The 57,671-nt window shown below is 71.0% G+C and carries 49 protein-coding genes and 1 tRNA gene (2 of these 50 cut by a window edge); 23 read left to right on the top strand and 27 right to left on the bottom strand.

Features of this window, described 5'->3' with window-relative positions:
• On the top strand, window positions 1–310 hold the 3' portion of the coding sequence (locus ADL03_RS18190) for an AAA family ATPase (RefSeq protein WP_197288433.1). Its footprint begins 866 nt before the window's first position; only the last 310 of its 1,176 coding nucleotides appear in the window; its start codon lies off the left edge, out of view; it ends in the stop codon at window positions 308–310.
• A gap of 172 nt (window positions 311–482) precedes the next feature.
• Here ADL03_RS18190 and ADL03_RS18185 read toward each other — a convergent pair.
• Window positions 483–556, bottom strand: a tRNA-Leu gene (locus tag ADL03_RS18185).
• A 120-nt stretch (window positions 557–676) separates the two neighbouring features.
• On the opposite strand from ADL03_RS18185, the gene ADL03_RS18180 reads away from it, so the two are divergent.
• Entirely contained in the window at window positions 677–898 is a 222-nt protein-coding gene (locus tag ADL03_RS18180; RefSeq protein ID WP_053734664.1) for a DUF3618 domain-containing protein, read from the top strand.
• A 6-nt stretch (window positions 899–904) separates the two neighbouring features.
• Here ADL03_RS18180 and ADL03_RS18175 read toward each other — a convergent pair whose 3' ends face one another.
• Window positions 905–1,516 (bottom strand): TetR/AcrR family transcriptional regulator, encoded by a 612-nt coding sequence (locus ADL03_RS18175; protein ID WP_053734663.1) that lies wholly within the window; start codon window positions 1,514–1,516, stop codon window positions 905–907.
• Between the two features lie 551 nt (window positions 1,517–2,067).
• On the opposite strand from ADL03_RS18175, the gene ADL03_RS47150 reads away from it, so the two are divergent.
• Together ADL03_RS47150 and ADL03_RS47145 are read left to right on the top strand one after the other, a co-directional pair.
• Complete coding sequence (locus ADL03_RS47150; RefSeq protein WP_053734662.1) at window positions 2,068–2,352, top strand: NPCBM/NEW2 domain-containing protein; 285 nt, start codon at window positions 2,068–2,070, stop codon at window positions 2,350–2,352.
• A 49-nt stretch (window positions 2,353–2,401) separates the two neighbouring features.
• Entirely contained in the window at window positions 2,402–2,503 is a 102-nt protein-coding gene (locus ADL03_RS47145) for an NPCBM/NEW2 domain-containing protein (protein ID WP_157528876.1), read from the top strand.
• Here the strand turns inward: ADL03_RS47145 and ADL03_RS18165 are convergent.
• Both ADL03_RS18165 and ADL03_RS18160 read right to left on the bottom strand, forming a co-directional pair.
• Complete coding sequence (locus ADL03_RS18165) at window positions 2,490–3,236, bottom strand: trans-aconitate 2-methyltransferase (protein WP_053734661.1); 747 nt, start codon at window positions 3,234–3,236, stop codon at window positions 2,490–2,492. The two genes, ADL03_RS47145 and ADL03_RS18165, sit on opposite strands and share 14 nt — an antisense overlap.
• Window positions 3,233–4,372, bottom strand: coding sequence for a carboxylesterase family protein (locus ADL03_RS18160; RefSeq protein WP_231641979.1), 1,140 nt, complete (start codon window positions 4,370–4,372; stop codon window positions 3,233–3,235). The genes ADL03_RS18165 and ADL03_RS18160 overlap by 4 nt, the downstream gene beginning before the upstream one ends.
• Window positions 4,373–4,485: 113 nt before the next feature.
• Here ADL03_RS18160 and ADL03_RS18155 point away from each other — a divergent pair, with 113 nt between their 5' ends.
• Entirely contained in the window at window positions 4,486–5,520 is a 1,035-nt protein-coding gene (locus ADL03_RS18155) for a zinc-dependent alcohol dehydrogenase family protein (RefSeq protein ID WP_053734660.1), read from the top strand.
• Here ADL03_RS18155 and ADL03_RS18150 read toward each other — a convergent pair.
• On the bottom strand, window positions 5,504–6,991 hold the full coding sequence (locus ADL03_RS18150) for an NAD(P)/FAD-dependent oxidoreductase (protein WP_053734659.1): 1,488 nt from the start codon (window positions 6,989–6,991) through the stop codon (window positions 5,504–5,506). The genes ADL03_RS18155 and ADL03_RS18150 overlap by 17 nt on opposite strands.
• Before the next feature lie 76 nt (window positions 6,992–7,067).
• Here ADL03_RS18150 and ADL03_RS18145 point away from each other — a divergent pair, with 76 nt between their 5' ends.
• Window positions 7,068–7,673 carry a TetR/AcrR family transcriptional regulator gene (locus ADL03_RS18145; protein WP_197288432.1) on the top strand — a complete coding sequence of 202 codons (606 nt, stop codon included), beginning with the start codon at window positions 7,068–7,070 and terminating at the stop codon, window positions 7,671–7,673.
• Between the two features lie 7 nt (window positions 7,674–7,680).
• Here ADL03_RS18145 and ADL03_RS18140 read toward each other — a convergent pair whose 3' ends face one another.
• The 4 genes from ADL03_RS18140 to ADL03_RS18125 form a co-directional block, all read right to left on the bottom strand.
• Window positions 7,681–8,388 carry a type 1 glutamine amidotransferase gene (locus ADL03_RS18140; protein ID WP_053734658.1) on the bottom strand — a complete coding sequence of 236 codons (708 nt, stop codon included), beginning with the start codon at window positions 8,386–8,388 and terminating at the stop codon, window positions 7,681–7,683.
• Complete coding sequence (locus tag ADL03_RS18135) at window positions 8,381–9,637, bottom strand: MurT ligase domain-containing protein (protein ID WP_053734657.1); 1,257 nt, start codon at window positions 9,635–9,637, stop codon at window positions 8,381–8,383. Before ADL03_RS18135 ends, ADL03_RS18140 begins: the two co-directional genes overlap by 8 nt.
• Before the next feature lie 82 nt (window positions 9,638–9,719).
• The gene (locus ADL03_RS18130) at window positions 9,720–10,205 is read right to left on the bottom strand and encodes a helix-turn-helix domain-containing protein (protein ID WP_231641977.1); all 486 of its coding nucleotides are present in this window, start codon (window positions 10,203–10,205) and stop codon (window positions 9,720–9,722) included.
• A 116-nt stretch (window positions 10,206–10,321) separates the two neighbouring features.
• Complete coding sequence (locus tag ADL03_RS18125; protein ID WP_197288431.1) at window positions 10,322–12,067, bottom strand: LCP family protein; 1,746 nt, start codon at window positions 12,065–12,067, stop codon at window positions 10,322–10,324.
• A 335-nt stretch (window positions 12,068–12,402) separates the two neighbouring features.
• On the opposite strand from ADL03_RS18125, the gene ADL03_RS18120 reads away from it, so the two are divergent.
• On the top strand, window positions 12,403–15,333 hold the full coding sequence (locus tag ADL03_RS18120; RefSeq protein WP_053734655.1) for a glycine--tRNA ligase: 2,931 nt from the start codon (window positions 12,403–12,405) through the stop codon (window positions 15,331–15,333).
• Window positions 15,334–15,365: 32 nt separating this feature from the next.
• Here ADL03_RS18120 and ADL03_RS18115 read toward each other — a convergent pair whose 3' ends face one another.
• The 4 genes from ADL03_RS18115 to ADL03_RS18100 form a co-directional block, all read right to left on the bottom strand.
• Window positions 15,366–16,973, bottom strand: a complete 1,608-nt coding sequence (locus ADL03_RS18115) for an ABC transporter substrate-binding protein (protein ID WP_197288429.1) — start codon at window positions 16,971–16,973, stop codon at window positions 15,366–15,368.
• Window positions 16,970–18,880, bottom strand: coding sequence for a hypothetical protein (locus ADL03_RS18110; RefSeq protein WP_053734654.1), 1,911 nt, complete (start codon window positions 18,878–18,880; stop codon window positions 16,970–16,972). The genes ADL03_RS18115 and ADL03_RS18110 overlap by 4 nt, the downstream gene beginning before the upstream one ends.
• 217 nt (window positions 18,881–19,097) lie before the next feature.
• Complete coding sequence (locus ADL03_RS18105) at window positions 19,098–19,886, bottom strand: chitosanase (protein ID WP_053734653.1); 789 nt, start codon at window positions 19,884–19,886, stop codon at window positions 19,098–19,100.
• Window positions 19,887–20,088: 202 nt separating this feature from the next.
• Window positions 20,089–21,819 carry a S8 family serine peptidase gene (locus ADL03_RS18100; protein WP_197288428.1) on the bottom strand — a complete coding sequence of 577 codons (1,731 nt, stop codon included), beginning with the start codon at window positions 21,817–21,819 and terminating at the stop codon, window positions 20,089–20,091.
• Window positions 21,820–22,027: 208 nt separating this feature from the next.
• On the opposite strand from ADL03_RS18100, the gene ADL03_RS18095 reads away from it, so the two are divergent.
• A complete protein-coding gene (locus ADL03_RS18095; protein ID WP_053734651.1) occupies window positions 22,028–23,131 on the top strand; it encodes a sugar ABC transporter substrate-binding protein in 1,104 nt (367 codons plus the stop codon).
• A 19-nt stretch (window positions 23,132–23,150) separates the two neighbouring features.
• Here ADL03_RS18095 and ADL03_RS18090 read toward each other — a convergent pair whose 3' ends face one another.
• Window positions 23,151–23,843, bottom strand: coding sequence for a hypothetical protein (locus ADL03_RS18090; RefSeq protein WP_197288427.1), 693 nt, complete (start codon window positions 23,841–23,843; stop codon window positions 23,151–23,153).
• 74 nt (window positions 23,844–23,917) lie between these two features.
• Window positions 23,918–24,148: a hypothetical protein gene (locus tag ADL03_RS18085; protein ID WP_157528872.1), complete on the bottom strand. Its 231-nt coding sequence runs from the start codon at window positions 24,146–24,148 to the stop codon at window positions 23,918–23,920.
• A 238-nt stretch (window positions 24,149–24,386) separates the two neighbouring features.
• On the opposite strand from ADL03_RS18085, the gene ADL03_RS18080 reads away from it, so the two are divergent.
• Window positions 24,387–24,593: a cold-shock protein gene (locus ADL03_RS18080; RefSeq protein ID WP_030468404.1), complete on the top strand. Its 207-nt coding sequence runs from the start codon at window positions 24,387–24,389 to the stop codon at window positions 24,591–24,593.
• A gap of 133 nt (window positions 24,594–24,726) precedes the next feature.
• On the opposite strand, the gene ADL03_RS18075 is transcribed toward ADL03_RS18080, so the two are convergent.
• Entirely contained in the window at window positions 24,727–25,167 is a 441-nt protein-coding gene (locus ADL03_RS18075; protein ID WP_053734649.1) for an ester cyclase, read from the bottom strand.
• Between the two features lie 68 nt (window positions 25,168–25,235).
• On the opposite strand from ADL03_RS18075, the gene ADL03_RS18070 reads away from it, so the two are divergent.
• On the top strand, window positions 25,236–25,868 hold the full coding sequence (locus ADL03_RS18070) for a TetR/AcrR family transcriptional regulator C-terminal domain-containing protein (protein WP_082373239.1): 633 nt from the start codon (window positions 25,236–25,238) through the stop codon (window positions 25,866–25,868).
• Here ADL03_RS18070 and ADL03_RS18065 read toward each other — a convergent pair.
• Window positions 25,865–27,553: an acyl-CoA dehydrogenase family protein gene (locus ADL03_RS18065; protein WP_082373238.1), complete on the bottom strand. Its 1,689-nt coding sequence runs from the start codon at window positions 27,551–27,553 to the stop codon at window positions 25,865–25,867. The two genes, ADL03_RS18070 and ADL03_RS18065, sit on opposite strands and share 4 nt — an antisense overlap.
• 137 nt (window positions 27,554–27,690) lie before the next feature.
• Between ADL03_RS18065 and ADL03_RS18060 the strand changes: the two genes are divergently transcribed.
• The gene (locus ADL03_RS18060) at window positions 27,691–28,770 is read left to right on the top strand and encodes a glycosyl hydrolase (protein ID WP_053734646.1); all 1,080 of its coding nucleotides are present in this window, start codon (window positions 27,691–27,693) and stop codon (window positions 28,768–28,770) included.
• 163 nt (window positions 28,771–28,933) lie between these two features.
• Complete coding sequence (locus ADL03_RS18055) at window positions 28,934–29,218, top strand: MoaD/ThiS family protein (RefSeq protein ID WP_053734645.1); 285 nt, start codon at window positions 28,934–28,936, stop codon at window positions 29,216–29,218.
• A gap of 163 nt (window positions 29,219–29,381) precedes the next feature.
• Here the strand turns inward: ADL03_RS18055 and ADL03_RS18050 are convergent, their stop codons facing one another.
• Both ADL03_RS18050 and ADL03_RS18045 read right to left on the bottom strand, forming a co-directional pair.
• Window positions 29,382–30,236: an SWIM zinc finger family protein gene (locus ADL03_RS18050; protein ID WP_053734644.1), complete on the bottom strand. Its 855-nt coding sequence runs from the start codon at window positions 30,234–30,236 to the stop codon at window positions 29,382–29,384.
• Complete coding sequence (locus ADL03_RS18045) at window positions 30,229–33,204, bottom strand: DEAD/DEAH box helicase (RefSeq protein ID WP_053734643.1); 2,976 nt, start codon at window positions 33,202–33,204, stop codon at window positions 30,229–30,231. Before ADL03_RS18045 ends, ADL03_RS18050 begins: the two co-directional genes overlap by 8 nt.
• Window positions 33,205–33,234: 30 nt before the next feature.
• On the opposite strand from ADL03_RS18045, the gene ADL03_RS18040 reads away from it, so the two are divergent.
• Entirely contained in the window at window positions 33,235–34,701 is a 1,467-nt protein-coding gene (locus tag ADL03_RS18040; RefSeq protein WP_053734642.1) for an aromatic amino acid ammonia-lyase, read from the top strand.
• 1,146 nt (window positions 34,702–35,847) lie between these two features.
• Here ADL03_RS18040 and ADL03_RS18035 read toward each other — a convergent pair.
• The 3 genes from ADL03_RS18035 to ADL03_RS18025 all read right to left on the bottom strand — a co-directional run bounded on the left by ADL03_RS18035 (window position 35,848) and on the right by ADL03_RS18025 (window position 37,848).
• On the bottom strand, window positions 35,848–36,123 hold the full coding sequence (locus ADL03_RS18035; protein WP_053734641.1) for a GlsB/YeaQ/YmgE family stress response membrane protein: 276 nt from the start codon (window positions 36,121–36,123) through the stop codon (window positions 35,848–35,850).
• Between the two features lie 64 nt (window positions 36,124–36,187).
• Complete coding sequence (locus ADL03_RS18030) at window positions 36,188–36,670, bottom strand: hypothetical protein (RefSeq protein ID WP_053734640.1); 483 nt, start codon at window positions 36,668–36,670, stop codon at window positions 36,188–36,190.
• 119 nt (window positions 36,671–36,789) lie between these two features.
• Window positions 36,790–37,848 (bottom strand): DUF2786 domain-containing protein, encoded by a 1,059-nt coding sequence (locus ADL03_RS18025; RefSeq protein WP_053734639.1) that lies wholly within the window; start codon window positions 37,846–37,848, stop codon window positions 36,790–36,792.
• A 116-nt stretch (window positions 37,849–37,964) separates the two neighbouring features.
• Between ADL03_RS18025 and folP the strand changes: the two genes are divergently transcribed.
• From folP to ADL03_RS45520, 3 genes are read left to right on the top strand one after another with little or no spacing between them, the layout of a single operon-like run.
• Complete coding sequence (gene folP, locus ADL03_RS18020; protein ID WP_082373245.1) at window positions 37,965–38,747, top strand: dihydropteroate synthase; 783 nt, start codon at window positions 37,965–37,967, stop codon at window positions 38,745–38,747.
• 1 nt (window position 38,748) lies between these two features.
• Complete coding sequence (locus ADL03_RS18015) at window positions 38,749–39,687, top strand: hypothetical protein (protein ID WP_053734637.1); 939 nt, start codon at window positions 38,749–38,751, stop codon at window positions 39,685–39,687.
• 4 nt (window positions 39,688–39,691) lie between these two features.
• The gene (locus ADL03_RS45520) at window positions 39,692–40,021 is read left to right on the top strand and encodes a hypothetical protein (protein ID WP_197288426.1); all 330 of its coding nucleotides are present in this window, start codon (window positions 39,692–39,694) and stop codon (window positions 40,019–40,021) included.
• Here ADL03_RS45520 and ADL03_RS18010 read toward each other — a convergent pair.
• Window positions 39,978–41,030 (bottom strand): cytochrome P450, encoded by a 1,053-nt coding sequence (locus ADL03_RS18010; RefSeq protein ID WP_053734636.1) that lies wholly within the window; start codon window positions 41,028–41,030, stop codon window positions 39,978–39,980. The genes ADL03_RS45520 and ADL03_RS18010 overlap by 44 nt on opposite strands.
• A gap of 84 nt (window positions 41,031–41,114) precedes the next feature.
• Between ADL03_RS18010 and ADL03_RS50490 the strand changes: the two genes are divergently transcribed.
• Window positions 41,115–43,379, top strand: a complete 2,265-nt coding sequence (locus tag ADL03_RS50490) for a LuxR C-terminal-related transcriptional regulator (RefSeq protein WP_053734635.1) — start codon at window positions 41,115–41,117, stop codon at window positions 43,377–43,379.
• 26 nt (window positions 43,380–43,405) lie between these two features.
• Window positions 43,406–43,912 (top strand): hypothetical protein, encoded by a 507-nt coding sequence (locus ADL03_RS18000; protein ID WP_053734670.1) that lies wholly within the window; start codon window positions 43,406–43,408, stop codon window positions 43,910–43,912.
• Here the strand turns inward: ADL03_RS18000 and ADL03_RS17995 are convergent.
• The 3 genes from ADL03_RS17995 to ADL03_RS17985 are packed head-to-tail and all read right to left on the bottom strand — an operon-like array spanning window position 43,907 to window position 50,323.
• Window positions 43,907–47,776 carry a TIGR02680 family protein gene (locus ADL03_RS17995; RefSeq protein ID WP_053734634.1) on the bottom strand — a complete coding sequence of 1,290 codons (3,870 nt, stop codon included), beginning with the start codon at window positions 47,774–47,776 and terminating at the stop codon, window positions 43,907–43,909. The two genes, ADL03_RS18000 and ADL03_RS17995, sit on opposite strands and share 6 nt — an antisense overlap.
• Window positions 47,769–48,923, bottom strand: a complete 1,155-nt coding sequence (locus ADL03_RS17990; protein ID WP_053734633.1) for a TIGR02678 family protein — start codon at window positions 48,921–48,923, stop codon at window positions 47,769–47,771. The genes ADL03_RS17995 and ADL03_RS17990 overlap by 8 nt, the downstream gene beginning before the upstream one ends.
• Complete coding sequence (locus tag ADL03_RS17985; RefSeq protein ID WP_197288425.1) at window positions 48,920–50,323, bottom strand: TIGR02677 family protein; 1,404 nt, start codon at window positions 50,321–50,323, stop codon at window positions 48,920–48,922. The genes ADL03_RS17990 and ADL03_RS17985 overlap by 4 nt, the downstream gene beginning before the upstream one ends.
• 225 nt (window positions 50,324–50,548) lie before the next feature.
• Here ADL03_RS17985 and ADL03_RS17980 point away from each other — a divergent pair, with 225 nt between their 5' ends.
• Window positions 50,549–51,049, top strand: a complete 501-nt coding sequence (locus ADL03_RS17980; RefSeq protein ID WP_197288424.1) for a YbaB/EbfC family nucleoid-associated protein — start codon at window positions 50,549–50,551, stop codon at window positions 51,047–51,049.
• Window positions 51,050–51,067: 18 nt separating this feature from the next.
• Window positions 51,068–51,901, top strand: coding sequence for a WXG100 family type VII secretion target (locus ADL03_RS17975; RefSeq protein ID WP_053734631.1), 834 nt, complete (start codon window positions 51,068–51,070; stop codon window positions 51,899–51,901).
• Between the two features lie 28 nt (window positions 51,902–51,929).
• Here ADL03_RS17975 and ADL03_RS17970 read toward each other — a convergent pair whose 3' ends face one another.
• Window positions 51,930–52,475: a hypothetical protein gene (locus tag ADL03_RS17970; RefSeq protein ID WP_053734630.1), complete on the bottom strand. Its 546-nt coding sequence runs from the start codon at window positions 52,473–52,475 to the stop codon at window positions 51,930–51,932.
• Between the two features lie 95 nt (window positions 52,476–52,570).
• On the opposite strand from ADL03_RS17970, the gene ADL03_RS47135 reads away from it, so the two are divergent.
• From ADL03_RS47135 to ADL03_RS17950, 3 genes are all read left to right on the top strand, one after another.
• Entirely contained in the window at window positions 52,571–53,251 is a 681-nt protein-coding gene (locus tag ADL03_RS47135; protein ID WP_157528867.1) for a hypothetical protein, read from the top strand.
• Window positions 53,252–54,474: 1,223 nt separating this feature from the next.
• Window positions 54,475–57,033 (top strand): toxin glutamine deamidase domain-containing protein, encoded by a 2,559-nt coding sequence (locus ADL03_RS47130; RefSeq protein WP_053734627.1) that lies wholly within the window; start codon window positions 54,475–54,477, stop codon window positions 57,031–57,033.
• On the top strand, window positions 57,030–57,671 hold the 5' portion of the coding sequence (locus tag ADL03_RS17950; RefSeq protein WP_053734626.1) for a nucleoside hydrolase. 327 nt of this gene lie beyond the right edge of the window; 642 of the gene's 969 nt are visible here — the first part of the coding sequence; its start codon is at window positions 57,030–57,032; the stop codon falls past the right edge of the window. The genes ADL03_RS47130 and ADL03_RS17950 overlap by 4 nt, the downstream gene beginning before the upstream one ends.

Genomic DNA, 57,671 nt, shown 5'->3' with positions numbered 1-57,671 from the left:
CGACGCGGACGAACGGCACGTGTTCCGCAGCCTCGCGCTGGTCCCCGGCGGGTTCGGCGTCGACGTGGCGGTCGCGGCGTGCGGCCTGCCCGCCGACCGGGTGCTGGCGCTGCTGTCGGCGCTCGTGTCGAAGTCGCTGCTGACCTCCTCCGGCGCCGGCCGGTTCACGCAGCTGGAGTCGGTCCGGTTGTACGGCAGGGAAAGACTCGCCGAACACCGGGAGACCGACGCCGTCACGGCGCGGGTCGCGGGCTGGTTCGCCGGCGCCGGGCCGTGGCGACCGGCCGCGCCGGTGAGATCGGGCCGCTGACAGTCAGGCGCTGACAGTAAGGCGCTGACGGTGGACCACTGACAGCGGGCCGCTGACAGTGAGGCGCTGACAGTGGGATGCGGCACCTCGCGAAGGGACCTCCGCCGGCTAACCGGATGGCGGTCCGCCGCGGGCCGGCCGCGGCGGCGAACACCACAAAAGCGCAGCTACGTGAGGTCGGGGGGACTCGAACCCCCACTGGCTGGGACCTAAACCCAGTGCCTCTGCCAATTGGGCTACGACCCCTCGCGTGGAAGCCTATAGCTCCTTCATGTACTCGCTCTCTCGGGGCGCACGTGGGTCGCTCGAAGCCCCCGCGCCGTCCGTCCACTACGGTGACTGCCAGAACCGCTGCTAGGAGGACATGTGGCACGCGATCCCGACACCATCCAGCGCGAGATCGAACAGGCTCGTGCCGCGCTGGCCGCCACCCTGGACGAGCTCGGCGAACGAGCGAACCCGCAGAAGCTCGTCGAGCAGGGTCGCTCGTCCGTGCTGGCCACGCTGAGCCAGCCCAAGGTCAAGTACACGCTGATCGCGGTCGGCGCCGTGGTCGGCTTCGCCCTGGTGCGCAAACTGTTCCGCTAGAGCTCGCTAGGCGTGCACCAACGGCAGGAGGACCTGCTCGACGACCTTCTCCACGAACGGCTCGTCGAGCGGGTCGCCGGTGAGCATCAGCCGGTAGATCAACGCCGCTCCCGCGATCTCGACCGCCATGCCGCGCGGGGCGTCGGCCCTGAGCTCGCCCCGGTCGGCCGCGCGGTCGAGGATCCCGCGCAGCACGTCGCGCTGCGAGATCAGGAACGTCTCCCGGAACGCCGCCGCCAGCTCCGGCTCGTGCGGCAGTTCGCCCACGAGCGCCTGGGCGGCCTTGCCGATCGGCCCGGACAGGAACGCGGCGAACGACGAAAGGAACTCGCGCAGGTCACCGGCGAGCGAGCCGGTGTCGGGCGCGCCGAGGTTCTGCGACGCGAGCTGGGTGCACGTGTCGATCACCAGATCGAGCTTGGACTCCCAGCGCCGGTAGATCGTGGCCTTGCCCGCTCTGGCGCGTGCGGCCACCGCGTCCATCGTGAGGGCCCGGTATCCGACCTCGGCCATCACTTCGAGCGCTGCCTGACGTAATGCGTCGTCCCTGCTGGCGTCGCGAGGACGGCCCCGCTGGGGGACCCTGCCCTCGTTGAGCGCCGCTGTCGACACGGCCATGCCACCTCCTTGTGCAAGGGCACGGCTCGTGCGTGTTCCCCGCCCCTCTGGCGGGACATCCTAGGCGGTTTGCCCTACCCGCAGGGGCACCAGCACCCGGTTGTCGGGTCGTGTTGTGTTTGGTCGGCTCTTGCGCGACGCGCCCCAGAACTCCTACCTTTTGGAGTTGTCTGGACCAGGCTGCTCCGCCGTGCAGCAGGACGAGTGCTGTCGTCACGCGCGAGCGAGGAGTCGGCCATGACCCTGTGCAGCTGGGTTTCCATCAGAGGTGCGCCAGCCGCCGTGATGGCTCGCGTGGCTGCGTCAACGGATAGCGCGACCGGAAAAAGACCGCGTCATCGGATGTATGCGGCTGTGGCAACAGCCTTCGGCTCCGGTCTTCAGGTTTCCGACAGGAAGCCGATGGCCACCGCTCACTCGCCTGATCACCCGTCCAGGGCGCCGTTTGCTGCTCTTGAACGTGCTCCACGAGGCCGCCGCCCACGAAGCCGTCGCCACGACCCCGGCAAGCCGCGGGGTCTTCCCGCGTGATGCTCGGAAAGGAAAGCCCCATGCGCACCCTCGCTCTGGCCGTGCTGACCACGGTCGCCGGCGCGGTCCTGACCACACCGGCCGCATCGGCCTTACCGGACGGTCTGGCCCTCACCCCGCCGATGGGCTTCAACAACTGGAACACCACCGCGTGCCGCGCCGAGTTCAACGAGGCGATGGTCAAGGGCATCGCCGACATCTTCGTCGACAAGTGCTCGTCGCTCACCGTGGACGTGGGGGTGGACGACGAGGTCGCGCCCGGCAGGGGCTCGGTGGTGTTCCAGGTCTTCGCCGACGACGCTTAGGCGGCCGACTCGGGACCGTTGACCGGCACCGGCGCGGCTCACGGCGTCGTTGACGGGCGCGCAGACCCTGCGGCTCGTGCTGACCGACGCCGGTGACGGCATCAACTCCGACCACGGCGACTGGGCCTCGCCGCGCATCACCTGCGCGTGACGGTCACCGCGGTGGCGAGCTGGGTCAGGTACCGCTTGACGACCCGGCCGCCGTAGCGGGTGTCCACGAGCCGCCGGATGTCCGCGACCAGCTCGTCGCGGTGCGGCAGCACGATGTGGTTCGAGTACGTGAGGAGCAGGTCGGCGTATGCGTCGGTGTCGTAGGCCTGCTCCCACTCGTACCTGCGGAACACCGGCGGGCCGAAGTGCTCGCTGGGGTCGAACTCGTGCGGGACGGCGTCGGCCGGCGAGAGGCGCAGGCCCGGCGGCGTGGCCGGGTCCCACCGCTCGTAGATCTCCTGAACGTCGACGAAGAACTGTTCGGTACCGCCTGCGATGTGGTGCGTTGAGATCACGGCGAGCGTGCCGCCCGTGCGCAGCGCCCGTGCGCACCTCGCCATGCGAGTGCTCGGGTCGAGCCAGTGGAACGCCGTCGCGGACACGACGAGGTCGAACCGGCCGGTCGGCTCCCACACGTCGAAGTCCGCGACCACGACGTGCGCCCGTGGCGCGTGCTCGCGGGCGACCGCGGCCAGGTCGGGGCTCAGCTCGACCGCGGTGACCTCGCCCAGCGCGGTCAGCGGCAGCGTGGCCTGGCCGGTGCCGGGGCCGATCTCCAGGATGCGCGGGCCGTGCAGCGCGTCGAAGAGTTCAGGGGGATAGGTGGGACGGGCCCGGTGGTAGCGGGCCGCGTCGGTGCCGAACGTGCCGCGCAGGCGTTCCCGGTCGCTCATCCGCCGAACTCGAGCTCACGCGACGGAAGCGCGTCGATCCCGTTTCGCGCGAAGTCGGTCCACGTGCGCCGCATGACCTGTGCCAGCGCCGGGTCGGGTGCGTGCCCGGCGAGCATGCCCGCGCCGGTCCAGGCGTCCGGGTCGAACAGGAACGGCAGCTCGATGCAGTGGCACGCGCCCAGCGGAGCGCCCTCGGGGGACCACCTGAAGTTGTAGGTGGCGGCCTTGCCGCCAGCGGTGGCCCAGTCGGCGGCAAGGCGGCGGGCGGGGTCGGCGAAGACGAGGTCGGTCACCATGGCCCAGGCCTCCGGGTGGGCGGCCACGTACGGGCTGCCGTCGTCCTGGGTGTGGCCGACGAGCAGTTCCACGCGGGTGGCGGCCGCGGACAGGTCGGCCGTGGCCAGTTCCGGGCCGAACGGCATGCTGCCCGACGGGGAGAAGCGGGGGCCCAGCTCGACGATGGCGTGCTGCTGGGCGGCCAGCACGTCGGGCACCGGCGTGGTGGCGTCGACGGAGACGAGTTCGCGCAGGGCCGCCGTCATGTCCGGGCGGTCGGGGCTGCGGGTGCCCAGCGGGGCGCTCTGCAGGATCGCGCGGTGGAACAGGTCTTCGGTGTCGGTGACCAGCAGCGCGTACACCGAGTCGGCGCCCGCGGACTGGCCGAAGGCGGTCACGTTCGCCGGGTCGCCGCCGAACGCGGTGATGTTGTCCCGCACCCACCGCAGCGCGGCGAGCTGGTCGAGCAGGCCCAGGTTGTCGCGCAGGTAGCCGAAGACGCCGAGGCGGTAGCTCACGCTCACGACCACGACGCCGTGCGCGGCCAGCAGGGTCGCGTCGTACTTCGCCGACTCGCCGCTGCCCGTCACGTACGCGCCGCCGTGGAACCACACCATCACCGGCAGGTCCTTGGCGTCGGCCGGTGCCGTCACGCTCAGCACCTGGCAGTGCTCGTCGAACGACAGGCCCTCGACCGAGTTGCCGACCACCGAGGCCAGCGACGACGGCGGCTGCGGGCAGGCCGGGCCGCGCCGGGTGGCGTCGATCGTGCCGTCCCAGGGCAGTGGTTCGGGTTCGGTGAACCGGGAAGCTGTCGCATAGCGGACACCGCGGGCCTGCACGAGGCTGTTGATCAGCACGCGCTCGATCGTATGCGGGCGTAACCAATTCCACAGCGTCCTGGTTCGGCGCGACCGGCACCGCGGGAGCACCATGTGACGGTTGGGCGAAACGAGGCAGAAGGAGGAGCCTGGTGCGGGCTACGACGATCTACGGCACCCGTGACATCCGCGTCGAGGACGTGCCGGACGCGGCGATCAAGGACGCGAGCGACGTCGTGGTCCGGGTCGAGCTGGCCTGCATCTGCGGCAGCGACCTGTGGGCGTACCGGGGCGTGGCCAAGCGCGAGGGCGGGCAGCGGATCGGGCACGAGTTCCTCGGCATCGTCGAGGAGGTCGGCGCGGACGTGAAGAGCGTCCAGGTCGGCGACCGGGTCATCGCGCCGTTCGTGTGGAGCGACGGCACGTGCGCGTACTGCCAGGCCGGGCTGCAGACGTCGTGCCTCAACGGCGGGTTCTGGGGTGCGAAGGGGTCCGACGGCGGGCAGGGCGAGGCCGTGCGGGTGCCGCAGGCCGACGGGACGCTGGTGCGCGTGCCCGCTGACGCGCCGGCGGAGCTGCTGCCCGCGTTCCTCAGCCTGAGCGACGTCATGGGCACCGGGCACCACGCGGCCATCGGCGCGGGTGTGCAGCCGGGCAGCACCGTGGCCGTGGTGGGCGACGGCGCGGTCGGGCTGTGCGGGGTGCTGGCGGCCAAGCGGCTCGGTGCCGAGCGGATCATCGCGCTGGGGCGGCACGAGGACCGCGCCAAGGTCGCGAAGCTCTTCGGTGCGACCGACCAGGTGGCCGAGCGGGGCGAGGCGGCGGTCGAGCGGGTCAGGGAGCTGACCGGCGGGCTCGGGGCGTCGGCGGTGCTCGAATGCGTCGGCACGGAGCAGTCGTGGGAGACCGCGATGGGGATCGTGCGCGACGGCGGCCGGATCGGGTACGTCGGCGTGCCGCACGAGATGCCAGGGCTGCCGCTGGGCAAGCTGTTCGGCCGCAACATCACCATCGGCGGCGGCGTCGCGCCCGCGCGCGCCTACCTGCCCGAGCTGCTGGCCGACGTGCTCGCCGGGCGGATCGACCCCGGTCCCGTGTTCGACCGGACGGTGCCGCTCGCCGACGTCGCCGAGGGGTACCGGGTGATGGACGAGCGGACCGCCCTCAAGGTCATCGTGAAGCCGTAGCCCGCTTGGCCGCGGTGAGCACGTAGTCCTCGGCGCGCACGCGCTTGGTCCGCATCCAGTACCGCCAGGTGAAGCCCGGCCAGACGGTGCGGTTCACGCCCTGCGCGTCGAGGTACCAGCTCTTGCAGCCGCCCTGGGTCCACACGCCCCTGGTGAGCTTGCCCTGCAGCTCGCGGTTGAACTCCCGCTGGGCCTCCGGCCGCACGTCCAGCTCCGCCGCGCGGTGCCGGTCGAGGAGCCGCAGGCACTGCGACACGTACCGGATCTGCGACTCGATCATGAACACCACCGAGTTGTGCCCGAGCCCGGTGTTGGGGCCCAGCAGGAAGAACAGGTTGGGGAAGCCGGACACCGTGATGCCGTAGTAGGTCTCGATGCCCTCCTCGCGCCACTTCTTGGCGAGGTCGACGCCGCCCCTGCCCTGGATGTCCAGGTAGTCGAACGAGTCCACGACGTGGAAGCCGGTGCCGTAGATGATGGCGTCGACCTCGTGCTCGACCCCGGAACTGTCCACGATGGACTTCTCGCGCACCTCGGAGATCTTGTCCGTCACCAGGTCCACGTTGGGCCGCGTCAGCGCCGGGTAGTAGTCGTTGGAGATCAGCACGCGCTTGCAGCCCATGGTGTAGTCGGGCTTCAACGCCTTGCGCAGCTTCGGGTCCGGCACCTGCTTCTTCATGTGCCGCAAGGCGATGCCCTGCGCGAGCTGCATGATCTTCGGGTTCACCGCGAAGCCCAGCGCGGACGACTCGCGGGTCCAGTACACGAGGTCGCGGTACAGCCGCTGGGTGAACGGCAGGGCGCGGAACAGCTTCTGCTCCCAGCCCCTGATCTCCCGGTCGGCCTTGGGCATGACCCACGGCGGCGTGCGCTGGAAGATCTTCAGCGAACCGACCTGCCCGGCGATCTTCGGCACGAACTGGATCGCCGACGCGCCGGTGCCCACCACGGCGACGCGCTTGCCGGTCAGGTCGTAGTCGTGGTCCCACTGGGCGCTGTGGAACGTCCTGCCGGTGAAGTTCTCGATGCCCGGCAGCTCCGGCACGTTCGGGATGTGCAACGCGCCGACGCCCGCGACCAGCGCCCGGGCGGTGTAGGTGTCGCCCTGCTCGGTCGTGACGTGCCAGCGCTTGGCGTCGTCGTCCCACCGTGCACCGGACACCTTGGTGTCGAAGCGGATGTGCGGCCGCAGCCGGTACTTGTCGGCGACCCGCCGCAGGTAGTCCCAGATCTCGCCCTGCTGGGCGAACATCCGCGACCAGCGCGGGTTCAGCTCGAACGAGAACGAGTACATGTGCGACGGCACGTCGCACGCGCAGCCGGGGTAGGAGTTGTCCCGCCAGGTGCCACCGAGGTCGCTCGCCTTCTCGAGCACCATGAAGTCGTGCTCGCCGCGCCGCTTCAGCTCGACGGCCATCCCGAGGCCGGAGAAGCCGGTGCCGATGACGAGCACTTTCGTCTCTCGGTGCATGGGGACACCCTCCACTCGCTTGGCTACTTCGCAGTAGGTTACTCGAAGTAAGTTACGAGCGGTAGACTCCGTTCCCGTGACCGCTCCACGGCGCCGCATGCCCAAGGCGCAGCGCATGGCCCAGATGCTGACCGTCGCCGAAGAGATCTTCGCGGAGCAGGGGTACCTCGCCACCTCGATGGACGAGATCGCCGAACGCTGCGGCGTCTCCAAACCGATGCTCTACGAGTACTTCGGGTCCAAGGAGGGGCTGCTGATCGGCTGCATCCACCGGGCACGCGCCGAGCTGCGGGAGAAGACCGCGCAGGCCATCGCGGGCGCGACGGGCCCGGAGGAGTTCCTGCGGCTGGGCCTGCTGGCGTTCTTCGAGTTCATCGTCGACCACCAGCGCTCGTGGGCGCTGCTGCGGCAGGAGGCGGCGATCGCGGTGCCGTCGGCGCAGGAGGAGGTCGAGGGGATCCGGCAGCAGCAGACCGACATGATCGGCTCGGTGCTGGCGTCGTTCGCGCCGGGCATCGACCCGCTGGAGGCCGAGGCGTTCGCGGAGATCGTGGTGGGCGCGTGTGAACGGCTGGCCGTGTGGTGCGAGCGCAGGCCCTCGGTGGGACCCGCGCTCGCGACCGACTACGTGATGGCCGTGATCTGGCCGGGTGTGGCGGAACGGGTCCTGTCACACCCCTGAAGCCCGGTCAGGAAGCCGCTTTGACCCGCTCGGAACGCATCTGCGTGACGGCGGGCAGGTCCAGCGGCGCGACCTTCGTGCCGGTGGCCCACTCGATCAGCATGTCGGCGAGCTGCGGGTTGCGCGGCAGCACCGGGCCGTGCAGGTAGGTGCACACGATCCGGCCCTGCACCGCGCCCTCGACGCTGCCATCGTTGCCGGTGCCGACCTTCACGTGCGCGAGCGGCCGCGCCGACGGACCGAGGACCGTGCGGCCCTGGTGGTTCTCGAAACCGGTCAGCACGCCGGAGAACAGGCCGTCCGCCGGCTCGGCCAGCACCTCGCCGATGGCACGGCTGCCACCGGCGTGCGAGGTCGAGTCGATCAGGCCCATGCCGGGGTGCGTCACGTTGTCGGCGCGGGTGAAGCTCTCGCCGAAGATCTGGATGCCCGCGCAGACGCCCAGCACGACGGCGCCCTTCGTGACGGCGCGCTGCAGGCCGGGGTGCTCGCGCAGGTGCTTGACCGCCAGCGTCTGGGCGGTGTCCTCGCCGCCGCCGACGACGTAGATGTCGCACGAGTCGGGCACCGGCTGGCCGTAGTTGATCGGCAGGATCTCGGCCTTGATGCCGCGCCACGCCATGCGCTTCTCGAGCACCACGGCGTTGCCGAAGTCCCCGTACGTGCCGAGGAGATCCGGCAGCACGAGTGCGATCTGGACGGTCGACTCACTCATCAGCGGCAGCCCTGGCATTCAAGTCGCGGAACGCGGTGTAGTTGGCGATGACCTCGACAGCGCCGGCCGGCAGCTGGTCGATGGCCTTCAACGGGTCTTTGACGATGGTGTGCTCCACCTCGGCGTAGGTCAGGCGCACGGCCAGGTCGCTGGCACGCTCACCGGACGCGATCACCCGGCGGCCCTGGAGCTTCTCGAACGGGACGTCCCACAGCCAGCTCAGGTCGCGGCCGTCGGCCTCCTGGGCGTTGATGACCAGGACGGCCGGGTGGTGGGCCTCCCTGACCACGGTGAGCGTCTCGCTCCAGCCGGCCGGGTTCTTGCTCAGCAGCAGGCGCGCGCTGCGGCCGTTGCGCTGGATCGTGCGGTACCGGCCGCTGACGTTGCTCACGCCACGCAAACGGCGCACCGCCTCGTCGACCGGCACACCCAGGGTGTGCGCGGCCGCGGTGGCCATGACGGCGTTCGCCTGGTTGAACTTGCCCGGCAACGTCAGCCGCAGCTCCACCTTGCGGTGCTCCGGCGTGATCATCGCCTCGTCCGCGGTGATCCACGTCGGGTGCGGCCGGGCCAGGTCGCAGTTCGTGCAGTGCCAGTGCTCGCCCTGCCAGCGGATCGGGTCGCCGCACCGCGGGCAGCTCGCGCTGTCCTGGTGCCAGCTGGTGCCGGTCGCCACCCAGATGACGTTCTTCGCGTCCTTCGCGGCGCTGGTCACCATCACGTCGTCGCAGTTCGCGACGATCGTGCAGTTCTGCAACCGGTTGATCGAGTCGCGGATGCTGCGCTCGATGGTCCGCACCTCGCCGACCCGGTCGAGCTGGTCGCGGCTGAGGTTCAGGATCATCGCCACGGCCGGGTGGCTGGCACCGGACACGGCGGGGAAGTAGCCCTCGTCGCACTCCAGCACGGCGTACGGCGCGTCCGGCTGCTTCGACAGCGCCGTCACGTGGCCGTCGGGCATGTTCGCGCCGCTGTGGTTCGTGGCGACCTCACCCAGTGCCCCGACCGCGCGGGCCAGCATCATCGTGCTGGTCGTCTTGCCGTTCGTGCCGGTGACGACGGCGACCTTCCGGCCGGCCGTGAGGCGGTTGAGCGCCTGCGGGTCGAGCTTGAGGGCGACTCGGCCACCGATCATGCCGCCTGCGCCGAGACCCATCTTCTGGGACAGCGTGGAGCTCAGGTTGCCCAGCTTCACGGCGGCCGCGGTGCGCAGGGGGAGGCGGGCGGGGGAATCGTTCACCCCGGCGATGCTACCGGCGTGGCCGGGTAACCCTTCCCGGGCGGTGGTTTCGGTGAGGTGAACCGGGTTCGGTACAACGAGCGGATCGCGTTCACCGCGTCATGGACCGCAACGTGCGGAGCAGGTCTGCCGCCGGCAGCTGGCAGAGCTGCGCCATGTTGTCCAGGGCGGCCAGGTCCAGGTGCACCTCCGGCGAGGCGCCGGGGGGCAGGGCGTGCAGGCGGCCCGCCGCCCAGCGGCGCAGCGGAGCCAGGCGCGGGTTGTCCGTCGCGGCCACCAGGGACAGGTTCAGCGTCACGTGGCCTGCCGGGGTGTCGCCGAAGAAGCGTTCGTGCACGCGAGCCAGGACCTCGTGTGCGGGGACGTCGAGCGCGTGGCAGATCTCGACCAGGCGGACCACCGAGCACTGGCGGGTGCCCAGCTCGTAGGTCGCCAGGGTCTGCAGGGAGATCTCCGTCTGCAAGCGCTTGTTCAGTTCTTTCCGAGTCCAGCCGCGCTGCTTGCGAAGGCTGCGGATCTCGTCACCGAGCACGCGCTGGTACGCGGCTGTGTCGATGTGGCCTGTCGCAGTGGTCACCGGTTTCCTCCACCCCATGAGCGGGTCTCACGGTGATGGAAGGCGCCAGTGCTTCGCCGCTTACGCAACTTACGGCCAACATCCCCCGAACGGGGTATAGATCTCTACTCTGAGTATCAGTTCACGCAGCGCACGCCGTCCGCGGAGATGGGTGCGGGCTGCTGGGCCGGTTGCCGGCGGGCGCCGTCCAGGGCGAGCAGCGGGGTGCCGGTGAAGCCCTGCGAGCCGGGGCCGGAGTAGTCCGAGCCGAGGAAGACGCGGACGCGGCCGGTGGGGAGGTTGACGTCCTCCTCGGTCTCCAGGCCGCCGAGGGCCTGCTCGACGGCCTTGGCTGCGGCCTCGCCGCCCTTGGCGTAGCGGACGACGGAGGTGGCCAGCGAGTCGGAGTTGCCCGCCTGGCCCGCCACGAAGCCCTTCGCGGTCAGGGACTGCAGGACCTGGCCCGCGAGGCCGGGGACGCCGGAGGCGTTGCGGACGTCGACGGTCACCGAGGCGTTGTTGATGCCGGGGTCGGGGGCCTCGGAGGTCGTGGGGGCCTTGCCGAGGGCCTTCACGAACTTGCGGACCTCGTTCTCCTTCACCTCGACCGCGCTGCCGTCCTCCGGGGTCTGCAGGTCGGGGTTGCCGGTCGGGATGGTCTGGAACGTCATGTTCCCGCCGGTCATGTCCTTCATCTGCAGCGCGAACTTCGTGATGTCCCAGCCGTTGTCGAGGACGATCGCGCCGGACACGGCCTTGATCATGTCGTTGCGCTTGGTGCTGTCGGTGAGGACGCCCGCGGAGAGCATCTTCTTCGCCAGGCCCGCCATGAACACCTGCTGGCGGACGACGCGGTCCAGGTCGCCCATCGGCAGGCCGTGGCGCTGGCGGACGAACGCCAGCGCGTTCTTGCCCTCGATGGTCTGCGGGCCCGCCTTGAAGTTCGCGCCGGAAAAGCTGTCGCGGACCGGGCCGTTCAGGCACACGTCGATGCCGCCGATGGCCTTGGTGATCTCGTAGAAGCCGACCAGGTTGACCTCGGCGTAGTGGTCGATCTTCACGTCGGTCAGGTTCTGGATGGTCTCGATGAGGTTGTTCGCGCCGGTCTTGCGCGACTCCATCTCGACCTCGGCCGCGCTCTTGCCGCTGCCCTTCAGCTTCTCCGCGGCTTGACCCTTGGCGTAACCGTAGGCAGAGTTGATCTTGTGCCGGCCGAAGCCACCCGCGATCTTCACGTAGGAGTCGCGGGGGAACGACACGGCGTAGGCCTTGCCGCTGTCGTTCGGGATGTGCAGCAGGATGAGGGTGTCGGTGTTGAAACCGCCGTCGTCGCTGCCGCCCGCCTGCAGCTCGTTCAGGATGTTCTGCGGCAGCGGGTTGCCCTTGGAGTCGGTGCGGCTGTCCATGCCGACCAGCAGGATGTCGACCGCGCCGTCGGCGGGCTTCTCGCCCGCGTCGGCCAGGTTCAGGTCCTGCTTGGTGAGGCCGTCGGTCAGCGCGTTCAGGTTCTTCCAGGCGATGCCCGTGACCAGCAGGACGATCGCCGACAGCAGGCTCACGAAGACCTTGGCGCCGGTCGACGCGCCGCGCTGGGTGGCGCTGGGCCTGCGTGCGGGCGGACGCGGGCGCTGGGCGGGTCGCTGCGGCGGCTTGGCGGCCGCGGCGGGCTTCGCCGGGGTCGTGCGGACCGTGGGGCGGTCGGCCACCGCACGCGGGCGCGGACCGGACGACGTGGCGCGGCCCGGTTCGAGCCGCTGCGGCTCGGCGCGGCGCGCGGGCTCGCCGCGTCCGGCCGGCGTGCCGCGCCGCGGTGGTTCCGCGCGCGGGGACGGCTCGGTGCGGCGGGGTGGTTCCGGCCGCTTGGGCGGTTCCTGGCGCTTCACGGCGTCGGGCCGCTTCGGGGGCTCCGCCCGGTTCGGCTGCGGGCGCGGGTCCCTGCGGGGCGGTTCGGAGCCGCGTGGCGAGTCCTGGGGGCGGCGGGGCTGCCCCGCGGGCGGGCGCGGGGTGGCGCTGGGTCGCCGAGGAGACCTGTTCGGCTCTCCTGGCCGCGGCGGCCGGTTGTCCACACCCACTCCTCTCGGCACATGCGGGTACCCCAAGTAGACGTGGTGACTCCCCACCTGGTTGTGCGTAGCGTGACACAGTGGCGAACGCCACCCGATGCAGGCCCCGTGACCAGGGGTTTTGTCCGCTTCGTAGACTTGCGGCCGTGTTGACGATGCAGGACGCGCTGCTCGCGCTGACCAAGTACTGGACCGATCGGGGCTGCCTCGTCGTGCAGCCCTTCAACACCGAGGTCGGAGCCGGGACGCTGAACCCGGCGACCGTGCTGCGGGTGCTCGGTCCCGAGCCGTGGCGCGTCGCGTACGTGGAGCCCTCCGTGCGCCCCGACGACGCCCGTTACGGCGAGAACCCCAACCGGCTGCAGACCCACACGCAGTTCCAGGTGATCCTCAAGCCCGACCCCGGCGACCCGCAGGAGCTCTACCTGGGCTCGCTGGAGGCGCTGGGCATCGACGTGCGGGCCCACGACGTGCGGTTCGTCGAGGACAACTGGGCCTCGCCCGCGCTCGGTGCCTGGGGCCTGGGCTGGGAGGTCTGGCTCGACGGCCTGGAGATCACCCAGTTCACCTACTTCCAGCAGGCCGGCGGCATGACGCTCGACCCGGTGTCGGTGGAGATCACCTACGGCATCGAGCGGATCATGATGGCGCTGCAGGGCGTCGACCACTTCAAGAAGATCGCCTACGCGCCCGGCATCTCCTACGGCGAGGCGTTCGGCCAGTCCGAGTACGAGATGTCGCGGTACTACCTCGACGACGCGGACGTGGAGGCGAACAAGCGCCTCTTCGAGGAGTTCGCCGCCGAGGCCCGCCGGATGCTCGACGCCCGGCTGCCCGTGCCCGCGCACAGCTTCGTGCTGAAGTGCTCGCACATCTTCAACGTGCTCGACGCGCGCGGCTCGATCTCCACGACCGAGCGCGCGCGTGCGTTCGGCCGGATGCGGGGCCTGGCCCGCGAGGTCGCCGGCCTGTGGGCGGAGCGCCGGGCCGAGCTCGGGCACCCGCTCGGCGTGGCCGAGGCACCCGCCGCCGTCGCCAAGCCGTCGTCCTTCGCGGACGTGACCGCGCCGGCGACGCTGCTGTTCGAGATCGGCACGGAGGAGCTGCCGCCGGCCGAGGTGCTGCGGACCGTGGACGCGGTGCGCGCGGCGGTGACGGCGAAGCTCGGTGCGACGCGGCTGACGCACGGCGAGGTGACCGTGCACGGCACGCCGCGCCGGATCGTCGTGCTGGTGCCCGAGGTGTCGCCGCGGGAGCCGGACGCCGAGCGCACGGTGCGCGGCCCGCGGGTCTCCGCCGCGTTCGACGCCGAGGGCAACCCGACGAAGGCCGTGCAGGGCTTCGCGCGCGGCCAGGGCGCCGAGGTCTCCGCGCTGGGCCGGGTCGAGGAGAACGGCGTCGAGTTCGTGGCGCTGACCAGGACCGATGCGGGCCGCGGTGCCGTCGAGGTGCTCAGCGGGCTGCTCGGCGAGGTCGTGTCCGACCTGCGCGCCGAGAAGAACATGAAGTGGAACGACCCGAAGCTGTCGTTCACCCGGCCGATCCGCTGGCTGCTCGCCCTGCTCGGCTCCACGCCGGTGCCCGTCGCGGTGTCGGCGCTGGCCTCCGGCACGGTCACGCGCGTGCACCGCACGGCGGACGCGCCGGTCGTGGAGGTGTCCACCGCGGACGGTTACCCGGAGTTCCTGTCGTCGCACGGCATCCAGGTCGACGCGGCGGCGCGCTCGGCCGCGATCGTGGCGGCGGCGCAGGAGCTCGCGGCCTCGGTCGGCGGCGTCGTCGAGGTCGACGGCCTGCTGGACGAGGTGACGAACCTGGTCGAGTGGCCGACGCCGATCCTCGGCTCGTTCGAACAGCGGTACCTGGAGCTGCCCGGCCAGATCCTCACCACCGTGATGCGCAAGCACCAGCGCTACCTCCCGGTCCGCTCCGCCGACGGCGCGCTGCTGCCGCACTTCGTGGCCGTGGCGAACGGGTCCGTCGACGCGGACCTGGTCCGCGCGGGCAATGAGGCCGTGCTGCGCGCGCGGTACGAGGACGCGGCGTTCTTCTGGCGTGCGGACCTCAAGACGCCGCTGGAGGAGATGAAGGCGGGCCTGGCGAAGCTGACGTTCGCGGACAAGCTCGGTTCGATGGCGGACCGCGCGGGCCGCATCGCGGCGCTGGCCGGCCGGTTCGCGTCGGTGGTCGAGGTCGACCGCGAGACGCTGGAGCGCGCGGGGCAGCTCGCGAAGTTCGACCTCGGCTCGCAGATGGTGATCGAGCTGTCGTCGCTGGCCGGTGTGATGGCCAAGGAGTACGCGGCACGGGCGGGGGAGACCCCGGAGGTCGCGCAGGCGTTGTGGGAGATGGAGCTCCCGCGCTCGGCCGGTGACGCGCTGCCGTCGTCGGTGCCCGGCGCGCTGCTCTCGCTGGCGGACCGGTTCGACCTGCTGGCGGGTCTGTTCGGCATCGGTGCGCAGCCGACCGGTTCGTCCGACCCGTTCGGCCTGCGCCGCGCGGCCCTCGGTGCCGTCACGGTGCTGCGCGCGTTCCCGGACCTGCGGGCGATCACCCTGCCGGTCGCGCTTTCCCTTGCGGCCGAAGGCCTCGACGTGTCGGCGGAGGCGCTGGAGACGGCACGGGAGTTCGCCGTCCGCCGCTACGAGCAGGCGTTGCTCGACGCCGGTCACGAGCACCGGTTCGTGCAGGCGGTGCTGCCGCTGGCCGACTCGCCGGTGCTGGCCGACGAGACGCTCGCGCAGCTGGAGTCGCTGGCGGGCAACGAGTCGTTCGACGCGCTGACGGCCGCGCTGCAGCGGGTGCGCCGGATCGTGCCGCCCGCCGTGGCGCCCTCCTACGACGCCTCGGTGCTCTCCGAGCCGGCGGAGGTGGCGCTGCACGAGGCGTTCGCCGCCGTCCCGCGGGACGTCACCGGCCTGGCGGCGTTCGTCACCGCCGCCGAAGGGCTGACCGGGCCGGTCAACACGTTCTTCGACGAGGTGCTCGTGATGGCCGAGGACGAGCACGTGAAGGCGGCCCGGCTCGGGCTGCTGGCGTCCATCCGCGACTTCGCGGCGCCGGTGCTCGACTGGACCCAGCTGTAGGAGCCCAGCTGTAGGAGTTCAGCCGTAGGGGTTCAGCAGGGCGGGGCGGGTGCGCCGGGTTGCAGCGTCACGCTGCGGACCCGGGCGGCCGCCCCGTTCTGCTTCTGCGGCAACGGGCACACCCGCACGACCGGCGGCGGCGCGCCGACCCGGTTGCCGTCGTTGTCGAACATGATCGGCCCGCCCGCGCCCAGCACCGCGGTCTCCGGTGAGGAGACGAAGCTGATCTGGGTGTTCACCTGGCTGCGCTGCACGGGTTTGGTGACCGGCAGCTTGTTCACGGCCTCCTCGATCACGGACATGGCGTCGTAGCCGTTGACCGCCCAGCCCGCGTCGGTGTGCGCCACGTCGAACCCGATCCCGGTGAACCGGCGCTCGAAGTCGGCGAACCCGGTGTCGCCGGGCCCCGGCTTGTCCGCCCCACCGACCAGGGTCGCCACCAGGCGCAGCTTGCCGGAGGTGAAGGCGGGCGAGGACAGCGCCCGCACGCGCAGGTCCTCCAGCCGCGGGTCGAGCTCGGCGGCCCGCACGCGCTGCCCGTCCGACGTGCTCACCACCGTGATCGAGCTCGCCGAGCAGTGGCCCTGGGCGAACTCCTGGTCGAGGCTGTGCAGGAACAGCGCCAGGTCACGGCCGCGGGCGATGTAGCCGACCGTCACGTCCTTGGACACGTTGCAGACCCGGCGCGCGGTCTGGGACACCGTGCTCGCCTCGTCCGGGTCGAACTTGACCTCGGTGATGTCGCCGCCGAACTGCTTGTGCATCAACGGCAACGCGGTGCACGTGTACGGGTCGGTGCCACCGGTCGGCACCATGATGAAGTCCAGCCGGGTGCCCGGCAGCGCCGCGCCGAGCGACCGGATCTGCTCGGAGCCGCGGAAGGCCACCCGGTAGTAGTGGTCGCGGCCCACGCCGTTCTGGTAGGTCGTGTCGGGCTCGCAGCCGCTGTAGTCCGTCTCCCGCGCGGTGGAGCCGCTCTGGTCGAACCCCTCCGCCGTGACCAGGTCCGACACCATCGGGATCTTCTGCGCCGCCAGCAGGTCGGCGATCTCGGCGGAACGCTGGTGGCTCAGCCCGATGCCGGCCACGGCGACGACCTCGGGGTGGCCGGCGAGCCTGCGCGCGACCTCCACGGCCTCCTGCTGCGGCCCGTACGCGCCGATGTTGCCCACCAGCAGCCGCATCGGGTGCAGGCAGCCGGTGCCGTTCGCGCGGGCCTGCCCGGCCGCCATGCCCTCCAGCTCGTGCACGGCTCGCGCGCCGGCGTACTGGTCGGTCATCGTGAGCAGCACGCCCACGGTCACCGGGGTGCCGTTCGGGTCGCACACGTCGGTCGCCGCGGCGTTCTGCTGCTCGATCACCTTCAGCACGGTGGTGAACGCGTCCAGCTCGAACGCGTACGGCCCGGAGCTCAGCCCGACGCACTCGCCACCGGCCGACCACACGTCCCCGCTGGGCAGCCAGCCGTCCTTGCAGGACAACCGCTTCCACAGCCACGGGCCACCGACGACCAGCCCGGCCACGAGCGCGACGACCGCCAGCACGGCGACCGGGCGCACCCAGTCGGTCCACCTCGCGGGGTGGCGGATCGCCCGCGATCGGGGCCAGATCCCGAGGTAGAAGCGTTCGGTGAGCTTCACCGGTGGTTCCTCCCGAACCGTTCGTAGCGCTGTGCCCGCCTGAGCAGCGACGCCGGGTCCTGCGCGCGGTTGGAGAGCTGCCGCAGGGCCTGCTCCACGTGGACGGCGTAGTCCTGCAGCACGTCCGGGTCCGTGACGCACGGGTCGTGGTCGAACGCGGGCACGACGCCGAGCAGCCGGTGCACGTGCGCCAGGTCGCTGCCGCGTGCGGCGGTGCCGATCGAGTCCGGCGCGGTCTCCCGCGGGTTCACCTCGGCGGTGACCAGGTCGAACAGGTCGAGCCAGTCCTTGGTCGCCAGGTCCGACAGCGACTCCAGCAGCTCCGCCGCCACCGCGGCGCGGTCGCCCAGCAGCAACGTGTGCCGCAGCCGGGGACCCTCGTCACCGGCGTGGTCGCGCAGCCGGCCGACCACCCTGTCCCACGACGCCTCGTCGGCGTCGGAGCGCGCGGCCAGCAGCCGCAGGCCGAGGTAGCGCACGAGCGGTGGCAGCCGCTGCTCGCCGGACTCGCCCGGCGTCCACAGCGTCGGCGACGAGTACAGCGGCGAGTCCAGCCCGACCGGGTCCGGCAGCAGCGGAGCGAGCGTCTGCGCCTCCAGCTTCGTGAGCGCCGCGGACAGCGTGACGAGGGCGTGCACGTGGTGCTTGTTCGCCTTGCCCCCGGCGGAGAACTCGCGCACGAACGGTTCGAGCAGGCTCGTTTCCGTGCCGCGCAACAGCTTGCCGGGGTCGCGCGTGCGGCTCGGTTCGTCGTGCAGCTTGCGCAGCAACGTGTCCACGGACTTCGGGTGGCCCCGGCTCAGCCGGTGCACGACCTTGCCCACGGTGCTCGCGGCGAGGTCGTTCGGCCAGAGGTGGCTCTTCGCGAGCTGCACGACGTCCTTGCTCGTCAGGTCCTCGGACCGGACCCGCAGCCACACCCGCGCGGTCGTGGCGAGCCGGTCGTCCACATCGGACTCGCTGAGCACCAGGGGTTCCGGCAGCTCGTCCTCGGCCAGCTCCTCGGCCAGCAGCCCGCCGCTCGTGGTCACGACGAGCAACGGGTCGGGCAGCGCGGGATGACCACCGCGTGCGGTGTCGGCGATCGCCCTGCGCACCCGCAGCAGCGCGCGCAGGAACGTCGTGGCGACCGCGATGTCGCCGTCGTCGAGCAGCATCAGCACGTTGTGGCGGCGGGTGGTGACCGGCGCGAGGCTGTGCCGCAGATCGGCCAGCAGTGCCGCCACGAGCAGGTCGTCGACGTCGCGGCGCACGTCGGGGTCCTTGCTGCGGGCCTGGGCGCTCAGCCGCAGCCGGGCCTGGTCGGCGTTGAGGGCGAGCCGCTGGTCCTGGTGCCCGAACCACTCCAGCGCCGCCCTGCTCCAGCGGAAGTTGGACGCCCGGCGCGAGCTCTCCAGCATGCCGCCGAGGTAGTCGGCGATCCGGTTCACCACCGGCGACGGGTCCACCGGCAGCTGGATCAGCGATCCGGCCGTGGCGGCGAGGTCGCGCACCAGGTCGCGCAGGTTGCGGTCGCGGTAGTTGTTCGTCTGCCGGTTGAGCTCGTCGAGCGCGGCGTCCTGGTCGAGGGTCCCCGTGTCGACGCGCATGGCGATCTGCGCGAGCAGCACCCGTTCGAACGACAGCGGATAACCTGGCACCTCGGTGCTCAGCCCCAGCAGCACGGCCGCGAGCACCGGCCGCACCGCGCTGTCCCACGCGGACTCCTCGTCGTCGGCGCTCAGCTCACGCGGCCGCACCAGCACGGCGGGCGTCCGGTCCTGCCACTCCAGCAACGCCTGGTGCAGCAGCGCGGTCTTGCCGGAACCCCCGCAGCCCTCGACGACGAGCACTGGCGTCGCACCCGCGCCCACGGCCCCGACCAGGCCCTGGACCAGACCACGCAACCGGGTGCGCCCTTCGAACACCGTTGGCCTCCTCCGAGGTGCGGGGATCGAAGAACCTTATGCACGCACGCGGTTCCTACGGGCACGAACAACGCAATCTGCCTGCGGTTTCGCCGTGTTGGCCGAACCGATCACCCGTTCGGCCGCACGGCGCAATGCGCTGCGTCGGAGCGCACCACCCGTTGGCACGGCGAAGGGCGCCCCGATCGGGACGCCCTTCGCCGGTGCGGTCACGAGATCAGCTGATCTCGAAGCTGTCGCCGTAGACCTTCCACTTGAGCGGCGTCTTCAGGTCGAAGTTGCCGGCCTTGAGCCACACGCGCTGCGCGGTCTCGATGCGGGAGACGTCCTCGTGCGCCGCCTCCTGCTTCATCGCCCACACGCGGGCGTCCATGAACGCGTTGAGCCACGTGGTCTCGTTGCCGCCCTGCGACGGCGGCTTCGCCTTGCCGAGAGCCCGCTTGCGGATGTTGCTGAAGCTCGTCTTGTCGCCACCGTCACCGTGCACGACGATCGCGTCGTAGTAGGCGAACTGGCCCAGGGCGCGCACGCCGTCGGCCTTGCCCTGCGCCACGGCCGGGTTGAAGTACACCCGGTCGCGTTCGGACTCCTGCGCCGCCTTGAACACGGAGTCCTTGGCCGCGGTCTTCCAGTCCTTGGTGAAGTTGGGGTCCAGACCCGAGTGCGAGTCGGTGCCGTTCACCTTGCGCAGTGCGGGGAGGTACTTCTCCAGCACGTTGCCCGGCTTCCTGGACTTGTACAGCTCGACCAGGTCGAGCATGTCACCGGTGCCGCTGCAGAACCCGATGATGCCCGCGGTGTAGCCGCGGCCGTCGTCGATGTCCTCGATGTAGCTGAACTGCGCCCTCCAGTTCGTGGAGGAGTTCTCCGCGCTGGACACGATCTGCATCGCGATGTCCTTGAGGCGCGGTTCGTCCAGGTTGGCCGCCGAAGCGGTACCGACCGTCGTGGTGAGGAGCGCGGCGCACGTCAGCAGTGCGGCCGCGATGCGACCAGTGAGTTTCACGGATTTCCCTCCGGGGCAGGGATGTTGGGGTCCCGGGCGGCGTGAGGACCACGGTAAGCGGTCCAGACCTTTATTGGCAAGAGTCTTTACTAATTCGCGAAACGGACAATTGCCGTGACCGGCCCAATCCGGTGGAAACGCTTGCCCCGCAACGGCAAGGGCTCCCGGCCGAAGCCGGGAGCCCCTGTGGTGCAACGGGAGATCAGATGAACTGACCGCCGCGGGTCACCGCACCATAGGCGTCGACGATGCCGTGGCCGTAGAAGCCGTTGAACTTCGCGTCACCCTCGCAGGTGGCGTCGAACTCGGCGGTACGACCCACGTTGACGTACGACACCGTGCGCGGGTTCGGGCACGCGCGCTGGATCGCGGTCTTGTAGAGCACCTTCTCGACCTTGTCGGGGTCGAGGGTCAGGCCGCCGTTCTTCTTGTCCTTCTTGCCGTACTGGCTCACGACCAGGGCGGCGACACCGGCGGCGTGCGGGGCGGCCATCGAGGTGCCCTGCAGGTACTGGTAGTAGCCGACCTTGTCACCGTCGACGGCCTTCTTGACCCCGGCGGCGAGACCCTTCTCGGTGATGTTCCCGGCGGCGTCGATGTTGCCCTCGGCGAGGGCGACGTTGCGCGGGTACGTCGAGAGGATCATGTTCTCGTTCGTGCGGTACCACGGCGTGCCGAAGTAGTCGCGGAAGTAGCCACCGGGGGCCGAGAGCGCCGTCTGCTCCAAGCCGTAGTTGGAGTAGTCGGCCTTGGCGGTCGACGGGCCGAGCGCCGAGATCGAGATGACGTGGTGGCCCTCGGTCGGCAGGTTGAGGCAGGTGGCGTTGTCGACCGGACGCGGCCGGTTGTGGCCGGGCGGGTAGTTCGGGCTCGCCGTGTCGGTCCGCGGCTTGCCGAGGTCCTCGTGGTTGTTGCCGCCCGCGCCGATCAGCGTGACGCCCTTGCGGTGCGCGTAGTCCAGCGCCCGCTGCACGGTCGAGATGATCGTGCGCTGCTCCAGCTGCTCCTCCGCCGTGGCGGTGGGGTCGTTGGCGCAGTTCATGTACCAGGGGTCGACGTAGAACGACATGTTGATCACGTCGAGGCCGACGTCGGCGCCGTAGGTGAGCGCGTCGACGACCGGCTGCAGGAAGAACGAGCCGGAGTCCTGGCCACCGCGGATGTTGACCAGCGACACGCCCGGTGCCACACCGGAGATGCCGAAGCCGTTGGCGGCGGCGCCGATCGTGCCGGCGACGTGCGTGCCGTGGCCGCCGTCGTCCCAGTTGGCCGGGTCGACGCAGCCGCGGAACTCACACGGTCCGTCGAACTCGCCACCGTCGGCGTCGTTCGGGATGTCGACGGTGAAGTTGCGCGACAGCTCGTTGTTGAAGTTCGGTGCGATGTCCGGGTGGGAACCGTCCACACCGGTGTCGAGGATGCCGACGTAGACCCGCTTGTCACCGGCCTGCTTCGCCCGCGCGATGTTCGAGCGGACGAGGTTCAGGCCCCACAGGTCGCCGTCGAGCGGGTCCATGCCCGCGGTCGACTTGGCCGCGGCGGGTGCCTTGTTCGCCGCGGTGGTGGTGTTCTCCTTCTCCACGTTGTCGCGCTTGACCTTGTCGGCCTTGTTCTGCGCGGGTGCGTGCCCGATGGGCTTGGCCCGCGCGGCGCCGACGATCTCCTTCGACCGCGAGACCTCCTCCACGAAGCCGTTCGCGGGTGCCTTCACGGTCAGCAGGCCGATGGCCCGGTTGTCCCGCACGACCTCGCCGCCCGCCGCGTGCACGGCGTCGATGGCGAAGTCGCGGTTGCCAGGGTCCTGCAGCAGGACGGTGTACTCCGTGTCCTGCTGCTGCCCGGCCGTGGCCGGCGCTGCCCCCGCCGCCGATGTGCCCGCGGCGATCAGCGACACCGTTGCCGCCACCGCCATCACGGTTCTGCGCGTTCTCACCTAGCTGTCTCCTCACACCCGGTCAGGGCTGGATCCAACACAGAAGGTACGGCCCCCGATTGCCGCCCAGGTCCCGTACCTTAGGTGGCAAATAGGACGAACATCAGACCCTTTCGTACGGAATCGAACTGTAGTCATTCGGAAGCGGAGCGTGATGGGTGCGAAGAAATCTTGACTTAACAACATTGAAGCGCTGAACTCCGCGTTTATGCGAAGACGGGTAATGGCGGCGTCGGCGTGCGCGCTGCTTCTTCTCACCGGTTGTGGTGAGGCAGGTCAGGGTGGTCCTTCACTGCCCGCGCGCGGACCCAAACCCGTTGTCGGTGTAATCCTTCCGGACCGAACGACGTCAACGCGCTGGGAAGAACAAGATCGGCCATTGTTGACGCAGGCGTTCAACTACGCCGACATCGATCCGTTCATCGAGAACGCCGAGGGCGACGAGGCGAAGTTCGCGCAGATCGCCGACGAGATGATCCGGCGCAAGGTGAAGGTCCTGGTGATCACGCCGTTGTCCGCGGCCAGTGGTCTCGCCGTGCAGAAGAAGGCGAAAGAGGCCGGCATCCCGGTCATCGACTACGACCGCGTGACGCTCGGTGGCCAGGCGGAGTACCACGTCGGTTTCGACAGCGTGAACGTCGGCCAGCTCCAGGCGGACGGCCTGCTCGGCTGCCTGGGCGACAAGCCGGGCGCGCAGATCATCGAGATCGAGGGCGCGCCCACCGACCACAACGCGACGCTGTTCGCGCAAGGCCAGAAGACGCGGCTGTCGGCCAAGTACGACAGCGGCGCGCTGAAGCTCGTGAAGTCGCAACCGGTCGCCGACTGGGACAACGTCCTCGGTGGACAGCTGTTCGAGGAGATCCTCAACGGCAACGGCGGCAAGGTCGACGGCGTGGTCGCGGCCAACGACGGCCTGGCCGGCGCGGTCATCCAGGTGCTCAAGAAGAGGAACCTGGCCGGCAGGGTGCCGGTGACCGGGCAGGACGCCACTGTGGAGGGTCTGCGGGCCGTGCTGCGCGGCGACCAGTGCGTGACCGTCTACAAGCCGGTGCGGGACGAGGCGGAGGCGGCGGCCCGGCTGGCCATCGCGGTCGCCCGCGGTGACCTGGACGGCGCCGATGACCTCGCGACGGGCAATCTGCGCGACCCCGTCTCCCGGCGGGACGTGAAGTCCGTGCTGCTGGGTGCCACGCTGATCAAGCGCGCCACGGTCCGCGCGCTGGTGACCGAGGGCGTGGTCAAGTCGCAGGAGCTGTGCGCGGGCGACCTGCAGGCCGTCTGCCAGCAGCAGGACATCCTGGGCAGCTGAGCGCCGGGCCCGCCGCGACCTAGTCGGGGAGGTCGTGGCGGCCCGAGATGAACTCCTGCACGGCGATCTTGGCCCGGATGATCGGCTGCCGGATCCGCGCCTCGCGCCGGTACGCGCGGGCGAGCTTGCGCGAGCCCTCCCGGTAGCGCCAGCGCGCCCACGGCGACCCCGGCCTGGCCAGCCGGAACGCGCCGACCGCCGGCACGATCGGCACCAGCAGGCCGAGCAGCCCGGTCCAGATCTTGCCCTTGAGCAGCGCCGCGATCGCGAAGCACAGGTTGATCCCGATCGCGATCAGCCGCAGCGTGAACGTGCTGGCGGGCGTCGTCTCCGGGTTGAGCTGCAGCACCTCGTCGTAGCCGAGCGGCCGCGCGCCGAGCAGGAACAGGCCGGTCAGGCCCACCGCGAGGAACACCGCGTCCACCGACAGCCGGCCCGACTTGGTCCAGTACACGTCGCGCAGGTGCAGGATCAGCGCGAACTCGTCGAGCACGAGCGCGGCCCCGACCCCGAGGCCCGCGGCGGCGGCCAGCCGCGCGCCGTGCAGGTCGTCCGGGATCACCAGGCTGCTCACGCTGGACAGGAGCAGCAGCACCGTGCCGAACACGACGTGGTGCACGTGCGTGTCCCCGTGCACGACGTTGCGCGGCCACCAGCGCACCTTCGCCCTGATCATCCGCACGCTGATGCGGATGAACACGAAAGTGGTCACCAATCCGACGAAGAAGAAGAGCAGTCGTTCGCTGCCGGTCAAGCACGGCCCCCTGGGTCCAACGACCCTCCAGGTTACCGTCTCCGGTGCGGCTTGCCGCCGAGGTGGATGTCGCCGCTGATGTGGCCCGCCTGGACCGCGTTGCCGCTCACGTTGCCGGTGATCATGTTGACCACTCCGCCGCCGTTGTTCGCGGCGTTCTGCGATGGCGTGCTGCCCAGCTGCGCGCGTAGCAGCGCGTAAAGGCCCGCACGCGCGCGCGGGGCCAGCGTCACGGTGATCGACATCGTCACCAGCTCGGGCACGGCCACCTCCACGTGCTCATTCGGGACCTCACGGTAGCAGCGCGAACGACGGCTCGACTGGGAGCGGGAGCTCATGGTTCACTGTTCATGGTCGTACGTTGCGTGTTCGTGCTTTACCACGATCACGGAACGAGGTTGTGAACGTGTCGATTCTCCAGGCTGCGGAGATGAAGCAGTTCCAAGCTTGACCCGGTGGTCGCGAGCGCGATCCGGCACCTGTTAGAGGAGAAGTAGCAAGATGGCAGTACAGGGCACCGTCAAGTGGTTCAACGCGGAGAAGGGCTTCGGCTTCATCTCCCCTGACAACGGTGGCGCCGACGTGTTCGTCCACTACTCCGAGATCCAGATGAACGGCTACAAGGCTCTCGAGGAGAACCAGCGGGTCGAGTTCGAGATCGGTCAGGGCCAGAAGGGCCCGCAGGCCCAGGGCGTTCGCGCCGTCTGAGTCTGATCGGTCAGCACATCTGATCTGACACGAGCCGCTTGTCCGGAATCGGACAAGCGGCTTTGTCGTCTCTTGTTCCCGGTTGTTTGTCGTCAGTGGCGTCGCCGGGCAATGGGAGGTGGCGTCGTCCCGGCTAGTACTCCTGGGGAGCCTCGATCAGGCCGAGCTGGTGCAGCACGGTCGCGGAGTCGCCGTAGACCCGCTCGCAGACGAGAACGTCCTTGTCGAACAGGAAGAAACCGGACATGCGGACCTTGAAGGTCTTGCCGGTCACGGGTTCGCCGGTCAGGCTGCCCAGGTGCGTGCCCTGCAGCTCGAACTCGACGATCACCGCGTCGTCGGCGTGGTAGACCTCGATGACCTTGTTCTTCTGGTCGGGGAACGCCGCCCGCGTCCGCTTCCAGTAGTCCCGCACCGCGTCGACGCCGTCGAGGACCTGACCGGTGGCCATGATCTCGAAGCGGGGGTGGTTGAAGGTGGTCAGTCCCGCGTCGAAGTCGTACTCGTTCTGCGACTCGATGAGCTCCAGGACGATCGCCTCGCGCAGCGCTCTGAGCGCCTTGGACTCGGTCATACCGGCCGACCCTCCTACGTACGCCGTACGTCGCACGGAAGCTACTCCAGGTCATATGGTCTTCGCCAGTGTCCCCACCACGTGAACCGCTGACCCGCGCCCGCATCGTGGATGCGGCGGTGCGGCTGATCGAGCGCGAGGGCGTGGAGGCCGTCTCGATGCGGCGCCTCGCGGCCGAGCTGGGCGCGGGCACGATGTCGCTGTACAACCACGTGCCGAACAAGGCCGTCCTGGTCGACCTCGCCGCCGAGCGGATCATGGCCGATGCCAAGCCTTACCACGTTGACAGCGACGACTGGCGCGACCACTTCCGGGCGCACGCGCGTGCGGTGCGCGAGCTCGCACGGCAGCACCCGCGGGCGTTCGTGATGCTCGCGACGCGGCGGCTGAGCAGCGAGGCCGGGTTCCGGACCATCGAGGCCGCGCTGATGAACTTCGCGCGCGCCGGCTTCCGCGGCAAGATCGCCGTCGGGATGATGCGGACGATGGTGTCGTACCTGCTGGGCACGGTGATGAGGGAGGTCGCGACCTCGCCGGAGCTCGGCGGGATCGCGCTCTCACCCTACGAGGGCGTCGACGCCGCGGCCTTCCCGCTGTCCGCCGAGGTGATCGACGAGCTGGGCACCTACGACCACGACCACGAGTTCGAGTTCGGCCTCGAACTCATGATCGCGGCGCTGGAGCGTTACCAGGAGGGCTAGGGGCGCATCTCGTAGCGGCCGGAGAGCGCGACCACCTGCTGCCAGACGGCGTCGAAGCGGGCCTGGTCGACGTGCGGCTTGCGGATCTGCCGCACCGCCCACTGCTGCTGGGCCTCGGTGCTGCTCGGCTTGCCGTGCAACGCGGTCGCGTAGCCGGCGAAGTCGCGGACCAGCACGTCGAAGATCTGGTCGACGACGTTCCGGTCGGTGCCGGTGATCTTGGCCTGCTCCAGGACCAGCTGCCCGTAGACCACCAGTGTGAACAGGTGGCCGAGGTTGAGCAGGAAGTCGAGGTCCTTCTGCTGCTCGGCGTCCGGTGCCGCGGTGGTGAGCAGGGTCTTGATGGCGCTCGCCTGCTCGTGGAACAACGCGACGTTGGGCAGGTCGGCGTGCTCGGTGTAGATCGGCTCCCAGTCGTGGAACTGGATCTTGCCGAGCCCGCGGGCCGGGCCCTGGTGCCAGAAGAAGTCGTCGTCGCTCGCGTCGTGGCGGGTCGGGACCTCGGCGTAGGCCTTGGGGTTGAACAGGTAGTTCGGCATGAACTTCAGCACCAGCGCCAGGTTCACGTGCACGGTGCCCTCCAGCTTGGGCAGCGCGCGGATGTCGGCCGTGGCGCGGGTGAAGTAGGTGTCCTTCTCGAAGCCCTTGGCCGCGATGACGTCCCAGAGCAGGTCGATGACGTTCTCGCCCTCGCTCGTGACCTTCATCTTGGTGATGGGGTTGAAGAGCAGGTAGCGGCGGTCGTCCTCGTTCGCCGACCGGAAGTAGTCGACGCTGCGGTCGGCGAAGAGCTTCATCGCGGCGAGGCGGGCATAGGCGTCGACGAAGTTCTGCCGCACGTGCGGGAAGTCCGTGACCGGGTTGCCGTAGAGGATCCGGTTGTGGGCGTGGGTGATCGCCTCGTAGAAGGAGTGCTCGCAGATGCCGATGCTGGCCGTGCACAGGTTGAACTTGCCGACGTTGACGGTGTTCAGCGCGGCGGAGAACGCGTCGGGGCCGCGGTGCAGGACGTCGGCGTCGGTGAGCGGGTAGTCCTCCAGGCGGAACTCGCTCACGAACATCTGGTTGTCGACGACGTTCTTGACCAGCTTGAAGTTCTCGTGCTGGCTGTCGACGGCGAAGAAGACGTACTCGTCGGAGCCGGCGAGCTTGCCGAAGACGCTGACCATGCCGGCGACGTTGCCGTTGCCGATGTAGTACTTGCCGCCGTTGGCCTTGTAACCGTCGCCGGTCGGCGTGACGATCATGTCGGTGCTGTAGACGTCGGCGCCGTGCTCCTTCTCGGAGAGGCCGAACGCGAACACCGCGCCGCTGTCGAGGAGCGCCGCCGCCTTCTGCTTGGCTTCCTCGTTGCCACTCATCCAGATCGGGCCGAGCCCCAACACCGTGACCTGCCAGGCGTACCAGTACTGCAGGCCGTAGAAGCCGAGCACCTCGCTGAACGCGGCGTTGCGCGCGGCGTCCCAGCGCTTGGTGCCGTCGACGCTCGCGGGCGTGCAGAAGGTGGCGAAGAGCTTCTCCTGCTTCACGAAGTCGAGGAACTCCGAGTACCAGACCTTGTCCTGCGCGTCCGCGATCAGCCGGCGCTTGCCGCGGGACTCGAACCAGTCGACCGTGGCCTTGAGCAGGCGGCGGGTCTCGTCGTCGAGGTGCGCGGGGTCGTAGTGGTTCGGGTCGAGCAGCACGGGGGAGCCTCCTTCACGTCTGCCCAGGACGCTACCAGTGAGTAACTTGCGGGTCTACGTGGCCTTTCACGCGCATCCGGAAATTGTCGGACCCCAGGCGTAACGTGCCCCGCATCACATCTTCGAGGAGGCGGACGATGACGGTGTTGCTGGCGATCGGCACGCGCAAGGGCCTGTGGCTGGCGCGCAGCGAGGACCGCGTGACGTGGCAGGTGGACGGCCCGCACCACCCGATGCAGGAGGTGTACGCGGTCGCGCTCGACACCCGTGGCCCCGGCGTGCGGCTGCTGGCCGGGGTGTCCTCACCGCACTTCGGCCCCGGCGTGTCCAGATCGGACGACCTCGGCGCGACCTGGGAGGAACCGGCGGACCCGCCGATCGCGTTCCCGGTCGACGCCTCACTGGAACGCGTCTGGCAGCTCCAGCCCGCCCCCGCCTCCCAGCCCGGCGTCGTCTACGCGGGCACCGAACCCTCCGCACTGTTCAAGTCCACCGACGGCGGCCGCTCGTTCGAGTTCGTCGAGGGCCTCTGGAACCACCCGCACCGCCCCGAGTGGGGCGCCGGCTTCGGCGGCCAGGCCGTCCACACGATCGTGCCCGACCCCGTCGACCCCGACCGCGTGCTCGTGGCGATGTCCACCGGCGGCGTCTACCGCACCACCGACGGCGGCAAGTCCTGGGAAGCCCGCAACAAGGGCATCAAGGCCTACTTCTTCCCCGACCCGTGGCCCGAGTTCGGCCAGTGCGTCCACAAGGTCGCCCAGCACCCGTCCCAGCCGGCCCGCTTCTACGCCCAGAACCACCACGGCGTCTACCGCAGCGACGACGGCGGCGACACCTGGCAGTCCATCGCCGAGGGCCTCCCGACCGACTTCGGCTTCGCGATGGTCACCCACCCCCACGACCCGGACACCATCTTCACGTTCCCCATCGAGGCCGACGGCCGCCGCTTCCCACCCGAGGGCAAGTGCCGCGTCTACCGCTCCCGCGACGCCGGCTCCTCGTGGGAGGCCCTGGGCTCCGGCCTGCCCGACGCCTTCTGGACCGCCGTGATGCGCGACGCCATGTGCACCGACAACGCCGACACCCCCGGCGTCTACTTCGGCTCCCGTTCCGGCGAGGTCTACGCGAGCCCCGACGAGGGCGAAACCTGGCACCAGGTCGCCTCCCACCTGCCCGACGTGATGTCCGTCCGAGCAGCCGTGATCCCCGCATGACCCCGCACCCCACCCGCCTCGCGCCGGCTGTGGTTGGCCGTCCTGCAGCCGCGTTGTCCACGCTCGCTGCCGCGTCGTCCGCCTCCACGTCGTTCGTGCGCGCGGTGCGTGCGTCCCTAGCGGCAACATCCGCTGCGGTGGCCGATCGAGAGGCGGTGCCCGCATGAAGGTCACCGTGCTGATCCCCGGCGTTCTGCGCACCGCGACCGACGGTGCTTCCCACGTCGACGTCGACGTCCCCGAGCCCGCCACCCTCGGCGGCGCCCTGGACGTCCTCGCCGCCACCTACCCCGGCCTGGACCGACGCCTGCGCGACGAGCGCTCCGCGCTGCGCCGCTACGTGAACTTCTACGTCAACGGCGAGGAATGCCGCCGCCTCGACGGTCCCGCCACCCCACTGCCACCCGGCGCGGAAATCCAAATCTTGCCCTCGGTGGCAGGCGGCTAGACCCGCGCGGCACCCAGGAGGTCCGTGCCCACGCGGATGGGCGGCGGACCTCTGAGCCTGCCCGCCTCGCCTGCCCGCCTCGCCCGCCTGCCCGCTGTGCCTGCCCGCTGTGCCTGCCCGCTGTTCTCCCAGCCTCGGCATCAGCGCACCCGTCGCGCCCGGTTCAGGCGTCGGTCGGCTCGGCCACATCGGGAGGCGGCGCCGCCAGGGCGCGGTAGGCCGGGCGGAGCAGGTCGACGAGGTTGTCGCGGCGGATGGTGATCGGGACGGCGTCGAGCTGGTCGAGGACGGCGTCCGGGCGCACCGTGGCGGTGGGGTCGCCGAGGGGGATGCCGGTGGCCGTTTGCTTGTGCCAGAAGGTGTCCAGGCACTGGGTGAGGGGCGCGGCTTCCTCGCGGGTGACGGTCGAGCGCGTGGTGCCGCGGAGGGTGCGGAGGCGGTCGAGTAGGTCCTCCCGGCTGCGGCCGCGCCAGGCGAGGATCTCGAAGGGGTCGTTGTCGAACGACTCGGCGAGCAGGTAGCAGGCCGCCGCGAGGTGTTTGCAGGGCACCTCCCAGTCGGGGCAGGTGCAGTCCATCGTCATCTCGCGCATGGAGGCCGGGAAGAGTTGCAGGCCCAGGCCCGCGAACAGGGTCTCGATGTCGCGGGGCATCTCGCCGGCCAGGAGCTTGGCGGCGTAGAGGGCCTGGCCGGCCAGGGCGTGTTCGATGCGCTGCCACTCGGGGGTGGTGAAGGACTTGATCGCGATGCGCGCCTTGTACGGGGTGGGGCGCGAGCCCTGGACGAGGGCGATGACCATGCTCGTGGACAGCGACAGGCTCAGCACCTGGCCCTGGCGCGCGTAGTTGCGGCCGCGGGTGAGGCGGCCGCCCATGCCGAACGACTCCAGGACCTCCAGGAAGCGTTGCGACCACCAGGTGGTGGCGATGTCGCCGCGCTGGCTCTTGGCCTTGATGCCGTGGTCGACCTTGATGGTCTTGCCGTAGCGGGAGCGTTCGCCGGACCAGTGCTCACTCACCGATGGCCTCCCCGGACAGCGTGAGCAGGTCGCGCAGCTGGGCGGTGGAGAGCTCGGTGAGCCAGTTCTCGCCCGCGCCCACGACGAGCTGGGCGAGTGCGCGCTTCTCCTCGATCATGGTGTCGATGCGTTCTTCGAGGGTGCCGATGCAGACGAACTTGCGCACCTGCACGTTGCGGCGCTGGCCGATGCGGAACGCGCGGTCGGTCGCCTGGTCCTCGACGGCGGGGTTCCACCAGCGGTCCAGGTGGATCACGTGGTTGGCGGCGGTCAGGTTGAGGCCGGTGCCGCCTGCCTTGAGGGACAACAGGAACAGCGACGGGCCGTCCTTGGCCTGGAAGCGTTCGACCATGCGGTCGCGGGCCTGCTTGCTCGTGCCACCGTGCAGGAACATCACCTCGGTGTCGAAGCGGGCCGCCAGGTACGGCACGAGCATGCTGCCGAACTCGGTGAACTGCGTGAAGCACAACGCCTTGTCGCCCTCGGCGAGGACCTCTTCGAGCACCTCCTCCAGGCGCGCGAGCTTGCCGGAGCGGCCAGCGACGCGGGAGCCGTCGCCCAGGAAGTGGGCGGGGTGGTTGCAGACCTGCTTGAGCTTCGACATCGTCGCGAGCACCAGGCCCTTGCGGCCGATGCCCTCCGCCTCCTCGATCTTCTCCAGCATGTCGTTGACGACGGCCTGGTAGAGGGAGGCCTGCTCGGTGGTGAGGTTGCAGAGCTGGCGCATCTCGACCTTGTCCGGCAGATCGCTGATGATGCGCGGGTCGGTCTTCACGCGGCGCAGCACGAACGGGTTCGTGATCTTGCGCAGGCGGGCGGCGGCGTCCTGGTCGTTGTGGCGTTCCACCGGCACGGCGAAGCGGGCGCGGAAGGTGTTGATCGTGCCGAGCACGCCGGGGTTGGCGAAGTCCATGATCGACCACAGCTCGGCGAGGCGGTTCTCCACCGGCGTGCCGGTCAGGGCGACGCGGTGGCGTGCCTTGAGCTGGCGGACGGCCTGGGACTGGCGGGTCGCGCTGTTCTTGATGTTCTGCGCCTCGTCGAGCACGACGCGGTCCCAGGTCAGGTCGCCCAGCGCGGTGGCGTCGCGGGCGGCGAGCGCGTAGGTGGTGAGCACCAGGTCGTGGCTCTCCACGGCCTCGCGCAGCGCGTCGCCGTCGAGGCGGTCGGCGCCGTGGTGGACGTGCACCGAGAGCTCCGGCGTGAACCGCTCCGCCTCGCGCTGCCAGTTGCCGACGACGGACATCGGGCAGATCAGCAACGTCGGCGGGCGTGTGCCGTGCGCGCGGTTCAACGCCTCCAGCGCCAGCAGCTGCACGGTCTTGCCCAGGCCCATGTCGTCGGCGAGGCAGGCGCCCAGGCCGATCTTGTCCAGGAACGCGAGCCACGCCAGGCCGCGCTGCTGGTACGGGCGCAGCACGGCGCCGAAGCTCGCCGGGGGCTCGACCGGTTCCAGCTGCTCGTCGACCTTGCCGGACAACAGGTCGCCCAGCCAGCCGTCGGCCTCCACCGACGTCAGCGGCAGCGGCAGGCTCTCGTCCTCCTCGGTGAGTCCACTGTGGAGCATCACCTCGGCCGCGGTCATCTGGCCGCCGCCGCGTTTGAGGAACGCCAGGCCCGCGGCGAGCCGTTTCTGGTCGACCTGCACCCACTGGCCGCGCACCCGCACGAGTGGCACCTTCGCCCTGGCCAGCTCGGCGAGCTCCGCGTCGGTCAGCGTGTCCTCGCCCAGGGCGAGCTCCCACCGGTAGTCCACGATGGACTTCAGGCCGATCTCGCTCTCCTTGGCCACGGTTCCCGCCGTGCCACGGCTCTTCGTCGTCAGCTTCAGGCCCAGCCGCACCCGCTGCTGCCACCACGACGGCAGCAGCACGCCGAACCCGGCCTGCGCCAGCACGGGCGCCGCCGTCAGGAACCGGTACGCGCCCTCCGCGCCGACCTCCAGCTCGGCCGGGTGCGCGCCGCGCAACGCCTCGTCCAGGTCGGGGTGCAGGCGGCTCGCGCGGCCGAGGTCGGCGAGCAGGTGCTCCTGCGGCGCCGGAATCCAGCGCCGCAGCACGGCGTCGTCGGCGAACCACACCTGGTGCGCCGGCACCAGCACGCTCGGCTCGTCGACGGCCTGCAGCAGGAACTCCACCGCCCACTCGTCGTCCCCGCGCTGCTCGGGGGAACGCAGCCGGAAGCACGTGCGCACCGGGCTCTCGTTGCCCGCGCTCCGCCGCCACCGGTCGAGCTGTTCGCGCAGCTCGTAGAGCTCCACCGGGTCCGCGTCGAACTCCGGGTCCCCGGTGAGCGCGGCGAGCCACGCCTCCGCCGTCGTCTGCTCCCCGCGCCGGTGCGGCGCGAGGGTCACCTTGCCGAGCCGTGCCCGCACCTGCTCGTCCACCGCGGTCGTGAGCGCGGCGCGCACCAGGTCGGCCGGCTCGCTGACGACCTCCTCACACCGGCAGGCGGGCGGCATCGCGGCCTGCAACGCGGCGAACCGCGCCGAGTCCGTGCCCGACAGCACCGGCACCCACCGCGCCCGCGGGCGGTCCGGCGCGACCGACGGCAGCACGCGCCCACGCGTGACGAGGTCCACCGCGAACGCGGCGACGTCGAACACGAACCGCGCCGAGTCGCTCAGCCGCACCTCCGCGCCGATCTCCGGCCTGTCGCCGAAGCGGATCGTGGGCACACCCCACTGCCTGAGCTGCACCTTGCCGCGCTGGGCCCGTCCCGCCGTGAGGGGGTCGCGCACCAGCTCCGGCGAGGCCATCGGACCCGACGCGTAGGACGGCAGCAACAACGCGCGCACGGTCGCTCGCGCATCGTCGATTCCCAGCGCCGCGGCGAGTGATTCCGCGGTCGCCGCGAACGGGTGCGGTGCGTCCCGGCGGCTGCTCTCACTGCGTGCGGGCAGCACGGAGTCCTCGGCCCACAGCGCGAGCGCGCCGTCGGTCGTGCACAGGCCATGCAGTACGAGCACCTGCGAACCCTATGTGTTCACATTGTCGCCATGGTCGATGACACCCCTGTCGTGCTGGACGGTCGGTCCCTCGGCGGCGACGACGTCCTGCGCGTCGCCAGGTACCACACGCCTGTGGTCCTGCACGCGGACGGAATCGGCCGCCTCGAAGCGTCGTGGCGCGCCAGCCAGCGCCTCGTCGTGCGACGACAGGTCTACGGCCGCACCACCGGCGTCGGCGCGAACCGCGACCAGATCGTCACCACCGAGGGCTGGTCCGAGCACGGTCTGCGCCTGCTGCGCAGCCACGCCGGCGGCCTCGGCGGCATGCTCCCCGAGGAACAGGTGCGCGCCATGATGGTCGTGCGCCTGAACCAGCTCCTCGCGGGCGGTGCCGGTGTCCGCGGCGCCGTGGCCGAAGCCCTGCTCGCCGCGTTGAACAGCGGCTGCTACCCCGGCGTCCACGAGTACGGCGCGATCGGCACCGGTGACCTCACCGCGCTCGCCGAGACCGGCCTCACCCTGATCGGCGAGCGCTACTGGCTCGGCTCCACGCAGACCCCGGACCCGATCGACCTCGACTCCGGCGACGCCCTCGCCCTGATCAGCAGCAACGCCCTCACCATCGGTATGGCCGGACTCGCCTGGCACGACGCGTCCGAGCTGCTCAGGGCGACGCAGGTCGTCGCCGCCCTGTCGTTCCTCGCCGTCGACGGCGCCGTCGAGGCCTACGCCGAACGCGTCCACCTCGGCCGGCCCCACCCCGGCCAGGTCGCCGTCGCCGCCGAGATGCGCCGCCTGCTGGGCGAGCCGTCCCGTCCGCCCGCACGTATCCAGGACCCGTTCGGCTACCGCTGCTTCCCGCAGATCCACGGCCCCGCCGTCGACGCCGCCACCGACCTCGGCCGCGTCCTCGACGTCGAGTTCAACGCCGCCGCCGAGAACCCGCTCATCGTCGCCGACCACTTCGGCCACGAGGACGACGCCGCCTACCACCACGGCGCCTTCCACAGCGCGTACCTCGGCCAGGCACTGGACCGGCTGCGGCTGGCCCTGCTGCACACCGGCCACCTCTCGACCGCCCGGCTCGCCACCCTCGTCGAGCCGAACTTCACCGGCCTGCAACCGTTCCTGGCCGAAGGCGTGCGTGGCAGCTCGGGCGTGATGATCCTCGAGTACAGCGCCAACTCCGCACTGGCCGAGGTCCGCACCCTGGCCGAGCCCGCCAGCATCGGCAACGCCGTCGTCTCGCGCGGCCAGGAGGAGAACTCCAGCTTCGCCTTCCAGTCCGCGAGCCAGGCCCTGCGCTCGCTGGGCGCGTTCCGCCTCGTGCTCGCCTGCGAGATCGTCGCAGCCGTGCGCGCCCTGCGGCTGCGCGGCATCGTGCCCGACACCGCGCCGCTGCGCGCGGCGTTCGAGATCGCCGAGGCGAAGCTCAACCCGGACATGACCGACCGTCAGCTCAGCCCGGACGTCGAGGTGGCCTCCGCCCTGCTCGACGAGTTCGCTTCCTGCTGATTCCCACCTCTCTCCCCCGCGGTCTGGCGATCTTCCCGGTCATGGCTTTGCTCGCACGACCTGCACGTCGACGTTGTCGAGGCCTGTCGCGCCGCGTCCGGTGTGGACACCGTGGACATCCTGCGCACACGGCCGGGGCGTCCATTGCGGTCAGGTATGCGCTGCGGTATCCCTCCTGCGTTCGGCACCTGGTACTGGTGACGCCGTCGTTGCGCTCGTTCGGGTGTGGCACCGGATCCCGCCGAACTCCAGGGCTGCGGCACGGTCCGACGTAGGTCTGGCGCGACGGCCTCGCGGGCGCGCTGAAGGCGGTGGGCGGCAGCACAGCCGCTGCGATCGGGTCGCGTTGGCTCCTCTCTACGACGGGCACTGCGATGTGTGGGCGCAGGCTTACAAGCGCCTGGCAGACGAAATGCCGGACGCGCCGGTGGCCGGGTTGGTCCCGCGGTCTGCGATGGTCGTGCAGCCTGGGGCGGGGCACTACCTGTGGACGGACGCCCTGGCTTTCCTCCAGGGCGTGGTTGAGGGGTCCTGGCGAGGTAGGCCTCGGGTGGGCTGGGGGTGTCCGCGTCGACGGCGGGCGCTCGCGGGTGCGTGCGGGATCAGGGCACGGAGGGTGTGCGGCGGGTGCGTCGGGGCGCGGAGTGGGCACTGTGGACCGGTGACGGGCGGGCGACCGAGGGGCGGCGGACTGCGGAGGGCCAGCGGGTTGTGGGCTGGCGGGGTCGACGCGTGGGCCGCTGGTCGGTCGGGCGTGTGGGCCGGTGACAGGTGTGCCGGGTTGGTTGCGGAACAAGGGGTGCCGACGGGTGAGGCGTCGGCTCGGCCGGTGGTGAGGCGGTGTCCGCGTGGACGGCGGGCGCTCGCGGGTGCGTGCGGGATCAGGGCACGGACGGTGTGCGGCGGGCGCGTCGGGACGCGGAGTGCGTGGCCTCGGAACCGAGGACCGGTGGGCGCGCGGGACCGAGGGGCGGCGGACAGCGGAGGCCAGTGAGCTGGCGGTCGGCGTGTGGGCCGGTGGTCGGTCGGGTGCGGGCCGGTGTGGAACGACTGCGGGGTCGTTGTGGGGCAAAGGAGCGCGTGAGGTCGGGCGGCTGCTGGAGGGCCCGCCCGGAGGCGTGGGCGGCGCGAGGCCGCCCACCTGGGTCAGTGGGGGGCTTTGGACCCCACGCGGCGGTTGGCCAGGACCGTGACGCCGGCGCCGGCCAGGCCGACCTGGAGGGCGAGCTCGATCCAGTCGATGCCCGCGGTGTCGGCGACGCCGAGGACGGTGGCGGCCGCGGTTCCGAGCAGAGCTGCCGCGATGCCGACGAGGATGGTCGTGAGCAGCGAGACGTGTTGCCTGCCGGGAACCACCAGGCGGCCCAGGCCGCCGATGAAGGCGCCGATGAGCAGCGCGCTGATCAAGCCGGTGATTTCCACGGTTACCCCCTGAAGACTCTGGTGCGTACTGCTCCAGGGTCCGCCGCCAGAGGGAGTGCGCGAATCAGGTCTTTCCCTGACTCGGCCCTGACATTGCCCCTAGTAGGGCGGCCGCCGTGGAGGAGAGCTCGCGGCCGGGGACGTCCGGGTCGCAGCCGACGCGGGCCAGGCGGGCCCTGATGGCCGTGGAGGAGCGCTGCATCTCCTCGCCCAGCGCGCGGATGAGGACGGCCGCGTCGTCGGTGGACGGGGCGAGCCAGGCGCAGCGGAGGTCGGAGTCGAGGGCTTCGGTCCAGGGCTGGTTGGCGTTGGCGTGGCGGGAGGGGCGGCTGCGCAGGCGCGTGTGGGCGCCCAGGACGCGGGACAGCAGCTTGCCGACCGCGGCGCCGCCTTCGACGGGCAGTCTCAGGCGGCCGTCCGCTATCACCTCTCCCGAGGGGGCGGACCCCAGCAGTTCGAGGACCACGGACTCGTCCGCGTCCGTCGTGGCGCTCAGCCGGTACGTGACCTCGCCGAGCTTCGTTTCGTTCTGGTAGGTGCTTGGCATGGGGTTGAGGTTAGGGAGGGGGTCTGACGGTTTTTCGCCCTTGTTGGCCTGGGATGGCCGGGGATCGGGGGGAGTTCACTCGAACGGGTTTGGGGGGCTCCCCGGTGCGGGTGGGCGGGTCAGCGGGGGTCCCGCTGCCCTCGGCCCGACGTCACGGAGCTCCGGCCGGTACCGAGGTCGGCGACGTTCGCCGCCGCACGCCCGGCGCCCCATCCCGCCGCCGACCGCACCGTCACCCGCGTGGTCCGCGTCCGCGTGAACATCTCCTCGAACAACGTGTCCACGGCCTTCTTGCGGTTCGCCAGCACCGGCAGCAACCGCTCGTCCGCCACCGGCTCGTCCGGCTGCAACCGCTCACCGATCCGGGCCGCGTAGGCGATCAGGAACGACTTGCGGAACGGCCGCGACCGCGCCTCGCTGCCCTTCGTGGCCTTCCCGCCGGCGGCCACCATCGCGCGCGTCGCCTGCACCAGCAACGACGTCGACAGCAGCTCCACGATCTCCAGGTCCACCTCGTCACCCACCAGTGCGACGAACCCGAACCCGTCGTACGCCACCGCACGGGTGCGGGAAGCCTCCGCCACCACGTGCACGAGCTGCGACTTCTCCTTGAAGTACGCCTTGTCGAGCCACATCCGCCGCGACGTGGCGAGCGGCGGCAGGTCCGCGTCGAGCATCGCCCGTTCGAGCGCGTGCCGGTTCATCAGGTCCTGCGCCTTGGCCGACAGCGCCTCGGCCTCCTCCGGGAACGACGTCGACTCGGCCTTCGCGAGCAGCCCGCGCACCCGGTTGAGCACCTTCGGGTCCACACCGGCGCGTTCCAGGCCGCTCAGCGCGTCACCGGGCAGCGGCAGGATCCGCGGCAGGGTCGGCAGCCGCGTGAGGAACGAGAGCAGCTCAGCGGCCGTGCGGGAGGCGTAGGCCCTCGTCTCGATGTGCCGCGCCGCCCACGCCTCCAGCAGTGGTCCCTCCCACCAGACGGTGGCGCCGATCTCGTCGAGCTGCCGTTGCCACCGCGGGTGGACGGTCGAGGCCGCGTGGGGCGAACAGGACAAAGCGATCACGTCCACCACGAGGGAGGCCGCCGACTCGTCGAGCGAACGCGACACCGCCTCGCGAACGTCGTACGGCAACCAGCCGCGCTCCCACAGGGCGTCGACCGCTTTCACCAGTTCCACGCAGGGCAGTATGAGACGTCCGCCATGTGCACAGTCCGGGGCCCGCCTGGTAGACACGGGATGTGATCGAGCTCCAGTTCCGCGGCCGGACCGTCGTCCGCGACCACGCGCTGGTGATGGCGATCATCAACCGCACCCCGGACTCGTTCTACGACAAGGGCGCCACCTACGCCGAGGACGTCGCGATGGAGGCCGTGCACCGCGTCGTCGACGAGGGCGCGGACATCATCGACATCGGTGGCGTGAAGGCCGGACCGGGTGATGTCGTCGACCCCGAAGAAGAAGTGCGGCGCGTTGTGCCGTTCATCTCCCGGGTGCGCGATGCCTATCCCGACCTCATCATCAGCAGTGACACCTGGCGGGCGGACGTCGGGCGGCTGGCCTGCGAGGCGGGAGCGGACCTGCTCAACGACACGTGGGCCGGAGCGGACCCGGAACTGGCCGTGGTCGCGGCCGAGTACGGCGCCGGATACGTCTGTTCGCACACCGGCGGTGTCAGGCCGCGCACGCGTCCGCATAGGGTGAGCTATCCGGATCTCGTGGCGGACGTCGTCGCCGAGACGACGGCTCGCGCCGAGAAGGTGGTCGCTCTGGGGGTGCCGCGCAAGAGCGTGCTCATCGACCCGACGCACGACTTCGGCAAGAACACCTGGCACAGCCTCGCGCTGGTGCGGCACACGGACGTGCTCGTCGCCACCGGGTGGCCGGTGCTGATGGCGTTGTCCAACAAGGATTTCGTCGGGGAGACCCTCGGCGTTGAACTGCACGAGCGCGTCGAGGGAACCCTCGTCGCGACTGCGATCGCGGCGGTGGCGGGCGCCGCGGTGTTCCGCGCGCACGAAGTGGCGCGCACCAGACGAGTACTCGAGTCCGTCGCTCGGCTGCAGCAGGAGGTATGAGGTGGACGACGTCTTCGCCCGGTTCTCGGACGACCGGTGGGACGACTTCCTCGACGAACTCGACAAGATCCGCGTGACGGTGGTGGATCCCGCGGAACGACAGCAGGTGAAGGTCAACGCACGCCGTGACGCACGGGAGGCGGCCGGTCAGCCGCTGCTCGTGCGGATGGCCATCGCCGACCACTACCTGAACCTGCTCGCCGTCGGCGTGTGGGCGGGCGACGAGAGCTGGCGCGCTGACCTGCGTGACCTGGTCATCTCTCTCGTGCCCGAGGACGACCAGACGCGCGACGACGGTCTGTTGAGCTCCGTCATCGCCGTGGTGCTCGCACAGCTGCTGCAGGACGCACGCCTGCGTGGTGGCTCCGAGGCGGACGTCATCGCGCGCACGGCGTGGGAGAAGGCGCAGGAGTGGGCGGCGTACGCGGAGGACCGCCACGTCGAACGCCTCCTGCACCACTCGACGGAGGCCGGCGCGCGCGTCGTGACGGCGACCGAGGTGCAGGAGGTCGTGGAACTGGCCACGGCCGCCGCCGACGACCAGCACGCGGAGACCATCGCGGCGCTGGAGGCCGAGGGGTTCACCGCGGAGCTGATGAACGGCGTCTGGGTGGTGGAGGGCGACTTCCGCAACCCGGTCCGCGCCGCGGCACGCGCGATCACCCTCACCGGCTACGGATGCGTGCTCGCACGGAACATCCGCCAGTCGGCGGTGATGCTGTGGCACGGCAACACGCTCGCCATGGCAGACTCCAAGGTGCCGCGCTGGCGGGTCTACCCGGTCCTCGCCCCGGTCACCCCGCAGTCGAAGTTCTCCGGCGGTGAGGGCCTGCCGTTCACCCGCGACACCCACCCGTTGGCACCCGCTCCGGAAGTCGTGCGCCGGTTGGCCGACGCCGTGGGCGTCAACCTGTCCCATCTGCTGGCTGCATTGCGGTGAAAGGGTGATCTTTGCCTTGCCGCAACCCGCAGTGGCTAATCTTGGCGGCATGCCCAGATTTGCCGAGTTCGATGTGGAAGGCCTGCGGAAATCCAGCGCCGTGGCGGACTTTCCCTGGTCAGAGACGTGGGTCACGTTGATCCGGGTCGACGCCAAGGGAGTCGTCCGGCAAGCCACCTCGTTGACCGAGAAAGTTTCCTTGCTGACCGTCGCGTCGGACAAGGACCTCGTCATCGCCTCCTGTCCGGAGATTTACGCCGTCGACGACCTGTCGGCGGCCCGAGCGGCCGTCAGGGCTTCGGTCGCACGCGAAATGTCGCCAAGCCTCGGATGAACGACTCCCGCCACTCGGGCTCAGCGGCGAGCACGAGTTCCGGGAACCGCCGCAGGAGCGTCCCGAGCGCGATCTCGCCCTCGATGCGCGCCAGCCGCGCCCCCAGGCAGTAGTGGACGCCGTGCCCGAACGTGACGTGTGGGTCCCGGCCCAGCCGCAACACGTCCGGATCGGGAAACCGGGACGGATCCCGGTTCGCCGCCCCGAGTGAGACGGTGACCTGCGCAGACCGTGGAATCGTGACCCCTCCGATCACCACGTCGGTCGTTGCCGTGCGAGAAACCCCCTCGGCGAGCGGCGGGTCGTAGCGCAGAAGCTCCTCCACGGCGTCCGGAACCAGCAGCGGGTCGCCGGCCAGCCTCTGCCTCATGACGGGATCGCGCAGTAACGCGAGCAGTCCGTTGCCGATGAGCTGCACGGTCGTCTCGTGCCCGGCGGTGATGAGCAGCACGAGGGTCTGCACGAGGTTCGGCTCGTCGCGCAGCTCGGTGATGACGTCGTCACCGGGCTCCTTGGTGTCCAGCAGGTGCTGCACGTACGCCGCGAACTCGCCGTAGGCCACGACCATGGTCTCCGGCGTGAGCAGCTCCGCGGTGAGCCTGCGCAGCTCGTCCCTGTCCCTTTCGGGCACTCCGAGCAGTTCACAGATGACCGTGATCGGCAGCAGGTAGGCGAACGTGGCGATCACGTCGACCTCGTCCTCGCTCTCCCACGCGTCCAGCAGATCGTTGGTGATCTGCTCGATGCGCGGTCGTAGTGCCTCCATGCGTCGCGTCGAGAACGCACGCGCGATGGGTTTGCGTAGTCGCGTGTGCTCCGGTGGGTCCGTGTGGTTCAACATTCCGCCCGGGATGATGGCGCTGCTGAGGCCGGGGTGGTCGAGCGCCTGCACGACGTCGTCGTAGCGGCTGATCATCCACGTCTGCCGGCCGTCCGGCGCCTCGACCAGCGCCGGGCCCTTCTCGCGCCACTCGTCGAAGTACGGGGTCGGGTCGGTGAAGAAGCTCATGCCGGCAGTCTTCGGGTTTGCGCTGTTCAGGGGATGAGTGAGTGACCACCCACCTCGACCGCGCGGATCACCTAGCCTGGTGGCGTGGGGTGGCCGTTCGTGGGGAGGGACGCCGAGCTCACCGCGGTCCGGCGTGCGGTGCGCGGTGCCGGGCTGATCGTCGCCGGACCCGCGGGTGTGGGCAAGACCCGGCTGGTGGACGAGGTGGCGTGCGACGTCCGGCTGCGCGCCACGGCCGCGCTGTCGGCGATCCCGTTGGGCGTGATGGCGCCCTTCTTGCCGTCGGTGGATCCCTCGCCGTTGGCGATGTTGAGCGCCGCACGGACCGCATTGGCCGGTCGTGTCGTGGTGGTGGACGACGTGCATCTGCTCGATGACGCATCCGCCGGCCTGTTGCACCTCCTCGTCGCGCACCGCGAGGCAGTGGTGGTGGCGACGCTGCGGTCCGGTGAACGGGCACCGGATCCGGTTGTCGCGCTGTGGAAGGACGAACTGCTGCCGCGCATCGAGCTCGAACCACTCGGGCGGGACGCGGTCGTCGAGGTGCTGGAGACGGTGCTCGGCGGTGCCGTGGACAGCGCCACCGCCGAACGGTTGTGGACCGCGTCCGCAGGCAACATGTTGCTACTGCGAGAGATGCACTTCGCGGCGCAGTGGGTGTCGCACGGCGGTGTGTGGTCGTTGGACGGTCCGCTGCCGTTGTCCGCCCGTCTGGTGGAGCTGATCGAGGCGCACCTCGCGGCGGTGCCGGACGATGACCGGCGGCTGCTGGAGCTGCTGGCGTTCGGCGAGCCGCTCGACCTGCCCGCTTCGGAGGCGTTGGACGGACTTGTCGTCGTGTCGGAGGAAGGGCTCCGGCTCGCACATCCGTTGTACGGCGAGGTGTTGCGCGCGCAGTGCCCACCTCTGCGCAAGCGCAACCATCAGCGTCACCTGGCCTCGGTGCTGGACGATCCGTTGCGTGTGGCCGTGTTGCGTCTGGACAGCGGCACGGCCGATGATCCGGCGCTGCTGCTCACGGCCGCTCGTCTGGCGTGTGCGACAGGTGACGTCGGTCTGGCTGAACGACTCGCACGCGCCGCATGGTCAGTCGGTGGTGGTGTGGAGGCTGGGCGGTTGTTCGCCGAGGTGCTGACCTTCAGCGATCGTCCCGAGGAAGCCGAAGAGGTCTTCGCGATGGTCGCCACCGACGACGATCCGGTCGAGGTGCTCGCCGTCCGCGCGATGAACCTCGGCTGGGGGCTGGGCCGCAGCGAGGAGGCCGCCGCGCTGGTCGAGATGAGCGTGGTGCGGGCGAACCTGCTGTTCGACGCGGGCAGGTACGACGAGGCCCGCGCGTTGCTCGACGGCACCGACCCGGCGGAAGCCGCGCTCCTCGCGTTGATCGACGTGGTCCAGGGTCGTTACGTGGGCCCGTTTCCGCTCATCGCGCCACGGCCGGGCATCCCGCTGGGCACGGAGACGGTCCGCACCGCCGAGGTGTTCGTGCACGCCGTGCACGGCGACCTCCGGACCGCGGAACGCCTTGCGCGGCAGGCACTCGCCGACTGCGCGGAGTGGCACTCGATGCGGTCGTCGTGGCTGGTGTCGCTGGGCTCGATCCTCCAGGCGCTCGGCCGGTTGGAGGACGCGCGGTCGGTGCTGCGCGAGGCCCGTCCGGCGCGGCCGTTCGTGCGGCTGTGCCTGCTCGCGTGCGTGGAAGCCCAGCTGGGCAACGACGCGCGTGCGGTGCTGGCCGAGGCGGAGGAGCTGGTGCCGCAGGGGATGATGCCGTACCGCAGCGGGTTGTGGCTCGCGCGGATCTGGGCGGGCGGTGCGTCGCCGTTCGACGCGGCGGCGGACGTGCGTGCGCGCGGGGAGCACGCCAGTGAGGCCGTGCTGCTGCATGAGGCCGTGCGGTTGGGGCGCGCGCGTGAGGCGGCAGTGCGGTTGCGGGAGCTGGCCGAGACGACGACCGGGTTGCTGGTGCCGCTGTACTCGCGGCACGCGGAAGCGCTGGTGCGCAACGACTCCGCGGCGCTGGCCGAGGTGGCGGCCGGGTTCGATGCCGCCGGAATGGTGCTGCACGCGGCGGAGGCGGCCGCGGCGTCGGGCGACAGGGCGTTGTTCGGGCGGCTGGTCGAACGGTGCCAGGGCGCGCGGACGCCGGCGTTGGCGGGGATGGCGGCTCCGGGGCTCACGCGACGGGAACGGGAGGTCGCCGGACTGGCGGCGCGGGGGATGACGAACCGGGAGATCGCGGAGTCGCTGGTGATCTCGGTGCGGACCGTGGACAACCACCTGTCGAACGCGTACGCGAAGCTGGGGATCGGGACGCGGGCGGAGCTGGCGGAAACGCTGGGGCGCTGAGGGCCGACAGGCCGGGTGTGGACGCGATGACGCGGATGGCCGGCCTGATCCGGCAGCGCAACCTGATCGACGCCGAGCTGGCCGCGTGCATCGGGCGGCCCGCGCTGCCCGGTCACCTGGGCGAGTGGATCGCGGCGCGGGTCTTCGGCATCGAGCTGGAGCGGCACGTGACGGCCAAGGGCGTCGACGGCCGGTTCGCGGACGGCCGGACGGTGGACATCAAGTGGTACCTCAAGCACGAGGGGCTGCTGGACCTGCGTGCCGGCGGCCCGGACCTCTACCTCGTGCTGACCGGGCCGAAATCGTCCGCGGCGAGTTCGCGCGGCACCACCCGGCCGATGGCCGTCGACGCCGTGTACCTGTTCGACGCCGCGGAAGTCGTGGCCGACCTCCGTTCGCGCGGCCGCAAGGTCGGTACCGCGTCGAGCGTGCGCACCGCGTTGTGGGACGCCGCGGAGATCTACCCGCGGCGGCATCCGGCGTTCGAGGTCACCGACGAACAGCGCGCGATGCTGGCACTGCTGGGGTCATGACTCGTCCGGCTGCAGGCTGTGGCCGTCCCACGTGAACCGCACGGTCGTGACCGCGTCGTCGCCGTCGGTCCCGGTCGTGAGCTGGTGGATCGCGATGCCGCTCAGCTCCCGGTAGTCGCACCACTCGTGGTCCGAGGTCAGCACGAGGTCGAGGTCGAACGCCACGAGCAGTTCCAGCAGCTGGCCGCGGTTCGTGGCGTCGACGCCGACGAAGACCTCGTCGAGCAGGATCAGGCGGGGTGCGGTCGGGGTGGCCTGGTAGTGGGCGGCGGCCGCGGCGAACAACGGCAGGTGCAGGACGATGGCCTTCTCGCCGCCGGACAACGCGCCGTGCACGCGTTTGGTGACGGGGATCCAGCCGTCGCCTCGGTCCACCTTCACGACGAACTGGTGCCAGGTCGTGTAGTCGAGGACCTGGGCGAGTTGTTGTTCCCAGCCCGTGGCGGTGCCGTGGGCGCGTGCCTCTTCTACGCGCTCGCGGAAGAACTGGTGCAGGGCCGCGCGTTCGTCGTCGGTGAGGCCGGACGGGTCGCGGAGGAGGAGGTCGCGGGCCTCGTGGGTGCCCAGGGGGAGTTGCGGGTCGACCTGCCACACGAGCCGCACGCGGATGTTGGAGGCGGTCTGCACGCGTTCGAGGCGCTGGTTCATGGTGCTGACGAGGTCGATGGTGGAGCTGATGCGCTGGGCGAGGTGGCGGCGGGTGTCGCCGGTGAGTAGCTGGTCGAAGAGCGCGCGTTCGCTGTCGGAGATGTGCGCGAGCATGCGGTCGCGGTCGGCGCGCAGGGTGGTCAGCAGGCCGGAGGCGCCGGTGCGCACGCCGTTCACGGTGGCGGTGAGGACGGTGACGTCGTCGTCGGGTTCGAGGGAGAGGTCGACGCGGCCGGCTAGTTGGTGGCGGGCGTCGTGCACGGTGTTGTTCAGGTGGGCTTCGGCGTCGCGGATCAGGCGTTGCTCGAAGGGGATGTCCGCGAGCTCTTCGACCAGCGCCGTGGCGTCCACCGCGGAGACCTCGGCGTCGGCGGGGAGGTGGCTGGTGACCAGGTGGCCGAAGCGGGCGTGTGCGGCCTCGCGGGCGGTGGCGGCCTCGAAGGCGCGTGCGCTGTCGGCCTTGCGGCGTTCCTCCCACGTGCCGAGCACGCGGGCCAGCGAGATTTGCTTGTGCCGCAACGCGTCCTGCGAGTCGAGCAGTGAGCGGGCCTGGGCGCGCAACGAGATGAGGCGCTGGTCGAGCTCGCGGTACTCGGTGCCGGAGGACCGTTCGACGGTCTCCAGGACGATCGCGAGGCCCTCGGCCTCCTGCTGCTGCGTGCCGGCCGACTCCGACGCCTCGTCGGCGAGCTCGCCGCTGGTGGCGGCACGCGCCAGGGCCTGGGCCGCCTGGGTTTCCGCGGCCGCGGCGTCGAGGCGGTCGTCCAGCCAGCGGTGGCCGGTGGTGCGGAAGGCCGACACCGCGGCCAGCACGGCGTCGAGGCCCTGCTCGGTGGTGGGCAGGTCGGTGGCCAGCGCGGTGACGGCACGCAGTGCCTCGGTGACGGCGAGGTCGGCCTCCGCGCACCGGGCCGCGGCAGCAGCGACGGCGTCTTTGCGTGCCGCACAACGCAACTGGGCCCTGGTGCGGTGTTCGCCGGCCAGTTCGAGCGGGTCGTGGGACGGCTGGCGGGCGATCTCACCGGCCAGCGTCGCGCGGCGGACCGAGAGCAGCGACAGGGCGGCGTCGAGGCCGGCCAGGTCGGTGGCGAGCTCCTCGATCGACGCGGTCAGCTCGGCGATGCGGCGGGCGCGGCCCCTTTCCCGTGCGGCCACACCGATGTAAGTGGGTTCGGGCTTGGTCCAGCGGCCGTGCGCCGCGGCCAGCCGCCACGTGCCGTCGGCGCCGATCGCCGCGGTGTGACCGGTCGCCGTCTCCCCGAACGCGATGCCTTCGAGCAGCTGGTGGACGCGCTCGTCCTCGGTGGCCAGCACCTCCAGCAGGGTGCGGCCGGGTGCGGGCGCGGCGAGCAGGGGTTCGGCGAAGCGGTCCTCGTCGCTCAGGCCGAACGAGTTGCCCGGGGTGATCCACGCGTCGAGCAGGCCGGACGCCTCCAGCGCCGCTTCAACGGTCCCGCGCAACGAGGTCGGCACGTCGTCGTAGAACTCGACAAGGCGCCACAAAGGCGTGCCCGCGGCGGTGATGCGGTGGTCGAGATCGCGCGTGTAGGGCGCCGGCGGCGGCACGTCGACCTGGTTGGCCAGCTTCTCGCGGATGGCGTTGTACTGCACGAGCTGGCGGTTCAGCGCGTTGCGGCTCTCGTGCAACGTCGCCTCGGCGCGGCTGAACTCCTCACGGGCCAGCGCGGCGGCCTCCACGACAGCCGCGGGCAGGATCTCGGTGGGATCGGCCAGCGACAGCTCGGTGCAACCACGCGCCCACGTCGCGAAGTCCTCCGCGTACCGCGCAAACGCTTGCTCCTGTGCTTGCTGCGCCTGCACTTCCGCCTGTTCGGCCTGCGCCAGCTCCTCGCGCGTCTCCTCCAGCCGCTGCTGCGCGGCCTTCTGCGCGTGCACGGCCTGGGCGTGCGAGAGCAGCACCCGCCGGATCTCCGCGACCTGCGCGATCCTGGTGTCGACGGCGGCGTCGAGCAGCTGCCGTTGCACGCGCACGTCGGTGCCGCGGTCGAGCTCGGCGAACACCGACGGCATGCCCGCGCGGTCGGCGGCGTGCTCGGCCTCGGTGGCGGACTTGCGCACGTGCTCGGCCAGGTCCGCGGCCGCGGACCTGGCCCTGGCAGCCAGTTCCGCGTCCTCAGTGGCACGGGCGCGCAGCTTCTCCGCGTGTGCGGCGGCGTCGGCGGCCCACGAGCTCGCGGTGTCGAGCTGGCGGCGCAGCCGGTCGACCTGCTTGCCCTTCTGGTAGGCAGGCAGCTCGGTGAGCCCGGTGATCTCGGCGTCCACCCCGCTCACCTCGGCGCTCAGCGCGGACAGCTGGTCCGCCGTCTGCTCGACGTGGACGACCTGCTGCCGGTAGCGGTTCTCGCTCTCCTCGGCGGCACGGGTTCGTTCGGCCAGCTCGGCCTCGGCGGTCGTCAACGCCGTGGCCGCCGCACGCAGCACGCGCTGGGCGTAGGTGCGTTGCCGGGAGGCGAGCACCTCCGCCGTGGCGATCTCCTCGTCGAGACGCCGCAGCTCCTCGCGCTGCCCGTCGAGCAGCTCGAAGCCCTCGGCGATCTCACCGAGCTCCTCGGCGTCCAGCGGCGGGAGTGCCTTGGACAGCAACGTCGACAGCACGCTCGGGTCGAGCCGTTCGGACAGCTTCGGCGTGCGCAGCTGGAGCAGTGCGGTGATCAACGAGTCGTACCGCTGCTCGCTCACGCCGGGGAACAGCGTCGTGCGGACCGTGTCGCGGTATTCGGCAGGAGAAGCGTGCACGGCACCGTGGTCGCCGATCGCGGTGGCGAGGTCGGAGCTGGTCAGCGGCCGCCCGGCCTCGTTGACCAGCGCCAGGTCGCCGACGCGCTGGTCGGTGGTGAAGTAGTGCGTGGTGACGTTGTCGGTGTTCGTCGTCGCCTGAAGCCTTGCGCCGCAGGTGAACCACCGCTCGCCGTGCCGGAACTCCAGCCACACGTACCCGACGCGCGTGCTGCCGTGCACGCCCTCGCCCATGAGGTTCCAGTGCATGGTGCGGTCCGCGCTGCCGAACGTCGACAGGCGATGCGGGCGCAGGTTCGCGTCGAACAGGTAGGGCAGCAGCAGTTCGAGCGCCTTCGACTTGCCGGTGCCGTTCGGGCCCCTGAGCAGCAGCCGGCCCTCGTGGAAGGTGAAGATCTCGTCGTAGTAGCGCCAGACGTTGATGATCCCGGCGCGGCTGGGTTGCCACCGGTCAGTCATGCGGCTCCTCGACGGCGTACCTGGCTGCGGCGGGCAGCCTGCTCACGTTGCCGTTCTCGGTGCGGGCCAGCCCGAACGCGCGCAGCAGCGCGAGCCCGTCCTGCGCGAGCCGCGCGGCGCCGCCGTCGGAACGGTATGCCTTGGCCCAGTTGGGGAACCGGGTCAGCAGCTGGTCGGTCTCGGCGACCAGGTCGTCCTCGGTCGCGTCGCCGTGCGCGAGCCGGTCGAGCAGGATGAGCGCGGCGACCTTGGCGAAGCTGTCGTCGTCGGGGAACCGCGTGTCGGTCGCGATCGCGTCGGCGTCGACGACCAGGAAACCCTCCGCGCGTTCCTCCAGCGTGCACCCGGCGATGCCGACGGCGGTGTGCACCAGCTTGCGGCCGCTCGGGGAGGCGAGGAACGCCCGCTGGTCCTCGGTGAGCTCGTCGCGGTAGACGACCGGGTCGTCGACGAGCCTGCGCAGCACCGAGTGCCTGGTCCACAGGGTGCGCTGGGCGGTGGAGCTGTCGTCGTACCGGTTCTCGCGCGTGAGGTCGGCCATGCTGTCCACTGTGGACGGCGCGGTCGGTGCGGCGAGCAGCCGGGTCACCAGGGTGGTGTCGACCCGGTACAGCACCTTGGCGCCGGGGTGGTCGAGGAAGCTCTCCGTCGCGCCGTCGACGGGTTTGGTGGCGCCGTGGTGTTCCAGGAACAGCAACACGTCCACGAACGCCGACCGCTCGTCACGGCGCGAAGGGTCGAACGCCGGCAGGCCCTCCACTGCCGTCGACCGCCTGACCCGGTCGGCGAGCAGCCCGATCGTGGTCGCCGGACCGGCCAGCAGCTCCGCGCACACCACGCACAGCAGCGTGTAGCGGCGGCGGTCGAACGGCGCGTTCCCCGACCTCGTCCGGCGTGCCGGACGCGTGGGATCCGGCCGATCCGTGGTCTTGGTGAGGCGGGCGTACCCGGCGCGCGGTTCGACATGCAGCCGCCAGCCGCAGTAGTAGTCGAACCACTTCGTGATCGGCTCGCGGCGGCGCCGGACCAGGTCGAACCCGTCGGGCTCGCGCGCGGCGGTCAGCAACGGGCTCGCGAGCAGCATCCTGATGCCACGCGCCACCTCCTCGCTCTCCAACCGGGCGAGCTGGTTTCCCGTCCTGCTCATCGGCGCTGCACTTCGATCACGTAGTCCGGACCGCTCAACGTACCCCTCTGGGTGGTGATCTTGGCCCACCCGCGGGCGTTGCGCAGCCTGATGTGCACCCGGCCGTCACTGGTGGAGGCGGCGCGGGTGCCGGTGCTGTCCGGCATCGCCCCGAGCGCGCGGCCGACCAGGTCGAGCAGCCGGTCGAACGTGTCGTGGTCGAGCTGCTGGAGACTGGAGATCCGGATCGGTCCGTCGGTCTGCAGCTGCTGCCACGCGAGCTCCAGCTCGTGGCGTTCCCGTTGCGCCTGCTCCCTGCGGGCCCGGCGGATCTGCTCGACGTCGCGGACCTTGCCGGTGGCGCCGATGTGCTCCTGCCTGCCGGTCCGGCGCAGCTGCGGCGACACCGGAACCGCCGGCGTGTTGTGCCACGGCTCGGCGCTCGGGATCAGCTCGCCGTCCGCGTGCTGCAGGTGCGCGTGCCGGGCCGGCCACAGCCCGAACGCCGCGTTGAACAGCTCGTGCGCCTCGTCGTCGCTGCTCGTGCGGGCGAACCAGCCGGCGAGCGCGCGGAAGTCGGCGGCGGTGTTGGTGGGCTTGCGGCGTTGCTCGCTGATCCGGTCGAGGGTGCGCAGGAGGTCGACGATCGCGGTGCGGGCGATCTCCTCCAACCGGTCGATCCTGGGGCCGTCGAACCACGCCTGGAGCGTTCGCCACCGGTCGGCGCGCTCCTGCCGCCACTGGCGTTCGTCACGGACGCCGGCGTTCTTGAGAGCGCGTTCATGCAGGTCGTCCGGGGAGAGTTTCGCGAGGGCCTCGCGGATGCGGTGCTTGCGCGTGTCGAGGTCGCTCACGAACGTCTGCAGGTGGGCGACGGTGTCGCGGTCGGCCTGGTCGTGCAGGCGGGTGAGCTCGCCGTGGAACAGTCGGACGCCGGTCTGGAAGGCGTCCAGGTGGCCTTCGAGCTCCATGAGTGCCGCGTACGTGCGGGTTTCGGCCGTGTGCAGCTCTTCGAGGCGGTCCGCGATGGCGTCGAGGGTGGCCGTGTCGAGCGAGCCGGTGCTGTTCATGACCTTCAGCGCGTGCCTGGTGGCGGCGACGGCTGCCTCGCCCGACCTGGTCAGGACGTGGCGGAGGTTCTCGCGCTCGTAGTCGGCCGCGGTCGTGTGGTGCGTGGCGTGACGCTGAACGGTGTCGACCAGACCCCACTGCCGAAGGCCGGCCAGCGCCCCGGTGAGCTCCTCGTCGCTGACCGGGCGGTGGTGCCTGCGCAGCTCGCGGTGGACGTCGTCGAAGGTGAGAGCGATCTCCAGGCGCTCGTTCGCCTCGCCGAACGCGTGGAGGACCGCCGTGTGCAGCTCCGCGTTCGGCGCCGTGGTGAAGCGGAACAGGTCCGCGGGCACCGTCGGAAACGTCGTCACCTGCACCACCGTAGCGGTTGTCCATCGCTCATCCGGGTGACCCGCCCGGCGCTGGTCAGGCCGGAAGCCCGTCCAGACGGTGCCGCCCCGGAATGTCCGCCTTGTGCGGGTTCGTGCAGGCCGGTGCCCTCCGTGCCGCACTCCGATCCGCACGTTCGGGCAACCGGTCCGGCTCCGATGTGGAATCCTCTGCTCTGTTCGGTCGAGTGTTGGGGTGGAGTGCTGGTGAAGACGCCCGAAGAGTGGATGCGGGACTTCGAGGCGAAGATCGCGCAGGCGCAGGCGAAAGCCGCCGCGGTCCAGGAGGGGCTGGCGCAGGCGGGCGGTTCGGCGTCCTCGAAGGACGGTGCCGTGACGGTGACGGTCGCGCCCAACGGTGCGCTGACCGGCCTCGAACTGACGGCGGACGCCATGCGGAAGTCGCCGGGCCAGCTGTCCGGGGAGATCCTCGAGATCGCGCGCAAGGCGCAGCGCGGTGCGGCGGTGAAGGTCGCGGAGACGTTCGGCGCGGTCGAGGGCGAGGGGTCCGAGACCTACCGCCTGATCACCGAGTACCTGCCGCCGCCGGAGGAAGAAGAGCAGCCGCAGGCGTCGGGCTACGCGTTCAACGAGGAGTACGAGGAACGCCCCGTGCCGCCGCCACCACCGGTCCGGCGTCCCGCGCCGCGTCCGTCCGTCGACGAGGACGAGGACTTCGGCGACAGCTCGATCTACAAGAACCGCTGAGCCGCACCGGGGGGAACCGTGGCAGAAGAGAACAGCACGACCACGTGGTCGTCCGGCGCCGGCGTGGTCGACAGCGTCGCCGGCTTCGTCGACTCGCTGACCTCCGAGTCGGAGGGTGAGGGACCCGACGTCATCGACGTCGCGCTCGGTGGCGCCGGTGTGGTGGTCGACCTGGTCGGCACGATGGCGAACCCGCTGGGCATGCTCGCGTCCGCCGGTGTCGGCTGGCTGCTGGAGCACGTCGACTTCCTGCGCGAGCCGCTGGACGCGTTGCTGGGCAACCCGGACGAGATCAACGCGAACACCGACCAGCTCAAGCAGGCCGCGCTGGAGATGAAGATGATCGCCCAGGAGCACCGCGAGGACCTGCGCGGCGTCTCCGACTGGGAGGGCGCGGCGGGTGACGCGTTCAAGCGCGAGATGGACCAGATGGCCGCCGAGTACGAGGCGCTCGGCAAGACCATGGACGGCACGGCGGCGATCTACGCGTTGTCCGGCGCGCTCGTCTGTGAACTGCGGTCGCTGGTGTTCGGCTGGATCTCCGACCTGGTCGGCGAGCTGATCGCGGGTGCGCTGATCGCCGCCGCGTCGGCGGTGGTCACGCTGGGCAGCTCCATCGCCGCGTACGCCGGGTACGCGGGCACCCGCGGCGCCATGATGGCGACCAAGATCGCGGGCAGGCTGTCGAAGCTGGCGTCGGCGATGGCGCGGTTCGGCGGCCGGATGGCCAAGCTCGCCCAGAAGATGGAAGGCCTGGTCAAGGGGCTTGAGCGGTTCGCGGAGTACGGCGGCTACGCCAAGTCCGCCTACGACGCGGTGAAGCCGTACGACGTGCCGCCTGCCACCGCCTGATGACCGGCCGGACTCGGGGGTCCTCCTCTCACCACGGCGGCAGCTCGCACAGCGACAGCGGCAGCCACAGCACGCCGTCACCCTCGTCGTCACCGGGCGGTGTGGGCGGCCGCGGCAGCCGCATGGACCCGGACGCCGTCGAGTCGCTCGGTGGCAAGATCACCAACCGCGGCGACCAGGTTCGCTCCAGCGTGGCGAGCAAGCTGAACATCAACGCCACCTCCGGCAGCGCGGGCGTGTTCGGCCAGGTGGCGATGCAACACGCCGACCGCGCGATCCAGACGGCCCGCGGTGGCGCCGAGAAGGCCGCCGCCGCGGCCGACAACGCGGGCACCAAGACCAGGGAGACCGCCCACACCGCGCGCAACGCCGACCAGTCAGCTGCGTCGTCGATGAGCCGCATCCAGTCGCAGACGCCGACCCAGACGTCGGGCAACTCGTCGAGCAGCACGCCGTCCTCCTCGACCGGCTCTTCTGCCGGGCGGACGTCGGCTCCGCCCACGTTGCCGGGCGGGTCGTCCGGGTCTGTGCGGCCGGCCGCTTCCGGCGTGCCGGGTGGGGTGGTGTCGCGCACGCCCGATGTGGGGTCTTCGGGGCGTGGTCCGGTGGGGACGTCCGCGGCTGGTGGGCCTCCCGGGGGCAGGCCTTCGACGGGTGTGGCGGCGGCCGGTGGGCCTCCGGGTGGCGGGCCTGCGGCTGGTGGGCCTGCGGCTGGTGGGCCTCCCGGTGGGCCGGGTGGGAGGCCGCCGGCGGGTCTGGCGGCAGCCGGTGGGGCATCGGGAGGTGGGCCTGGGGGAAGGCCTTCGACGGGTGCCGCCTCGTCTGGCGGACCTGCTGCCGGTGGTGGTCCGGCCGCAGGACGGGCTCCGGCTGGTGGGCCCGCGGCAGGCGGTGGTCCGGCTGCTGGGCGTGCTCCGACCGGTGCGTCATCGGCGGGTGGTCCGGCTGCTGGGCGCGCTCCGGCTGGTGGGCCATCAGCGGGTGGTGGTCCGGCCGCGGGTGGTGGCCCTGCCGCTGGGCGGACTCAGGGTGGTGGACCTGCGGCAGGGGGTGGACCGACGGCCGGGAGGGCTCCGGCAGGTGTGTCCCCGGCAGGTGCGCCCCCGGCGGGTGGTCCGGTCGGCAGGTCTCCGGCGGCGGGCGGTCCCGTTCCGGGTGCGGCTGCGGGTGGTGGCCGCCCACCGGGTGGTTCCGGCGTGCCCGGAGGCACCGGTGAACCCCAGGCCGGCAGGTCACCGGCTCCCGGTGGTCCTGCGGCCGGAGGCCCTGTGCCTGGCGGGTCTGCGCCTGGTGGATCTGTTCCCGGCGGTCCTGCGTCCGGTGGGCCGCGGCCCACCGGCGCGCCGATGACGTCTCCTGCCGCGGGTGGCCCGATGCAGGGTCACGCACCTGGTTCGCGTCCGGCCGGACCCTCCGGCCATCAGGGTGGGCCTCCACACCAGAACGCGCCAATGCCTCCCGGCGGACAGCACGGAGGACCTGGCAACAGCGGCCCCGGCCTGCCGCCGCGGAGCGGCACACCTTTCAACGGCACGGCGCCTCAGGGTGCCGGTGTGCCGCCGCGTGGTCCTGGCACGGTGCCGCAGGGGCCGCCGCCCGGCGCCGGCGCGGGGCACGGCCCGCAGGGTTTCGGTCCGACCGGCACGCCTCCCGGTGGACCGGTGCCGGGCGGGGCTCCGCGCGGTCCGGCCGGGCCGCAGGCAGCTCACCCACAGGTCGCGCCGACGCGCGGCCCGGCGCCACACGGCGGCCCGCAGCAGGGGTTTGGCCCGCAGCGGTCCGGTGCGCCGCAACACACCGGTACCCACCGACAACCTGGGTCTCACCAACAAACCGGTACCCACCAACGGACCGCACCTCAGCAGGGGCCCGGTCCACATCAGCAACCCGGTTCGCAGCAAGGCCCCGGCCCGCAGCAACAACGCGGTTCGCAGCAGGGTCCCGGTCCGCACCAGCAACCCGGCCCCCAGCAGAGTCCCGGCCTACATCAACAACCCGGCTCCCAGGGGCCCGGTCCGCATCAGCGAACCAGTCCGCAGCAAGGACTCGGTTCGCAGCAACGAACCGGTCCACTGCAGGGGCCCGCCCCGCAGCAGGGACCTGGCCTCCGCCACCGGGATCCGCTGCCGGGCGAGGCACCCGGTGTTCCCCCGCGCAGAGCCGACAGCAGCGTGCCGCCCACCCGCGACAGCGGGCCCGGACGGGACACCTCGCCGCAGAACAGGCACCCCGGCCAGACGCCGACCAGGCCGCACGACGTGCCGGACCACGGCGCACCCACCCGCCGGCCAGGCGACCACACCGCCGACCGGTCTCCCGGCCGTGCCACGGACCGGCCCCTCGACCGTCCTGACGGGAGGCCGGGACAGGACCGTGCCCACGACCGGCCCGGTCAACAGCGGCCTACCCATGACCGGCCTACCCATGACCGGCCTGCTCACGACCGGCCCGGCCACGATCGGCCCAGCCACGACCGGCCCACTCAAGACCGGCCTGCCCAGGACCGGCCCGGCCAGCACACCCCCGACGGGAACCCGCAGCACCCCTCGCCGCGCGACGGTGCGCTGCCCCCGGTGGCGCTCCAGCACGCCGACCTGTCCCACTACGCCCCGGGACAGCTCGTCCACCGGAAGGTCGACAACTTCCTGGCTGACGAGCACGCCCTCCACCGGGGCACCGGGCAGCACCCGGACCAGGTCAGGCGGGACGGCGGGTTCCGGCCGGCAAAGCCGAACCCGCGGCCGGACATCATCCAGCACATCCAAGGGGACACCAACGGGATCGTCAGCGCCACCAGCGACGTCAACGTGGCCATGACGTTCGCGGGTGGCAAGCCGACCGACACCAACACGCCGGCCGCGCTCAGGCCCAAGGACGAGGGCACCGAGTTCTACGTCTACCGGATCAAGGCGCCCGGCGGCATCCTCTCCGAGCCCACGCAGGACCGGTTGGGGGACACGGGGAACCGGCACAACGAGAAGGAGACGTTGTACGCCGGCGGCATCAACTGGAGGTACGTCGAGGGCTGGCACAAGGTCATCGTCGACGGGAACGGGGAGAAGAAGCTCGGCGAGTTCGTGCCGAACCCGGACTTCATCGGTGGCCCGCGCGAGACGGCGCCGAAGATCCCCGAGCACCTCGAACACCGGCCGCCCAAGGAAGTCGAGATCGACATGCGGCCTTCGTGGGTCCGCGAACGGGATGAGGCGGAGGCGGCTGCCCGCGAGGCGGCCGAACGGGGCGAGGCGCCGCCGGAGCCGAAACCGGAGCCGAAACCGGAGGCCGTGCCCGAGGAGAAGAAGCCGGAACGGCCGCTGCCGACCGCCGCCGAGATGACCGCGTCGATCTCGTCGCGGCTGGCCGGCGAGCCGCACGAGCCGGCGCCGAAGGCGTTGCACGGCGGGCACGGCGACGAGGCGAGCCAGCAGCGCGTGCTGCGGGAGCGGTTCCCGGGCATCGAGCAGGTCAACGCGCACAACGCGCACAGGGACGGCTACAGCACCAACTGCGTCGAGGCGATGATCGCCGACGAACGGCGGTACCACGGCGAGCAGGTCGAGGCGCGGCCGACGCGGCCGGAGGACGTGCCGGAGCAGGGCAGACTGAGCCGGGTCCGGGAGGCGCTGGGCGGGCAGTGGACCAGCCACCGGGACTTCGACGGCGTCACCAAGGCCATGGCGGGCACGCCGGAGGGCTCACGGGGCGCGGTCGCCTACCGCTACACCGACGACGACGGCCGCACGCAGGGACACGTCGTGCGGGTGGTCAACACGCCGGATGGCGTCGCGTACGCCGATCCGCAGACGGGCAAGCTCGCGGCGTTGCCGGACAACGCGACGGACGTGCGTCTTCTCTCGGAGGACTACACGGACGACACGGCGCACACACACGTCGAGGACGACGGCGGCTACGGTGCCACGCCGGAGGAACAGCGCGACGAGGCGGTCGACCGGGTCGCCGACGACCTCGGCATCACGGATCCGGAGAAGCGGCAGGCGCTCGCGGACACCTACGACGCGGCACGGGAGTACACGGCGCCGATCATCGTGGACGTCGCGGCACGGATCCACGACGACCTGAAGGTGCTGGCGGACAACGATCCTGACCACCGGGTGGTGTTCCTCGGCCGCGACGGGCACAGCCTCGCGCTCGCCAGCAGGGAGCTCGACCCGGTCTTCTTCGACCGGCACGCCAGCGAGGTCGTGCTGTCGCGTGCGGTCGTGGAGGCGGCGCTGCGGGACGTCGAGCGCAACGACCCGAGCCGCGATCTCAGTGCCATCGAGGAGTTCCGGCTGCACAAGAAGGTCGCGGAGGAGGACGTGCCGGGCGCGTACGACCGGTTGTCCGACTACCTCGACGCGGCGGGCGTGCCGATCCACTCCGACAGCGGCATCAGCCTCGTCGACACCAGCTACAAGGGCACCGTGCAGGAGATGCTGACCGCGGCGTTCCCGGATCCGGAGTTCCAGGGGCACTACGCCTTCCACGGCCAGTCGCCCGGCGACCCGCACCCGGACGCGAAGAAGGGCTACCTGGTCGACCTAGGGCCGGAGGACGGTGGTGGCAAACCGTTGCGGGAGCTGTCCGACGACCCCGGTCGCACGTTCGCGCACCAGGACGCGATCGGTGTCATCGAGGAGACGTTGCACGGCACCATGTCCAGCCCGCGCCGGATCGACGAGGACGGGCCGGTGCAGCAGCCGCAGCGGTTCGAGGAGGACCTCACCAAGGGCATCAACCCGGTCAAGATCGCCGAGCCGTTCCGCGACCCGGCGGTGCGCGAGGGCGCCAAGGCGATGAGCCTGCGCGCGGTGGTCGACGTCGCACGGGAGATGGCCGAGCTCAGGGCCGAGGGCGGTGCGTGGCGGGACGAACTGGCCGCGCGGGCCGAGCACGGCCGTGACCAGGTGCGGTCGTGGGTGGCCGAGGACGGCAGCGCTGATCCGAGGTTCCGTGAGGTGATGGACTCGTTGGTGCGCCGCGGTGACAAGGGCGCGGTCATCGCCGTCGAGGACGCCGTGCGCGACCTCCCGGCCGACGAACAACGCCGCGTGTGGACGGAGTTCGCCGCGTTGCCGGGCATCGTGGAACGCGACGAGTACGCGCGCCGGCTGCGGGAGGGGAAGTCATGAGCGAGGAGCTGAACCGCGAGCGCGCGGAGCTGGCCGGCCTGGCACAACGGTTCGGGCTGCCGCAGACGGTGTCGGGGGAGGCGTTCCCGCCGTCGCAGCAGGGCGCGCCCCTGATCATCGACACCGACGCGGGCGGTGACCCGGACGACGCCATCGCGCTCGTGGTGGCCGCCGCCGAACCGTCGCTGACACTCGTGTCCACTGTGGACGAGCTGGGAGGCCGCCGCGCCCGGTTCGTGCGGCACCTGCTCGACCTGCTCGGCCGCGAGGACGTGGTGGTGGTCGCGGGCGCGGACCTCGGCGACACGCGGATGGACTGCGTCGCCGGTCTGGTGCCGGACTCCGTCGCACCGCAACGCACCGACCTCGCCGAGGCGGTCGCCCAGGTCGTGGCGGGGACGGACGGCCCGGTGCGGTGGGCGGGCATGGGCCCGGTGACGAACCTCGCGGCACTGCTCACCGCGCACCCGGAGCTCGCGCAAAGGCTGGTCGTCACGCAGATGGGCGGTGCGTTGCACTACCGCGACCCGGAGCGCGCCGAACACAACTTCCGGCTCGACCCGGCAGCGGCGAACACGTTGCTGACCAAGGGAAAGCTGCCCAAGCTGGTGCTGTCGGACACCACCTTCACGCCGGAG

This window comes from Nocardia sp. NRRL S-836, from assembly GCF_001279525.1.
GTDB lineage: Bacteria > Actinomycetota > Actinomycetes > Mycobacteriales > Pseudonocardiaceae > Lentzea.
The sequence above is the reverse complement of the archived record's forward strand: the minus strand, read 5'-3'. Positions and strand labels throughout refer to the sequence as shown.

Coding starts and splice junctions, on each gene's coding strand:
- ADL03_RS18150 (WP_053734659.1), bottom strand. CDS start 6,991: ATGCACCGAGAGACGAAAGTGCTCGTCATCGGCACCGGCTTCTCCGGC.
- ADL03_RS18055 (WP_053734645.1), top strand. CDS start 28,934: ATGAAGGTCACCGTGCTGATCCCCGGCGTTCTGCGCACCGCGACCGAC.
- ADL03_RS18000 (WP_053734670.1), top strand. CDS start 43,406: ATGACGCGGATGGCCGGCCTGATCCGGCAGCGCAACCTGATCGACGCC.
- folP (WP_082373245.1), top strand. CDS start 37,965: ATGGCGATCATCAACCGCACCCCGGACTCGTTCTACGACAAGGGCGCC.
- ADL03_RS18080 (WP_030468404.1), top strand. CDS start 24,387: ATGGCAGTACAGGGCACCGTCAAGTGGTTCAACGCGGAGAAGGGCTTC.
- ADL03_RS18075 (WP_053734649.1), bottom strand. CDS start 25,167: ATGACCGAGTCCAAGGCGCTCAGAGCGCTGCGCGAGGCGATCGTCCTG.
- ADL03_RS18140 (WP_053734658.1), bottom strand. CDS start 8,388: ATGAGTGAGTCGACCGTCCAGATCGCACTCGTGCTGCCGGATCTCCTC.
- ADL03_RS18030 (WP_053734640.1), bottom strand. CDS start 36,670: ATGCCAAGCACCTACCAGAACGAAACGAAGCTCGGCGAGGTCACGTAC.
- ADL03_RS47150 (WP_053734662.1), top strand. CDS start 2,068: ATGCGCACCCTCGCTCTGGCCGTGCTGACCACGGTCGCCGGCGCGGTC.
- ADL03_RS18040 (WP_053734642.1), top strand. CDS start 33,235: ATGGTCGATGACACCCCTGTCGTGCTGGACGGTCGGTCCCTCGGCGGC.
- ADL03_RS18165 (WP_053734661.1), bottom strand. CDS start 3,236: ATGAGCGACCGGGAACGCCTGCGCGGCACGTTCGGCACCGACGCGGCC.
- ADL03_RS17995 (WP_053734634.1), bottom strand. CDS start 47,776: ATGACTGACCGGTGGCAACCCAGCCGCGCCGGGATCATCAACGTCTGG.
- ADL03_RS18120 (WP_053734655.1), top strand. CDS start 12,403: ATGCAGGACGCGCTGCTCGCGCTGACCAAGTACTGGACCGATCGGGGC.
- ADL03_RS17990 (WP_053734633.1), bottom strand. CDS start 48,923: ATGAGCAGGACGGGAAACCAGCTCGCCCGGTTGGAGAGCGAGGAGGTG.
- ADL03_RS18175 (WP_053734663.1), bottom strand. CDS start 1,516: ATGGCCGTGTCGACAGCGGCGCTCAACGAGGGCAGGGTCCCCCAGCGG.
- ADL03_RS18010 (WP_053734636.1), bottom strand. CDS start 41,030: ATGAGCTTCTTCACCGACCCGACCCCGTACTTCGACGAGTGGCGCGAG.
- ADL03_RS18095 (WP_053734651.1), top strand. CDS start 22,028: ATGCGAAGACGGGTAATGGCGGCGTCGGCGTGCGCGCTGCTTCTTCTC.
- ADL03_RS18060 (WP_053734646.1), top strand. CDS start 27,691: ATGACGGTGTTGCTGGCGATCGGCACGCGCAAGGGCCTGTGGCTGGCG.